58 protein-coding genes (2 of these 58 cut by a window edge) are annotated in these 54,419 nt (G+C 70.8%); 33 read left to right on the top strand and 25 right to left on the bottom strand.

From position 1 onward, the window contains the following. Window positions 1-54, bottom strand: the beginning of a protein-coding gene (locus ACVCAG_RS36645) for a nitroreductase family protein (protein ID WP_440088387.1). Its footprint begins 645 nt before the window's first position; only the first 54 of its 699 coding nucleotides appear in the window; it begins with the start codon at window positions 52-54; its stop codon lies off the left edge, out of view. A 183-nt stretch (window positions 55-237) separates the two neighbouring features. After that, window positions 238-642, bottom strand: coding sequence for a MarR family transcriptional regulator (locus ACVCAG_RS36640; protein WP_440088386.1), 405 nt, complete (start codon window positions 640-642; stop codon window positions 238-240). 305 nt (window positions 643-947) lie between these two features. Here ACVCAG_RS36640 and ACVCAG_RS36635 point away from each other — a divergent pair, with 305 nt between their 5' ends. Together ACVCAG_RS36635 and ACVCAG_RS36630 are read left to right on the top strand one after the other, a co-directional pair. Further along, entirely contained in the window at window positions 948-1,283 is a 336-nt protein-coding gene (locus ACVCAG_RS36635) for a metalloregulator ArsR/SmtB family transcription factor (RefSeq protein ID WP_440088384.1), read from the top strand. Window positions 1,284-1,292: 9 nt separating this feature from the next. Next, a complete protein-coding gene (locus ACVCAG_RS36630; protein WP_440088382.1) occupies window positions 1,293-2,522 on the top strand; it encodes a GNAT family N-acetyltransferase in 1,230 nt (409 codons plus the stop codon). 274 nt (window positions 2,523-2,796) lie between these two features. Here ACVCAG_RS36630 and ACVCAG_RS36625 read toward each other — a convergent pair whose 3' ends face one another. Further along, a complete protein-coding gene (locus ACVCAG_RS36625) occupies window positions 2,797-3,093 on the bottom strand; it encodes a hypothetical protein (RefSeq protein WP_440088379.1) in 297 nt (98 codons plus the stop codon). Window positions 3,094-3,381: 288 nt separating this feature from the next. Here ACVCAG_RS36625 and ACVCAG_RS36620 point away from each other — a divergent pair, with 288 nt between their 5' ends. From ACVCAG_RS36620 to ACVCAG_RS36605, 4 genes are all read left to right on the top strand, one after another. Continuing rightward, entirely contained in the window at window positions 3,382-4,032 is a 651-nt protein-coding gene (locus tag ACVCAG_RS36620) for an arsenate reductase/protein-tyrosine-phosphatase family protein (RefSeq protein ID WP_440088377.1), read from the top strand. Window positions 4,033-4,113: 81 nt separating this feature from the next. Then, on the top strand, window positions 4,114-4,455 hold the full coding sequence (locus tag ACVCAG_RS36615; protein ID WP_440088375.1) for a metalloregulator ArsR/SmtB family transcription factor: 342 nt from the start codon (window positions 4,114-4,116) through the stop codon (window positions 4,453-4,455). 82 nt (window positions 4,456-4,537) lie between these two features. Further along, a complete protein-coding gene (arsB, locus tag ACVCAG_RS36610; RefSeq protein ID WP_447191242.1) occupies window positions 4,538-5,602 on the top strand; it encodes an ACR3 family arsenite efflux transporter in 1,065 nt (354 codons plus the stop codon). After that, entirely contained in the window at window positions 5,595-5,999 is a 405-nt protein-coding gene (locus tag ACVCAG_RS36605) for an arsenate reductase ArsC (protein ID WP_447191241.1), read from the top strand. The genes arsB and ACVCAG_RS36605 overlap by 8 nt, the downstream gene beginning before the upstream one ends. A 61-nt stretch (window positions 6,000-6,060) precedes the next feature. On the opposite strand, the gene ACVCAG_RS36600 is transcribed toward ACVCAG_RS36605, so the two are convergent. The 5 genes from ACVCAG_RS36600 to ACVCAG_RS36580 form a co-directional block, all read right to left on the bottom strand. Then, window positions 6,061-6,195 carry a hypothetical protein gene (locus ACVCAG_RS36600; protein ID WP_440088368.1) on the bottom strand — a complete coding sequence of 45 codons (135 nt, stop codon included), beginning with the start codon at window positions 6,193-6,195 and terminating at the stop codon, window positions 6,061-6,063. Between the two features lie 26 nt (window positions 6,196-6,221). Further along, window positions 6,222-6,596: a metalloregulator ArsR/SmtB family transcription factor gene (locus ACVCAG_RS36595; protein ID WP_447191240.1), complete on the bottom strand. Its 375-nt coding sequence runs from the start codon at window positions 6,594-6,596 to the stop codon at window positions 6,222-6,224. Between the two features lie 33 nt (window positions 6,597-6,629). Continuing rightward, window positions 6,630-6,857 carry a hypothetical protein gene (locus ACVCAG_RS36590; RefSeq protein ID WP_447191239.1) on the bottom strand — a complete coding sequence of 76 codons (228 nt, stop codon included), beginning with the start codon at window positions 6,855-6,857 and terminating at the stop codon, window positions 6,630-6,632. Continuing rightward, on the bottom strand, window positions 6,854-8,269 hold the full coding sequence (locus tag ACVCAG_RS36585) for an FAD-dependent oxidoreductase (protein WP_440088363.1): 1,416 nt from the start codon (window positions 8,267-8,269) through the stop codon (window positions 6,854-6,856). Before ACVCAG_RS36585 ends, ACVCAG_RS36590 begins: the two co-directional genes overlap by 4 nt. A gap of 177 nt (window positions 8,270-8,446) precedes the next feature. Further along, window positions 8,447-8,788 (bottom strand): metalloregulator ArsR/SmtB family transcription factor, encoded by a 342-nt coding sequence (locus tag ACVCAG_RS36580; protein ID WP_440088361.1) that lies wholly within the window; start codon window positions 8,786-8,788, stop codon window positions 8,447-8,449. Window positions 8,789-8,844: 56 nt separating this feature from the next. Here ACVCAG_RS36580 and ACVCAG_RS36575 point away from each other — a divergent pair, with 56 nt between their 5' ends. Both ACVCAG_RS36575 and ACVCAG_RS36570 read left to right on the top strand, forming a co-directional pair. Next, entirely contained in the window at window positions 8,845-9,900 is a 1,056-nt protein-coding gene (locus ACVCAG_RS36575; protein ID WP_447191238.1) for a flavin-containing monooxygenase, read from the top strand. 331 nt (window positions 9,901-10,231) lie between these two features. Then, window positions 10,232-10,852 carry a DUF305 domain-containing protein gene (locus ACVCAG_RS36570; RefSeq protein WP_447191237.1) on the top strand — a complete coding sequence of 207 codons (621 nt, stop codon included), beginning with the start codon at window positions 10,232-10,234 and terminating at the stop codon, window positions 10,850-10,852. 11 nt (window positions 10,853-10,863) lie between these two features. Here the strand turns inward: ACVCAG_RS36570 and ACVCAG_RS36565 are convergent, their stop codons facing one another. Further along, complete coding sequence (locus tag ACVCAG_RS36565) at window positions 10,864-12,204, bottom strand: MFS transporter (RefSeq protein WP_440088355.1); 1,341 nt, start codon at window positions 12,202-12,204, stop codon at window positions 10,864-10,866. A gap of 172 nt (window positions 12,205-12,376) precedes the next feature. Between ACVCAG_RS36565 and ACVCAG_RS36560 the strand changes: the two genes are divergently transcribed. From ACVCAG_RS36560 to ACVCAG_RS36525, 8 genes are all read left to right on the top strand, one after another. Continuing rightward, window positions 12,377-12,985, top strand: coding sequence for a TetR family transcriptional regulator (locus tag ACVCAG_RS36560; protein ID WP_440088353.1), 609 nt, complete (start codon window positions 12,377-12,379; stop codon window positions 12,983-12,985). Window positions 12,986-13,256: 271 nt separating this feature from the next. Further along, entirely contained in the window at window positions 13,257-13,523 is a 267-nt protein-coding gene (locus ACVCAG_RS36555) for a cation transporter (RefSeq protein ID WP_440088352.1), read from the top strand. A 142-nt stretch (window positions 13,524-13,665) separates the two neighbouring features. Continuing rightward, window positions 13,666-15,096 (top strand): MFS transporter, encoded by a 1,431-nt coding sequence (locus tag ACVCAG_RS36550; RefSeq protein ID WP_440088351.1) that lies wholly within the window; start codon window positions 13,666-13,668, stop codon window positions 15,094-15,096. A gap of 126 nt (window positions 15,097-15,222) precedes the next feature. Further along, window positions 15,223-15,504, top strand: a complete 282-nt coding sequence (locus ACVCAG_RS36545) for a metal-sensitive transcriptional regulator (RefSeq protein ID WP_447191247.1) — start codon at window positions 15,223-15,225, stop codon at window positions 15,502-15,504. Window positions 15,505-15,539: 35 nt separating this feature from the next. Beyond that, entirely contained in the window at window positions 15,540-15,749 is a 210-nt protein-coding gene (locus ACVCAG_RS36540) for a cation transporter (protein WP_440088350.1), read from the top strand. Then, on the top strand, window positions 15,746-16,747 hold the full coding sequence (locus tag ACVCAG_RS36535; RefSeq protein ID WP_447191236.1) for a hypothetical protein: 1,002 nt from the start codon (window positions 15,746-15,748) through the stop codon (window positions 16,745-16,747). Before ACVCAG_RS36540 ends, ACVCAG_RS36535 begins: the two co-directional genes overlap by 4 nt. Window positions 16,748-16,778: 31 nt before the next feature. Next, entirely contained in the window at window positions 16,779-19,028 is a 2,250-nt protein-coding gene (locus ACVCAG_RS36530; protein WP_447191235.1) for a heavy metal translocating P-type ATPase, read from the top strand. A gap of 327 nt (window positions 19,029-19,355) precedes the next feature. Continuing rightward, a complete protein-coding gene (locus tag ACVCAG_RS36525) occupies window positions 19,356-19,880 on the top strand; it encodes a DUF4396 domain-containing protein (RefSeq protein WP_447191234.1) in 525 nt (174 codons plus the stop codon). A 154-nt stretch (window positions 19,881-20,034) separates the two neighbouring features. On the opposite strand, the gene ACVCAG_RS36520 is transcribed toward ACVCAG_RS36525, so the two are convergent. Next, window positions 20,035-20,688 carry a methyltransferase domain-containing protein gene (locus tag ACVCAG_RS36520; RefSeq protein ID WP_440088344.1) on the bottom strand — a complete coding sequence of 218 codons (654 nt, stop codon included), beginning with the start codon at window positions 20,686-20,688 and terminating at the stop codon, window positions 20,035-20,037. A gap of 111 nt (window positions 20,689-20,799) precedes the next feature. On the opposite strand from ACVCAG_RS36520, the gene ACVCAG_RS36515 reads away from it, so the two are divergent. The 3 genes from ACVCAG_RS36515 to ACVCAG_RS36505 all read left to right on the top strand — a co-directional run bounded on the left by ACVCAG_RS36515 (window position 20,800) and on the right by ACVCAG_RS36505 (window position 24,879). Further along, window positions 20,800-21,357: a TetR family transcriptional regulator gene (locus tag ACVCAG_RS36515; RefSeq protein ID WP_440088343.1), complete on the top strand. Its 558-nt coding sequence runs from the start codon at window positions 20,800-20,802 to the stop codon at window positions 21,355-21,357. A gap of 161 nt (window positions 21,358-21,518) precedes the next feature. Then, window positions 21,519-22,493 (top strand): class A beta-lactamase, encoded by a 975-nt coding sequence (gene bla / locus ACVCAG_RS36510; protein WP_447191233.1) that lies wholly within the window; start codon window positions 21,519-21,521, stop codon window positions 22,491-22,493. A gap of 85 nt (window positions 22,494-22,578) precedes the next feature. Beyond that, window positions 22,579-24,879 carry a transglycosylase domain-containing protein gene (locus ACVCAG_RS36505; RefSeq protein ID WP_447191232.1) on the top strand — a complete coding sequence of 767 codons (2,301 nt, stop codon included), beginning with the start codon at window positions 22,579-22,581 and terminating at the stop codon, window positions 24,877-24,879. Window positions 24,880-25,015: 136 nt separating this feature from the next. On the opposite strand, the gene ACVCAG_RS36500 is transcribed toward ACVCAG_RS36505, so the two are convergent. Next, window positions 25,016-25,669, bottom strand: a complete 654-nt coding sequence (locus ACVCAG_RS36500; RefSeq protein ID WP_440088339.1) for a TetR family transcriptional regulator C-terminal domain-containing protein — start codon at window positions 25,667-25,669, stop codon at window positions 25,016-25,018. Between the two features lie 82 nt (window positions 25,670-25,751). Here ACVCAG_RS36500 and ACVCAG_RS36495 point away from each other — a divergent pair, with 82 nt between their 5' ends. Then, entirely contained in the window at window positions 25,752-26,420 is a 669-nt protein-coding gene (locus tag ACVCAG_RS36495) for a GAP family protein (protein ID WP_440088337.1), read from the top strand. 86 nt (window positions 26,421-26,506) lie between these two features. Here the strand turns inward: ACVCAG_RS36495 and rox are convergent, their stop codons facing one another. Beyond that, entirely contained in the window at window positions 26,507-27,934 is a 1,428-nt protein-coding gene (gene rox / locus ACVCAG_RS36490) for a rifampin monooxygenase (protein WP_440088336.1), read from the bottom strand. 481 nt (window positions 27,935-28,415) lie between these two features. Then, window positions 28,416-29,924, bottom strand: a complete 1,509-nt coding sequence (locus tag ACVCAG_RS36485; RefSeq protein WP_440088335.1) for an FAD-dependent oxidoreductase — start codon at window positions 29,922-29,924, stop codon at window positions 28,416-28,418. 247 nt (window positions 29,925-30,171) lie between these two features. Between ACVCAG_RS36485 and ACVCAG_RS36480 the strand changes: the two genes are divergently transcribed. After that, the gene (locus tag ACVCAG_RS36480; protein WP_440088334.1) at window positions 30,172-31,038 is read left to right on the top strand and encodes an SDR family oxidoreductase; all 867 of its coding nucleotides are present in this window, start codon (window positions 30,172-30,174) and stop codon (window positions 31,036-31,038) included. Between the two features lie 162 nt (window positions 31,039-31,200). On the opposite strand, the gene ACVCAG_RS36475 is transcribed toward ACVCAG_RS36480, so the two are convergent. The 4 genes from ACVCAG_RS36475 to ACVCAG_RS36460 form a co-directional block, all read right to left on the bottom strand. Further along, a complete protein-coding gene (locus tag ACVCAG_RS36475) occupies window positions 31,201-31,617 on the bottom strand; it encodes a CBS domain-containing protein (RefSeq protein ID WP_447190461.1) in 417 nt (138 codons plus the stop codon). Between the two features lie 220 nt (window positions 31,618-31,837). Further along, entirely contained in the window at window positions 31,838-32,734 is an 897-nt protein-coding gene (locus ACVCAG_RS36470) for an ABC transporter permease subunit (protein WP_440088332.1), read from the bottom strand. Continuing rightward, window positions 32,734-33,675, bottom strand: a complete 942-nt coding sequence (locus ACVCAG_RS36465; protein WP_447191231.1) for a carbohydrate ABC transporter permease — start codon at window positions 33,673-33,675, stop codon at window positions 32,734-32,736. Before ACVCAG_RS36465 ends, ACVCAG_RS36470 begins: the two co-directional genes overlap by 1 nt. Next, window positions 33,672-35,024 (bottom strand): ABC transporter substrate-binding protein, encoded by a 1,353-nt coding sequence (locus tag ACVCAG_RS36460; RefSeq protein ID WP_447191230.1) that lies wholly within the window; start codon window positions 35,022-35,024, stop codon window positions 33,672-33,674. The genes ACVCAG_RS36465 and ACVCAG_RS36460 overlap by 4 nt, the downstream gene beginning before the upstream one ends. Before the next feature lie 659 nt (window positions 35,025-35,683). On the opposite strand from ACVCAG_RS36460, the gene helR reads away from it, so the two are divergent. The 7 genes from helR (at window position 35,684) to ACVCAG_RS36425 (ending at window position 42,543) form a co-directional block, all read left to right on the top strand. After that, window positions 35,684-37,831 (top strand): RNA polymerase recycling motor ATPase HelR, encoded by a 2,148-nt coding sequence (helR, locus tag ACVCAG_RS36455; protein WP_447191229.1) that lies wholly within the window; start codon window positions 35,684-35,686, stop codon window positions 37,829-37,831. A 124-nt stretch (window positions 37,832-37,955) separates the two neighbouring features. Further along, window positions 37,956-38,300, top strand: a complete 345-nt coding sequence (locus tag ACVCAG_RS36450) for a hypothetical protein (RefSeq protein ID WP_447191228.1) — start codon at window positions 37,956-37,958, stop codon at window positions 38,298-38,300. A 751-nt stretch (window positions 38,301-39,051) separates the two neighbouring features. Continuing rightward, window positions 39,052-39,795, top strand: coding sequence for a hypothetical protein (locus ACVCAG_RS36445; protein WP_440088324.1), 744 nt, complete (start codon window positions 39,052-39,054; stop codon window positions 39,793-39,795). Then, window positions 39,792-40,193, top strand: a complete 402-nt coding sequence (locus ACVCAG_RS36440; RefSeq protein ID WP_447191227.1) for a phage holin family protein — start codon at window positions 39,792-39,794, stop codon at window positions 40,191-40,193. The genes ACVCAG_RS36445 and ACVCAG_RS36440 overlap by 4 nt, the downstream gene beginning before the upstream one ends. Then, entirely contained in the window at window positions 40,169-40,846 is a 678-nt protein-coding gene (locus ACVCAG_RS36435) for a DUF3618 domain-containing protein (protein WP_447191226.1), read from the top strand. Before ACVCAG_RS36440 ends, ACVCAG_RS36435 begins: the two co-directional genes overlap by 25 nt. Before the next feature lie 68 nt (window positions 40,847-40,914). Continuing rightward, complete coding sequence (locus ACVCAG_RS36430; protein WP_440088320.1) at window positions 40,915-41,916, top strand: YhjD/YihY/BrkB family envelope integrity protein; 1,002 nt, start codon at window positions 40,915-40,917, stop codon at window positions 41,914-41,916. A 171-nt stretch (window positions 41,917-42,087) separates the two neighbouring features. After that, entirely contained in the window at window positions 42,088-42,543 is a 456-nt protein-coding gene (locus ACVCAG_RS36425) for an anti-sigma factor antagonist (RefSeq protein ID WP_440088319.1), read from the top strand. Between the two features lie 32 nt (window positions 42,544-42,575). Here the strand turns inward: ACVCAG_RS36425 and ACVCAG_RS36420 are convergent, their stop codons facing one another. From ACVCAG_RS36420 to ACVCAG_RS36400, 5 genes are all read right to left on the bottom strand, one after another. Next, a complete protein-coding gene (locus tag ACVCAG_RS36420) occupies window positions 42,576-43,349 on the bottom strand; it encodes an ATP-binding cassette domain-containing protein (RefSeq protein WP_440088317.1) in 774 nt (257 codons plus the stop codon). Next, entirely contained in the window at window positions 43,346-44,401 is a 1,056-nt protein-coding gene (locus ACVCAG_RS36415) for an iron chelate uptake ABC transporter family permease subunit (RefSeq protein ID WP_440088316.1), read from the bottom strand. Before ACVCAG_RS36415 ends, ACVCAG_RS36420 begins: the two co-directional genes overlap by 4 nt. A 4-nt stretch (window positions 44,402-44,405) precedes the next feature. Beyond that, complete coding sequence (locus tag ACVCAG_RS36410; protein WP_440088315.1) at window positions 44,406-45,431, bottom strand: iron chelate uptake ABC transporter family permease subunit; 1,026 nt, start codon at window positions 45,429-45,431, stop codon at window positions 44,406-44,408. 9 nt (window positions 45,432-45,440) lie between these two features. Continuing rightward, window positions 45,441-46,463: an ABC transporter substrate-binding protein gene (locus ACVCAG_RS36405; protein ID WP_447191225.1), complete on the bottom strand. Its 1,023-nt coding sequence runs from the start codon at window positions 46,461-46,463 to the stop codon at window positions 45,441-45,443. 126 nt (window positions 46,464-46,589) lie between these two features. After that, window positions 46,590-49,382: a BTAD domain-containing putative transcriptional regulator gene (locus ACVCAG_RS36400; RefSeq protein WP_447191224.1), complete on the bottom strand. Its 2,793-nt coding sequence runs from the start codon at window positions 49,380-49,382 to the stop codon at window positions 46,590-46,592. Between the two features lie 95 nt (window positions 49,383-49,477). On the opposite strand from ACVCAG_RS36400, the gene ACVCAG_RS36395 reads away from it, so the two are divergent. Together ACVCAG_RS36395 and ACVCAG_RS36390 are read left to right on the top strand one after the other, a co-directional pair. Further along, window positions 49,478-49,930, top strand: coding sequence for a carboxymuconolactone decarboxylase family protein (locus tag ACVCAG_RS36395; protein ID WP_440088311.1), 453 nt, complete (start codon window positions 49,478-49,480; stop codon window positions 49,928-49,930). A gap of 29 nt (window positions 49,931-49,959) precedes the next feature. Continuing rightward, window positions 49,960-50,250: a hypothetical protein gene (locus tag ACVCAG_RS36390; RefSeq protein ID WP_440088310.1), complete on the top strand. Its 291-nt coding sequence runs from the start codon at window positions 49,960-49,962 to the stop codon at window positions 50,248-50,250. Window positions 50,251-50,397: 147 nt separating this feature from the next. On the opposite strand, the gene ACVCAG_RS36385 is transcribed toward ACVCAG_RS36390, so the two are convergent. After that, window positions 50,398-51,138, bottom strand: coding sequence for an NPP1 family protein (locus tag ACVCAG_RS36385; RefSeq protein WP_447191223.1), 741 nt, complete (start codon window positions 51,136-51,138; stop codon window positions 50,398-50,400). On the opposite strand from ACVCAG_RS36385, the gene ACVCAG_RS36380 reads away from it, so the two are divergent. From ACVCAG_RS36380 to ACVCAG_RS36370, 3 genes are all read left to right on the top strand, one after another. Next, entirely contained in the window at window positions 51,125-51,328 is a 204-nt protein-coding gene (locus tag ACVCAG_RS36380) for a hypothetical protein (protein WP_447191222.1), read from the top strand. The genes ACVCAG_RS36385 and ACVCAG_RS36380 overlap by 14 nt on opposite strands. Before the next feature lie 352 nt (window positions 51,329-51,680). Then, complete coding sequence (locus ACVCAG_RS36375) at window positions 51,681-52,097, top strand: LysR family transcriptional regulator (protein ID WP_447191221.1); 417 nt, start codon at window positions 51,681-51,683, stop codon at window positions 52,095-52,097. 143 nt (window positions 52,098-52,240) lie between these two features. Next, window positions 52,241-52,963: a VOC family protein gene (locus tag ACVCAG_RS36370; protein WP_447191220.1), complete on the top strand. Its 723-nt coding sequence runs from the start codon at window positions 52,241-52,243 to the stop codon at window positions 52,961-52,963. A gap of 117 nt (window positions 52,964-53,080) precedes the next feature. Here the strand turns inward: ACVCAG_RS36370 and ACVCAG_RS36365 are convergent, their stop codons facing one another. Both ACVCAG_RS36365 and ACVCAG_RS36360 read right to left on the bottom strand, forming a co-directional pair. Next, the gene (locus ACVCAG_RS36365; protein WP_440089886.1) at window positions 53,081-53,977 is read right to left on the bottom strand and encodes an RNA polymerase sigma-70 factor; all 897 of its coding nucleotides are present in this window, start codon (window positions 53,975-53,977) and stop codon (window positions 53,081-53,083) included. A 62-nt stretch (window positions 53,978-54,039) separates the two neighbouring features. Beyond that, window positions 54,040-54,419, bottom strand: the 3' end of a protein-coding gene (locus ACVCAG_RS36360; protein ID WP_447191219.1) for an NAD(P)/FAD-dependent oxidoreductase. Its footprint extends 814 nt past the window's final position; the window shows 380 of its 1,194 coding nt (coding positions 815-1,194); the start codon falls outside the window, past its right edge; it ends in the stop codon at window positions 54,040-54,042.

Raw genomic sequence — 54,419 nt, 5'->3', positions numbered from 1 at the left:
TCCGCGCACTGCCCGTCGGCTCGTGACCGCCTCGTAGACGTCCACGATGGCCACCTCCCCATCCGCTCGACGCGTCCAGCTTCGGTACACTTAAGACCGTATCATTTACGATGGTATCAATCAATACCATCTGGTGGGCTGGGAGCACATTGTGACGAAGACAACTCCCAGGGCACCGGCAGCGAACGTCGCCGCCGTCTACCGCCCCACCCGTGCGGCGGGCGACCGGCGCACGGCCTACGCCTCGCCGCCCGGCGGATAGGCGAACCGGGTCAGAAGATCCCTCAGCTGCTCGGGCTCGCCGGGCCCCAGCTCGGCGACCAGACGTTCGGCCAGCGGCTCCGCCGCCACATGGGCCGCGTCGAAAAGCTCGACGCCCTTGGGCGTGATCTCCACCGCCCGCGCCCGCCGGTCCCCCGGAACGGCCTTGCGCACGGCCAGACCCATGCGCTCCAGATCGTCCACGACCCGCATGATTCCCGCCTTGTCCGACCCTGTCGCCGCCGCCAGGTCCCGCTGCACCGTGGCCCCGCGGTCGACCAGCACGATCAGGGCGGCAAAGTGCCGCAACTCGATGCCGAGCGGCCGAAGCGCCTCCGTCATCACCGCGGCCGCGCGCCAGTGCGCCCGGCGCAGCAGCAAGCCGAGAGTGAAAGGCGAGGCATCCCCGGGGCGGTCGGTCGCACGCGAAGTGGTGGTTCCGTGAGGAACGTCTGCGGTCATGAAAGCATATTACCCGCTATGTTTTCATTTAATATGGTATCAATTGAAATTAATTGCGAGCCTGGCAAGACAGCCCGCGTGATGGCCATACGCCGATCAGGCGTCCGGAGAGAGCATCTCGTACTCGATGCGGAGACGACGGCGAAGCCTGAGCCACCGGATGGCGGCCGGGCGGAGTGGAAAGCGTTGCCCTTCCAGCTTTCATCGATTATCGTCGATTTTCGATGAATGAGAGGCTGGAGCCGCTGGAGCGCGAAGCGGCGGAGGAGTACGCGAGCTGGTTCAGGGCGCTGGCCGACGGCACCCGCATCCAGATCGTGTCGTTGCTGGCCCGGCGGCGCGAGCCGATGAGCGTCGGGGAGATCGTCACCGCCGTCGGGATCGGCCAGTCGACGGTCTCGCACCACCTGAAGATCCTGTCCGAGGTGCGGTTCGTCCTGGTGGAGCGGCACGGCACCTCCAGCCTGTACCGGATCAACGAGGCCTGCGTGAACTGCTTTCCCACCGCCGCCGACGTGGTGATGGGCAATCCCGTTCCCGCGACTCCCGCCTGCGAGTAGGAGCACGCCATGGCACACGACGAGGTCGTCAACCGCTACTCCGGCCTGGCCCGCGCGGCACTGGCCGGTGAGACCGTCGCCGACTGCGGCGCGGACGCCTTCGAAAGGGGCCGCTTCGGCGCGGCCGGATACGACGACACCGCGGGACTGCCCGAGGGCGCGCTGCGGGCCGGCCTCGGCTGCGGCGACCCGGTCGCCGTCGCCGAGCTGCGTGAGGGTGAGACCGTGCTCGACCTCGGCTCCGGGGGCGGCATCGACGTCCTGCTGTCGGCCCGCCGGGTCGGCCCGTCCGGAAAGGCCTACGGCCTGGACGCCAGTGCCGACATGGTGGAGCTGGCCCGGCGCAACGCCGAGCAGGCGAGCGCGGCCAACACCGAGTTCGTGTGCGGCACCATCGAGGCCATCCCGCTGCCCGATCACGCGGTCGACGTCGTCATCTCCAACTGTGTGATCAACCTCGTCGGCGACAAGGCGGCCGTGCTGGCCGAGGCCTTCCGGGTGCTGCGGCCCGGCGGACGCCTCGGCATCAGCGACGTCGTCACCGAAGGCGCCCTCGCCCCTGAACCGCGGGTGGCCGCCGAGCTTCGGGTGGGCTGCGTCGCCGGCTCGCTCAGCGTCGCCGAGTACCGCCGGCTGCTGGCGGCGACCGGTTTCGTGGCCACCTCGATCACGCTGACCGCCGATCACGGCGAGGGAGTCCACTCGGCGATCGTCCAGGCGGTCAAGCCCGCGATCTCGCCGGGGCTGGAGATCCGGCCGATGCGCGACACCGACGCCGAGCAGGTGCTGGCCATCTACCGGGCAGGACTGGAAAGCGGCCAGGCCAGCTTCGAGACGACGGCCCCCAGCTGGGAGGGCTTCACCGCGAGCAGGCTCGCGCATCTGCGCTACGTCGCCGCCGACACCGGCACCGGTGAGGTCGTCGGCTGGGTGGCCGCCTCCCCGGTGTCGGCGCGTTCGGTGTACGCCGGAGTCGTCGAGCACAGCGTGTACGTCCACCCCGGCTGCCAGGCCCACGGGATCGGCCGAGCCCTGCTGGCCGCGTTCATCGCCGCCGGCGAGGACGCCGGGATCTGGACGATCCAGTCCGGGATCTTCCCGGAGAACGCCGCCAGCCTCTCGCTGCACCGGGCGCTCGGCTTCCGCGTGGTCGGCACCCGCGAGCGCGTCGGCTGCCACCACGGCACCTGGCGCGATGTGATCATGATGGAGCGGCGCAGCACGGTCGTCGGGCGATGACCCCGGGGCAGGCCGGGGGTGAGGTGCGGGAACATCCGGCGGCCGGCGGTGGTTGTGCATCTCGTGGCCGGTGTGCCCAGTGTCCCCGGGCCTCACCTATCGCCTTCGCGGAACACCGTTCGGCTGGAGCCGCGTTGCGCATCTCGCCGAGAGGCGACCTGCACACCGGTACGCACACGTTGAAACCAAGGCCCCGCCCCGAGTCAGGGCGGGGCCTTCGGTGTGTCCGGACGCCATTGACGAACGGGCCACCGGCTCCGAGGCGCGGGGAGGTTCATCTGCCCGCGGGGGCGTGGCGGGCCAGTTTGACCGCCGAGATCAGCAGGATGGCGGCGAGAGCGGGAATGAGGATCAGGTCGGGGACGGCGCCGAGCAGCAGGCTCATCGCCTTGTTCACGATAACGGCCGACAGGGCGGCGAAGCCGAACAGGCTGATCAACAACGGCAGCCGGAACTCCGCGCCGCCCAGGCCGATCATCCCGCCCAGCACGCCCACCGCCGCCCCGGCGCCGAAGATCAGCGGCGCCGACCCCGCCGCACGAGAGGGTACGGCGGCCTCGTTCGCGCTCACGCCCACCACGCTCCTCACTTCCTGGCACTGCCCGGCGCCCGCGCCGGGTGCGCGGGCTTCTACGGTCTCGCACCGCCTCCAGCAGGCGACGCGCGGGACGGCGACCACCATCACCGTGATCATCTGAGTTCGTGGCGCTACTTCCCGTCCAGGTCCGAACCTGTAGGTGATGCGCACGTCCGCTGTTCATGCGCCGTTTACCCACCATGGAATCGATAGATGCCAATATCGAAACTAATCGAATTAGACACTCGTCGATTCCATGTGCGGATGCCCCGGAAGCCAGCGATGACCAGTACCGACAAGCGCGACGACCTGACCATCGACCAGCAGCTGGCGATTGCCACCGCAGCCCGCAGGCTGGGTGAGGAGTTCGCCGGCACCTTCTCGGTCGAGACGATCGAGCGGTTCCTGCACACCAGCTACGACCAGTTCGCCACCCGCGCCGCGGTGGCCAACTTCCTGCCGCTGCCGGCCGAGCGCTTCGCCCGCCAGCGCCTGCACGCCCTGGCCCGCGTCGAGGGCAAAAGCGACGGGCGGCCGATCGTGTTGTTCTTGTGCGTGCACAACGCCGGCCGCTCCCAGATGGCCCTGGGCTTCTTCTCCCATCTGGCCGGCGAGCACGCGGTCGGCTGGTCGGGCGGCTCGGAGTTCGCCACGGAGATCAACCCGGCCGCGATCACCACGATGGCCGAGCGCGGCATCGACATCTCCCGGGAGTTCCCCAAGCCGTGGACCGAGGAGATCGTCCGGGCCGCCGACGTCGTGATCACCATGGGCTGCGGGGACACCTGCCCGATCTTTCCCGGCAAGCGCTACCTGGACTGGGAACTGCAGGACCCGGCGGGCAAGAGCGCCGAGGAGGTGCGCCCGATCCGTGATGAGATCGAGCGCCGGGTGCGGACCCTGCTCGGCGAGCTCGGCGTGCCCGTCAGCTGACCCCCGCACGCCGAGCACCCATAGACACCTGTCAATATAGACAGCGCATGACTTCGACGAGTATCTATTCCCGGAGGTCCGATGGAGCTGCTTCATCTCCTTGAGTGCAGCCCGCCGCTGGTTCGCGAGCCCTTGGACGTCGAGCAGGCCACCGGGATCGCGCAGGTGTTCAAGGCCCTGGGCGACCCGGTCCGGCTGCGGATCCTGTCGATCGTGGCCAGCCATTCGGGCGGCGAGGTGTGTGTGTGCGACATCACCGGCGCCTTCGAGCTGTCCCAGCCCACCATCAGCCACCACCTCAAGGTGCTCAAGGAGGTCGGGCTGCTGACCTCCGAGCGGCGCGCCTCCTGGGTCTACTACCGCCTGGTCCCCGAGACCTTGACCGAGCTGTCGGCCCTGCTGAACACCCCCGCCACCGTCTGAGCTCGCACCGCCGCACCGTTAAGGAAGATCCATGTCCTCAAGCCCACCTCCACCTCCGGCCACCGCGAGTCAGAGCGGCGTGATGGGCGCCCTATCCACCCTGGACCGGTTCCTGCCGGTGTGGATCGGCCTGGCCATGGCCGCCGGACTGCTGCTGGGGCGCCTGGTGCCCGGCCTGAACTCCGCGCTGGAGGCGGTCAAGATCGGCGAGATCTCGCTGCCGATCGCACTCGGCCTGCTGCTGATGATGTACCCGGTGCTGGCCAAGGTCCGCTACGACCGCCTGGGCACCGTCACCGGCGACCGCCGCCTGCTCATCGCCTCCCTCGCGCTGAACTGGGTGCTTGGCCCCGCGCTGATGTTCGTGCTGGCCTGGACGTTCCTGGCGGACCTGCCCGAGTACCGCACCGGCCTGATCATCGTCGGACTCGCGCGGTGCATCGCCATGGTTCTCATCTGGAACGACCTGGCCTGCGGCGACCGCGAGGCCGCCGCCGTCCTGGTCGCCATCAACTCGGTCTTCCAGGTGGTGGCCTTCGGCGTGCTCGGCTGGTTCTACCTGGAGGTCCTGCCAGGCTGGCTGGGCCTGGGTGAGGGCACCGCGCTACAGGTCTCGGCCTGGGACATCGCCCGGTACGTGCTCATCTTCCTCGGCATCCCGCTGGCCGCCGGATACCTGTCGCGCCGGCTCGGCGAACGCGCCCGGGGCCGCGACTGGTACGAGGAGCGCTTCCTGCCGAGGATCGGGCCCATCGCCCTGTACGGATTGCTGTTCACCATCGTCATCCTGTTCGCCCTGCAAGGCGGGACGATCACCTCCCAGCCCGCGGACGTGGCCCGCATCGCGCTGCCGCTGCTGGCCTACTTCGCTCTCATGTGGGGTGGCTCCTTCCTGGTCGGCCGGGCGATCGGCCTGAGCTACGAGCGCACCACCACGCTCGCCTTCACCGCGGCCGGCAACAACTTCGAACTGGCCATCGCGGTCGCGGTCGGCGTGTTCGGCGTCACCTCCGGCCAGGCCCTGGCAGGAGTGGTCGGCCCGCTCATCGAGGTACCCGTCCTGGTCGCCCTGGTCTACGTCAGCCTCTGGGGCCGCCGCCTGTTCACCACCCCCACCACCACCTCCGAGGGATCGGTTCATGCCTGACAAACCCAGCGTGTTGTTCGTCTGCGTGCACAACGCCGGACGCTCCCAGATGGCCGCCGGCTGGCTCACCCACCTGGCCGCGGACCGCATCGAGGTTCGCTCCGCGGGCTCGGCCCCCGCCGAGAGCATCAACCCCGTCGCCGTGGCGGCGATGGCCGAGGCCGGTATCGACATCACCGGCCAGACACCGAAGATCCTCACCACCGAGGCCGTACAGGACTCCGACGTGGTGATCACCATGGGCTGCGGGGACGCCTGCCCGTTCTTCCCGGGCAAGCGCTATGAGGACTGGAAGCTGGACGATCCGGCCGGCCAGGACATCGAGGCCGTACGGGGCATCCGCGACGAGATCCGCGCTCGCATCGAGAAACTGATCGCCGAGCTCGACGCCAGGTGACCACGGCCCCGCCCTCGCCCAGGCCAGGCGGGGTGACCGGATCGCGGCCACCCCGCCTGCCTCAGGCCTGCGGCGACCCGGCCGGCAGCGACCCGGTGGCCACCGGCAATCGCGCGGCGGCCACCGGCGCACGGGCGGGTCCGCCCGCCTCGACGGACGAAGCCGCGGCGATGCTCCAGCCGTCGCATCCGCTCATCGGTGCTCACCCGCGGGATCGGCGTGTCATACGGTGGTGAGCTCCAGGCCGACCGGGCGGTGAGCGGGCTCGGCCAGCGGCGTGAACAGGGCGCCGAGCCTGTTCACCGCTTCGGGGATGATCCAGTAGTAGACCCAGGTGCCGCGGCGCTCGGAATCGATCAACCCGGCCGTCCGCAGGGTCTTGAGGTGGTGGGAGATCGTGGGAGCGCTCAGGTCGAAGGCGGGGGTCAGGTCGCACACGCACGCCTCACCGCCCGCGTGGGAGCCGATCATCGACAACAGGCGCAGCCGGACCGGATCGGCGACGGCTTTGAGCATCACCGCCAGATCGGCCGCGTCATCCTCCGACAGTGGCTCGCGGGCGATCGGCGCGCAGCACTGGACGGTGGTGGCGGTCATGCGACAACTCCCCTACTTCGACATTTGTCTAAATCATACGCGGTGGTAGGCGACCAGCGCGAGCGCGACGACGGCGCAGGCCACCGCCACGGCCGCCATCACCCGCGCGTAGCCGGCCGCCTGGGCCGGCGCCTTGCCGGCGACGGAGAAGGCGTAGTGGAGCACGCCGTAGCCGATGGTCTGCGTCACGGCCAGGGCGGCGACGCAGACCATCGTGACGTGCCGGTGCGGCTTCGGCGCCGGTCGACGGCCGGCGCTCACCCGCAGCAGCCACCGCCGTCGCCGTCACCGCCGCCGACGGTGACCAGCGGGAGCGGGGCGGCGAGCAGGCCGCCACCGACGCCGGTGGCCAGGCCGACCCGCCGCTCCTGCGCCTCGGCCAGGCCGGAGGAGCACACGCCGGTCTCGGGCAGCTCCAGCCGCACGTCGTGGGCGGCCTCCCAGTCCCCGGCCAGGGCGGCGGCGACGGATCGGACCTGCTCGTATCCGGTGGCCATCAGGAACGTCGGGGCGCGGCCGTAGCTCTTGACGCCGACCGCGTAGTAGCCGGACTCCGGGTGGGACAGCTCGCGGACGCCGTGCGCCGGAACGGTGCCGCAGGAGTGCTGGTTGGGGTCGATCAGCGGGGCCAGCGCCCGGGTGGAGCCGAGGATCGGGTCGAGGTCCAGGCGCAGCTCGGAGGCGATGGAGTGGTCGGGACGGTATCCGGTGGCGGCCACGACGCGGTCGACGGTGACCGACCGCTCGGCGCCGGAGGGGTCGCGGCCGATCACCGTCACCCGGCCGCCGGTCTCGGTGACGGAGTGGGTGAAGAATCCGGTCAGCAGCGTGATGCGCCCGGAGTCGACGTGCGCCCGCAGCCGGGTGCCGATCGTCCCCCTGGCCGGGAGGGCGTCGGCACTGCCGCCACCGTAGGCACGGCCGGCGTTGGTGGCGCGGATCGCCCAGGTGATCTGCGTCTCCTCCAGCTCGGCCAGGGCCAGCAGCGTGGTGGCCGCCGAATGGCCCGCCCCCACGACGAGGGTGTGGCGGCCCTCGTAGGTCTCGCGGTCGGCGCCCAGCACGTCGGGCAGCGCGTGGTCGATGAGCGCGGCCGCCTCGGCTTCGCCGTGGGCGGGGAGGCCGTTCGCCCCCAGCACGTTGGGCGTGGTCCAGGTGCCGGAGGCGTCGATGACTGCCCCGGCCCGCAACTCCTCACCATCGGAAAGCCGCAGCAGGAAGGGGACATCGTCCCTGCCGTTGCTGCGGACCCGGTCGTAGCCCAGGCGGCTGATCGCGGTCACCGTCACCCCGAGGCGCAGCCGGGGCGCGATGGCCGGGTGCTCGGCCAGCGGGGCGAGGTAGTCCTCGACCAGTTCGGCGCCGGTGGGCAGCCAGTCCTGGTCGGGGCCACTCCAGCCCTCGGCCTCGAGAAGGCGGCGGGCGGCGCTGTCGATGTTGTGGCGCCACGGGCTGAAGACCCGCACGTGAGCCCACTGCGCGACCGACGCGCCGACCTGCTGCCCCGCCTCCAGCACGAGGAAGTCCAGGCCGCGCGTCGCCAGGTGCGCCGCGGCGGCCAGGCCGACCGGGCCGGCGCCGATGACCACGACGGGCAGGGCGCCGGGCGCGGCGTGCGCCACGATCTGCTCGATCTCGACAGCGGTGGTGGTGCCGCAGCATCCGTCACTCATGATGGCCTCTCCTGCAATTCGCGCGATGTGTGATCGTCGGGTCTCAGCGGTGGAGCAGAACCGACGAAGCGGGGCGCGTACCGCACACCCCTTGTTTAGAAGAACATCTAAGTAGTGAAGAGAGTGCCTCGTTGATTAGAGATTTGTCAAATCAGTGGATCGGCAGGCGGACTGGGCTCACCCGCAGGTGGCGCCGGAAGGGCGGTCGCCGGGCGGGCAGCAGGCCCGCAGGCCGGCCTGCAGATCGCTCAGCGCCTGGCCGATCCGGGCGGGGTCGGCCCGGTAGTAGACCGTTTTCCACTCCCGCCGAGCGCTCAGCACCCCGCCGTCGCGCAACGTCGCCAGATGGGTGGAGGTGGCCGACTGCGCCAGCGCCATCCGCTCGGCGACCTCTCCCACCGTCAGCTCGATCCCGCCGGCGAACAGCATCAGGATCCGCTGGCGGGTGTCGCTGGCCATCGCCTTGAGGAAGCCGCGCGCGGCCTCGGTCAACTCGATGTCGGTGCTCGCCGTCTCCATGGGATGACCCTATCCTTCATATTGTCATTTCTTGATTTGACGATACGATGCGGCGCATGAACACCATCGTCATCGGTGGCGGCCAGGCCGGGCTGGCCGCCACCCGAGCTCTTCTGGACGCCGGCCTGACTCCGGTGCTCCTGGAGACAACAGACCAGACCACCGGCTCCTGGAGGCGCTACTACGACAGCCTCACCCTGTTCTCCCCCGCCCGCTACAGCTCCCTGCCCGGCCTTCCTTTCGGCGGTGACGGCGACCGCTACCCGCACCGCGACGAGGTGGTGGACCATCTGGCCCGCTACGCCCGCGATCTCGGCCGCGGGGGCGCCGAGATCCGCACCGGCGCCCGCGTCACCGCCGTCACAGCCGGTGCCCGGGGCAGTGGCTTCGTCGTGCACCTCGCCGGCGGCGGCACGCTGAACGCGCCCCTCGTGATCGCCGCCAGCGGATCGTTCGACCGCCCCCACCTGCCTGTCCTACCGGGCCGCGACGGCTTCACCGGCCAGATCCTGCACGCCGCCGCCTACACCAACCCCCTGCCGTACGCGGGCAGACGCATCGTCGTGGTCGGCGCCGGCAACTCGGCCGTGCAGATCGCCTGCGAACTCGCGCGGACCAGCACGGTGACACTGGCCACCCGCACGCCGATCCGCTTCGTCGACCAGCGGATCCTGGGCAAGGACCTGCACTTCTGGTTCACCGTCACCGGTTTCGACCGCCTGCCTGCCCGCCTGGTGAAAACTCCGCCCACCGCCCCCGTCCTGGACGAGGGCCTCTACCGCCGGGCACTGCGCGAAGGCGAGCTCGACCGGCGCCCGATGTTCACCCACCTCGACGGCGACGACGTGGTGTGGGCCGACGGCAGCCGTGAATCCGTCGACGTGATACTGCTGGCCACCGGGTATCGGCCCAGCCTGGACTACCTGGACGGGCTCGACGCCCTGGACGAGACCGGCCGCCCCCGCCACGTCCACGGCCTGTCCACCGTCCATCCCGGCCTGGGCTTCCTCGGCCTGGAATGGCAGCGCACCCCCGCCTCCAACACCTTGCGCGGAGTGGGCCGCGACGCCCGCCACCTCACCCGCAGGCTCAAAACCCACCTGTCGCGGTAGCCCGGTGTGCACCCGTTCCGGGAGGGCGCGCCCGGTGACCGGGCCGCCGGAAACCCTGTGACGACCGCCGGATGGCCTTACCCGGCACGTCATCGGCGTGGCGCGCCTCGCCGGCTCCCGGCCTGTGCCCGCGAGCGTCAATCTTCCCCGCGTCCGCCACGACCCGCAGGTCATGTCGTGTGGCCAGGACGTCTTCGGGCACATAAATGCCGCACCTTCAACGGTTTTCGATAGCCCGCATCCATGACGAGCGTGTACGCGGCACGTCCCCGAGACCTGCCCGCGACGGCAAGGTCTGGCGGCATTCGAGAATCCAGAAGGAGCGACACCCATGCCCATCAACCGACCTTTGCCCCGCAGGCTCGCACCGGCCGTCACGGTGACGGCCGGTGTGCTCGCACTCCTGACCGCCTGCGCGAGCGGCGACGTCACGGCCGGGCTCCCCGACGTGGCCGGCGTTCCGGCCGCCTCCCCGACCCAGGGGCCGGGCGCTTCCTTCAACGCGGCGGATGTGACGTTCGCCCAGATGATGACCGAGCACCACAGGCAGGCCGTGAAGATGGCCGAGCTGGCCCGTACGCGTACCCGAGACCCGGAGATCAGGAACCTGGCGGCCACGATCGACAAGGCTCAAAGGTTGGAGATCACCACCATGACGGGCTGGCTGGCGCGGTGGGGCGAACCCGCGACGCCTTCCGGAGGAATGCGGGGACACCGCATGCCCGGAATGATGACCGGCGAGGACATGAAGAGGCTCGGCGCGGCCAGGGGCAGGGAATTCGACCGCATGTTCCTGCAGATGATGATCGCCCATCACCAGGGGGCGATCGAGATGGCCGGAATCGAGCGGACTCAAGGGTCCGACCCGGAGGCCGGGAAACTGGCCACGACCATCGAGGCCACTCAGCGGACGGAGATCGGGCGGATGCGGAAACTGCTCGACCGGCGCTGAACCCAGCCGCCTCAGGGATTCCGCACGCTCGCCCCTCCGGACCCGGTGCCGGCCCGGCCGGGTGTCAGGACGGCGGCCACGAGGGCCGCGGCACCTGCGGCGACCGCGGCGAGGACGTAGCCGTTGGTGAACCCCGAGAGCGTGTCCCCGACCAGGCTGGCCGCTGCGACGCTGGAGATGGCGGCGGCTCCGATGGAGGCGCCGAACTCGTGGAACGTGCTGACGATGCCGGAGGCGATGCCGGACTCGTGCGGGGCCACCTGGCCCAGAGCGGTCGCCGAGGCGACGACGAACAGGGCGCCGGTCCCGGCGGCCGCGAGCGCCGTGCCCGCCACCACGGTCACGGTATGCGTCGACAGGGCGGGCACGGCCATGCCGATCGCGGCGGTGAGCAACCCGGCCACGGCGAGCCGGCGCGCTCCGGCCCGGGCGATGGCCCGGCCGGTGAGGTCGGCCCCGAGCATCGTCGCCGCCGCGACCGGAAGGAACAGCAGACCGGTCTGCAGAGCGCCGAAGCCCTGGGCGTGCTGGAAGTAGAACGTGCCGAGGAAGAACACCGCGACCATCAGCGCCGTCGCCATCACGATGAGGAACGTGCCGGTGGCCACCGGGCGCCGGACCAGCAGCGTGACGTCCATCAGGGGCGAGGCGGCGGTCTTCTGCCTGGCCACGAACGCCAGGTAGCCCGTCGCGGCCGCCAGCAGGAGCCATCCGGTCGTGGCGGTGAGCCACCCGTGGTCCCCGGCGCGAGTGATCGCGTAAATCACGGCACCGGACGAGGCGGTGACCAGCAGCGCACCGAGCACGTCGAGCCGGGCCCTGGGCGCGGCCACGCCGTGGTGCGGCAGCATCCGGGCAAGGGCGACGAGGATCACCAGCCCGATGGGCACGTTGACGTAGAAGACCCACGGCCAGCCCGGGCCGGCGGTGAGCAGTCCTCCCAGCAGCACGCCGAGAGCCGCGCCCCCACCGCCGAGCGCGGACCAGACGCCGAGCGCCTTGTTCCGCTCGTCGCCGTCGAACAGGGTCACCAGAAGTGACAGGGCCGACGGAGACAGCAGCGCCGCACCGGCTCCCTGCGCGATGCGTCCGCCCAGCAGCATGCCGGCGGAGTCGGCGAACCCGGTCACCAATGACGCCACCGTGAAGATCAGCAGGCCGGCGAGGACCACTCGTCTGGCCCCGGCCAGGTCGGCGAGCCGCCCGCCCAGCAGCATCAGGCCGCCGAACGTCAACGTGTACGCGCTGACGGTCCACGTCAGCGCCTCACGGCTCAGGTCCAGGTCGGTCTCGATGTGCGGGAGCGCGATGGCCACGACCGTGACGTCGAGGATCAACATCAGTTGGGCCACCCCGAGAAAGGCCAGGATGCGCCATCGCGACGGATGAGCCGAGCTGTCCGGCGGAGATGGTTCGTGGATCTCATGGTGCGTCACCGAGAGCCTCCAGCTAACTCGTATGGTTGTGTACGACTTCGAGCCGTGAGAGTAACACGTATATCCACGTACGAGTTAAGGTGGTGGCATGCCTACCGTCTCTGCCGGTCCGCGCCGGCGCGCGGACGCCGAACGCAGCATCGCCCGCATCGTCTCCGCAGCGCGCGAGCGCCTGAGCAGCGATCCGGACGCGAGTGTCGACGACATCGCCAAGGCCGCCGGAGTGGGCCGGATGACGCTCTACGGCCACTTCCGCACCCGGGCGGAACTCGTCGAGGCCGCGCTGGTCGACGCGCTGCGCGCCGGCGAGGAGGCGCTGTCGTCCGTCGATCTCACCGGAGACGCCCGAGACGCCCTGGCCCGGCTGCTCGACTCCAGTTGGGCCCTCGTGGCCGAGTCCATGGCGTTGTCGAGCGCCGCGCAGAAAGCCCTTCCCGCCGGGCGCGTTCGCGAGCTGCACGCCGCCCCCGCGCGGCGCGTCGAAGAGCTCATCCGCCGCGGCCAGGACGACGGCGTGTTCCGCACCGACCTGCCGATCTCCTGGCTGATCAATGTCCTGCACTACATCCTGAAAGGCGCCGCGGAGGAGAGCCGCACCGGGCGCATGGAGACGGGTGAGGCCGCCCGCGTCGTCATCGCGACGGCACAGGCGATCCTGGTCTCCGCCCCGCCGGACTCTCACGCGCCACCGAAGTAGCGCGCCGCCCCGTGCTCCCGGCGGGCGTGGCCACCACCGGGATCGGCGAGCCCGCGCGGAACCCGAACACTCCGTGCCACCGGCTCACGAACTCACCGCTCGCGCCCCGCCCGTTGTGATTTCCCGGACGCCGACGTCGCCGAGATCCCGTCGTCCTCCCCCGGTGGCGATGTCGGCGAGTCCCGACCCCATTGGCAATTTAACCCCTAGGGGGTATGTTGAGGTCGCAGATCGAGATACCCCACCCAGGTATCCGTGAGAGGAGACCCTTATGTGCACGGCATGCGCGTGCGGTACCGCGGAGAGCGTCTCCGCGCAGGTGGAGACCGGCGGCGGGAGCGTCTACCAGGTCAGCGGGATGACCTGTGGGCACTGCGTCTCCTCGGTCTCCGGCGAGATCGGCAAGGTCGGCGGCGTGAGCGACGTTCAGGTCGACCTGGCCACCGGCGCCGTCACCGTCAGCGGGGCGGGCTTCTCCGACGAGGAGATCCGCGCGGCCGTGGACCGGGCGGGCTACACGGTGGCCGACGCCTCCTAGGGCGACTTCGCCCGAGAGAACGAACGGTGGGCGTGCACTGGCATGCACGCCCACCCACGGGGCCGACCGGACTCGACGTCACACCCAACCCCATGACGCATCCTGCCATCACGGCGTGGATGCGAGGAATCAGGAGCGCGGCATGAACGCCGTCGACCCCCGCAGGTGGCAGGCACTCATCGTGCTCGCCGCCGCGCAGTTCATGGTCATCATGGACACCTCCATCATCGGCGTCGCGCTGCCCGACATGCAGCGCGACCTCGGCTTTTCCCCCGGCGACCTGCAGTGGGTGTTCAACGCCTACGTCATCGCCTTCGGCGGCCTGCTGCTGCTCGGCGGCCGGCTGTCGGACCTGTTCGGCGCCCGTAGGATCTTCACCGCCGGCTGGATCATCCTGATCGCCGGTTCCGTCGTCGCCGCGCTGGCGGGCGAGGCCTGGATCGAGATCCTCGGCCGCGGCGTCCAGGGCGTCGGCGGCGCGCTCATCGCGCCGTCCTCGATGACCCTGCTCATGATGCTCTTCGGCCACGACCCGCGCGAGCTGGGCAAGGCCATGGCCCTGTACGGCGCGGCGGCGCCGGCGGGCGGCACCGCCGGGGTGTTCCTGGGCGGCGTCATCACCGAGTACCTCAGCTGGCCCTGGGTGTTCGTCGTCTACGTCCCGATCGGCCTGGCCACCCTCGCGGCCGTCCCCGCCCTGCTGCCCGCCGTCTCGGGCAGGCGCGGCTCGGTCGACGTACTGGGCGCGATCTCGGTCACCGCGGGTGTCGCCCTGGCGGTCCACGCCGTCGTCCGGGCCCCCGAACAGGGCTGGGGCTCGACCACCACGCTGCTGGAACTCGCCGGAGCGGTCGCGTTGCTGGCACTGTTCCTGGTGATCCAGCGCACGGTTCGCGAGCCTCTCATGCAGCTTCGCGTATGGAGGACGCCCGGCCTGGCCGCCGCCAACCTCGCGATGGCTCTGCTGGGGGCCGCCTGGATCCCGATGTGGTACTTCCTCAACCTCTACCTGCAGCAGGTGCTCGGCTACGGCGCCTTTCCCAGCGGCGCGGCCCTGCTGCCGATGACCGTCGCCATCATGATCTTCATGATCGGCGTCACCGCGAGGCTGCTGGGCCGGTTCGGCGCCAAGCCGCTGATCGTCGCCGGCCTGCTCGTCCTGGCCGTGGGCCTGGCAGGGTTGTCGCTCGCCAGGCCGGGCGGGACGTTCGCCGTCGACGTGCTGCCCGCCTCACTGATCGCCGCGGTCGGCATGTCCCTGGCCTACATCCCGGCCATGATGTCGGCCATGTCCGGGGTGCGGCCCGAGCAGAGCGGTCTGGCCTCGGGGATCGTCAACACCACCTACCAGGTCGGCTCCGCGCTCGGCCTGGCCGTGATGACCGCGATCGCCACCTCCCGGGGGGCCGCGCAGCCGGGGAACCTGCCCGCGCTCACCGGCGGTTTCCAGGCCGCCTTCATCGGGGCCGCGGCCGTGGCCGCCGCCGGTGCCGTACTGACCCTGCTGCTCATGCGCACGCCGAAGCAGGCGGCGCGAACGCGGCCGCAGGAGCCGCAGCCGGCCGGTGTGTGACGGTTCCGGGGGCGCGTCGCAGGCGCGCCCCCGCAACGCCGCCGCGGATCGCGCCTGGCGACCTAAAACTCCGGAATACCATACGGGGGTATCCTGTTGTAGGAGATGACGACGAAGGGCGGGGACATGCACGGCTACACCCACAACAAGCAGGACCACCTGCGGCGGCTGCACCGGATCGAGGGTCAGGCACGGGGCCTGCAGCGGATGGTCGAGGAGGACAAATACTGCATCGACATCCTCACCCAGGTGTCGGCGGCCAACCGGGCCCTGCAGTCCTTCGCGCTGTCCCTGCTGGAAGAGCACCTGGCGCACTGCGTGGCCGAGGCCACCGCCAAGGGCGGCGCCGAGGCCGAAGAGAAGGTCAAGGAGGCCACCGAGGCCATCGCCCGCCTCGTCCGTTCCTGATCGACGAAACCCAGCACACAGAAGGAGTGATCGCTATGACCACCACCTACACCGTCACAGGCATGACCTGCGGCCACTGCGTCTCCTCCGTCGAAGAAGAGGTCGGCGGGGTCCCTGGCGTCACCGGCGTCGACGTGGATCTGGCTACCGGCCTGGTGACCGTCCGCAGCGAGAGCCCGATCGACACGGCGCAGATCACCGCCGCGGTCGCCGAAGCCGGATACGAAGTGGTGACTCCGTCATGAACACACCGGCCAGGCTGGGCGCCTACGCCCTCGGACTCGTCGTGATCTTCGGCGGCGCTCTGGGGGCCGGCAATGCGGTGGGCGCGAGCGGACCCGCCCCCACGGCGGACGCTCACCCGATCCACGCGACCCCGACCGCGAGCCAGGCGGGCGATCACGCAACCCACACCGACCCGGCCCCTGCCCCGGCCACGACCGGCAAGCCCGTTCCCGGAGGTCTGCAGGTGTCCCAGGACGGTTACACCCTGCTGCCCCAAACCCTCACACTCCAGCCGGGCAAGACGACGGATTTCCGGTTCAGCGTGATCGGCCCCGATGGAAAGCCCGTCACCGCCTACCGAACAGAGCACGGCAAGAGGCTGCACCTCATCGTGGTCTCCCGCGATCTGGGCAGCTTCCAGCACCTGCACCCCGAACTGACCGGCGACGGCGTGTGGTCGGTGAAGCTGACCCTGCCCGAGGCGGGCACCTACCGGGCGTTCGCCGACTTCGCCCCCGAGAGCGGCGACGGGCTGACGTTGGGCGTCGACCTGCAGGCCCCCGGCGCCCAGGAACCCGAGGCGCTGCCCGCGACGAGCCGTACCGCCACGGTCGACGGCTACACCGTCACCCTGGACGGGGACCTGACTCCCGGCGCCTCCAGCAGGCTCACCCTCAAGGTCGGCAAGGACGGCCACCCCGTCGCCGACCTGCAGCCCTACCTGGGCGCCTACGGTCACCTGGTCGCCCTGCGCGCCGGAGACCTGGCCTACCTGCACGTACACCCCGACGGGGAACCAGGTGACGGTAAGACTCCGCCGGGCCCGCGGATCACCTTCTACGCCGAGGTGCCCAGCCGCGGCGACTACCGGCTGTTCCTGGACTTCAAGCACGAGGGAACCGTGCGCACCGCCGACTTCACCGTCCGCGCCGGTGAACTCCCCGCCCCGGCCACGACGCCGAGTCCGGCGGCGGCCACGCCGTCCGCATCCGCCTCGCACGGCGACCACGACCACTGACAGCCGGCATGACGAGCGAAAGGAGCAGGTGATGTCCTCCCTCACCGACGACAGGGCCCAAGACACGGTCGAACTCTCGATCGGCGGCATGACCTGCGCTTCGTGCGCCAACCGGATCGAGCGCAAGCTCAACAAGCTCGACGGCGTGAGCGCGACCGTGAACTACGCCACCGAAAAAGCCAAGGTCACCTTCGGTGAAGGCGTCGATCCTCAGACGCTGATCGCCGAGGTGGAGAAGACCGGCTATACCGCCGCGCTCCCCGCGGAGCCGAAGGCTGACAATGCGCCGGGCGAGGCGGGAGGTGAACCGGCCGATGAGCTCGCTCCGCTGCGCCAGCGTCTGATCACCTCGGTGGTGCTCGCCGTGCCGGTGATCGCCATGTCGATGATCCCGCCCCTGCAGTTCGTCAACTGGCAGTGGCTGTCGCTCACCCTGGCCGCCCCGGTCGTCGTCTACGCCGGCTGGCCCTTCCACCGGGCCGCCTGGACGAACCTGCGCCACGGCGCCGCGACCATGGACACCCTGGTCTCGCTCGGCACGATCGCCGCGCTCGGCTGGTCGCTGTGGGCGCTGTTCTTCGGCACGGCGGGCACGCCCGGCATGACCCACCCGTTCGCGTTCACCATCGAGCGCACCGACGGCTCGGGCAACATCTATCTGGAGGCCGCCGCCGGAGTGACGGCGTTCATCCTGGCCGGCCGCTACTTCGAGGCCCGCTCCAAGCGCCGCGCGGGCGCCGCCCTGCGGGCCCTGCTGGAGCTGGGGGCCAAGGACGTCGCCGTCCTGCGCGACGGTGTCGAGACCCGCGTCCCCGCCGAGGACCTCAAGGCGGGTGACCGGTTCGTCGTCCGGCCCGGCGAGAAGATCGCCACCGACGGCGTGATCGAAGAGGGAACCTCCGCCATCGACGCCTCCATGCTCACCGGCGAATCGGTGCCGGTGGAGGTGCGCCCCGGCGAGGCGGTGACCGGCGCGACCGTCAACGCCGGTGGCCGCCTGCTCGTCCGCGCCACCCGCGTCGGATCCGACACCCAGCTGGCCCGGATGGCCAGGCTGGTCGAAGACGCTCAGACGGGTAAGGCCCAGGTCCAGCGGCTGGCCGACCGCATCTCCGGGATCTTCGTGCCGGTCGTGATCGCGTTGGCCGTCGGCACGCTCGGCTACTGGCTGGGAATCGGCGACGGGGCCGGGGCGGCCTTCACCGCCGCGGTGGCCGTGCTGATCATCGCCTGCCCGTGCGCCCTGGGTCTGGCCACGCCGACCGCCCTGCTGGTCGGCACCGGGCGCGGCGCCCAGCTCGGCATCCTGATCAAGGGCCCGGAGGTGCTGGAATCCACCAGGAAGATCGACACCGTCGTGCTCGACAAGACCGGGACCGTCACCGAGGGCAAGATGACCCTGGTCGGTGTCCATCTCGCCGACGGCGAGGACGAGACGCAGGTGCTGCGCCTGGCGGGCGCCCTGGAGCACGCCTCCGAACACCCCGTCGCCCAGGCCGTCGCCCGAGGAGCGGCCGAACGCGTGGGCGAGCTGCCCACCCCCGAGGACTTCGCCAACCGCGAAGGCCTCGGCGTACAGGGCATCGTCGACGGACACGCCGTGCTGGTGGGCCGCCCCGCGCTGCTCGCCGAGTGGTCCCAGCACCTGCCCACCGGCCTGGAGCGGGCACTCGCCGAGGCGCAGGCGGCGGGCCGCACAGCCGTCGCGGTCGGCTGGGACGGCCGGGCTCGCGCGGTCCTGGCGGTGGCCGACACCGTCAAGCCCACCTCGGCCGAGGCGATCCGACGGCTACGCGCCCTGGGCCTGAGGCCGGTGCTGCTCACCGGCGACAACGAGACCGTCGCGCGGTCGGTCGCGGCCGAGGTCGGCATCACCGAGGTCATCGCCGAGGTGCTGCCCGCCGGCAAGGTCGACGTCGTCAGGCGGCTGCAGGCCGAGGGCAGGTCGGTGGCCATGGTGGGTGACGGCGTCAACGACGCCGCGGCGCTCGCCCAAGCCGATCTGGGCCTGGCCATGGGCACCGGCACCGACGCGGCCATCGAGGCCTCCGACCTCACCCTGGTCCGCGGCGACCTGCGGGTGGCCGCCGACGCCATCCGGCTGTCACGCCGCACCCTGGCCACCATCAAGGGCAACCTGTTCTGGGCCTTCGCCTACAACGTGGCCGCCCTGCCCCTGGCCGCGCTCGGCCTGCTCAACCCGATGATCGCCGGGGCCGCGATGGCGTTCTCCTCGGTCTTCGTGGTCGGCAACAGCCTGCGCCTGCGCACCTTCACATAGCGAGACACCGGTGCGGCCGCGTTCGAGCACGTCCCCGACCGACGCCGGCCGGTGATACGACCACAGGCACTCCATGACCGTGGACTCCAGGTCTCCCGGACCGCGCATCAGGCGAGACTTCCCTCTACCGGCTGATCACTTACCGCCACCGGCCGTCGTAGAGGTCCGACCGTGCGTCACCTCGGCCCCCGGCCCGCCGGTCGCCGGGGGCGCGATCCGGGCGGGCCCGCGGCCCGCGACCTCCGGCACAAGGAGTGTTGTCCATATACCCCCTACCCGTATAAGGTGAGTGAAGTGTCGAGACAGTGCGCAGACCGGGAGGCTGTGATGGCGGAATCGATGGGTTCCAGGGATCATGCCGGACACGACGAGCCCCACGGGCACGACCACCTCGGGCACGCCGGTCATGCGCAGAAGGCCCCCTGGCGAGTAGCCGCCTCGGCGACCTTGCACTGCCTCACCGGGTGTGCCATCGGTGAGGTGCTCGGCATGGTGATCGGCACGGCTCTGGGATGGCCGAACGTGCCCACCATCGTCCTGGCCATCGTGCTGGCCTTCTTCTTCGGCTACGCGCTCACCCTGGTCGGGTTGCGCAGGGCCGGCGTCGACTGGCGCAAGGCCCTGCGACTGGCGCTGGCGGCCGACACCCTGTCCATCCTCGTCATGGAGATCGTCGACAACGGGGTGATGATCGCCGTCCCCGGCGCCATGGACGCCGAGCTGACGTCCGGCCTGTTCTGGGGCGCCCTCGCCTTCGCCCTCCTGGTGGCCTTCCTGGTCACCACGCCCATCAACAAGTGGATCATCGGCCGGGGCAAGGGACACGCCGTCGTCCACGCCTACCACCACTGACGGGCACCGGCGAGCACCGACCGGATACGCCCGATGCTCGACGCCCAGCAGGCCGCCTCCGTGGAAGCCGTGCGCCTCGAAGGCCTCCTCCATGGCGCCTGCCGTGCCGCGACGGTCCTGCCGGGCAGGCCGCCCTCTCGATCCGCCGCGCTCCTCAGGCCGAGGGGCGCGAGGCCCGGACGTAGTAGAGCATGACCGGCAGGTCGCCCTCGTCGGTGATGTGGAATCCGGCGTCGGGGATCAGGTCGCCGAGCAGGTCCCGCGGGCTGTGCCGCATCGCGGGGCCCGACACCATGCCGACGAGATGGGCGAGCAGGTGGTTGGCGGGCGGGCGGAACTCGGCGATCAGCAGCCGCCCGCCCGGCCGCAGTACCCGGAACATCTCCCTTACGGCGGCGCCGCGCTCGGCGGCCGGCATGTGGTGGACGGCCAGGCTGGAGACCACCACGTCGAAGGAGGCGTCGGGCAGGTCGAGCGCCTGCCCGGCGCCCGCGACGTAGGAGCAGTTGCCCGGGGCGCGTCGGCGGGCATGGTCGATCATGGGTGGTGAGGGGTCGACGCCGGTCACGTGGCCTGCCGGGCCGACGAGCGGGGCCAGGATCCGGGTCAGGTAGCCGGTGCCGCAGCCGACGTCGAGCACCTGGTCGCCCGGCCGGGTTCCGGACAGCGCCGCCAGGCGGGTGAAGATCTCGCGTCGTCGCCCGAGCAGGCCGATGTCGGCCGCGATGTCGTAGGCGCGGGGGTGATCGATCGTCCCGCCCTCGTCGGCGTGCTCGGCGTGATCGTGGAGCAATCTGCCCAGTCCCATTACCGTTCTCCTCTCGAACAACCTGTTCAATAATGAATGATCCGTTCGTTAGCATGACGGGGTCAACAACCACTTCCGCCTTGCTGTGCCATACCGAACAGGACCGGTGAAGTGTCCGGAAACACCGACAGGCGGGTGCGGCGCACCCGGCAGGCGATCCAGCGCGCGCTGGTGGAGCTGATCCTGGAGAAGGGGTATGAGCCGGTGACCGTCACCGACCTCATCAACCGCGCCGACGTCGGGCGCTCGACCTTCTACGCCCACTTCGCCGACAAGCAGGCCGTGTTGTTCGCCAACCTGGACGAGATCGCCTTTCTGCATCCGGCCCCGAGTACCGACGGCCCGCTGTTCGGTTTCAGCCTGGCGATGTTCGAGCACGTACAGGAGCAGCGCAGGCTGGTGCGGGCATTGCTCGGACGCCGTGGTGGCCGGATGGTGATGGCCCACGGCGAGCAACTGTTGCAGGCCGTCATCCGCGACGAACTGCTCGCCCGGGGCGGGCGCGCCGGTGCCTCGCTCGATCTGGTGGTCACCTGCGCCGTCGGGGCGTTCATGGCCTTGGTGCGCAAGTGGGTGGACGGGGAGATCGACGCCACGCCGGCCGAACTGGACGCGGCGTTCCACATGACGATCACACCCGGCGTACGAGCGTTACTGGCTCGGACGTGAGACCGGCGCGAAAGGCCGCCGGATCGTGACACGCCACCGGCTGGACGGCATGCTCCTGAAGACCTCCACAACCTGGGCGTATGCCATTTCAGCATAGATTTGCCTGTTTCCGTCTTTGACGGCATCGGATGCCGGCGTGAGACTTCTCTCCGCCCCGATCCATGACAGGAAGGCATCCCACCGTGCCCACCCGGCTTCTCCGACGCGCCGCGCTCCGGGCGCTGGCCTCCCTCGCGCTCGTCCCGATGGCGGGGGTCACCGCGACCGGCCACGCGTCCGCCGCCCCGTCCACCGTCCCTGCCGCGCCGGCGACGGCGCCGGCGCCGGGCCAGATCCGGGCCGCGAAGGAGCTGCGCGCGCTGGAGGCGTCCTTCAAGGGCCGGATCGGCGCGTACGCCGTCGACACCGCCACCGGCGCGACGATCGGCCACCGGTCGGGCGAGCGTTTCCCGATGCTGTCCACCTTCAAGGCGATGGCCGCCGCGGCCGTGCTGCACAGGGCCCGCACCTCCGAGCCCGGCCTGATGGACAAGGTCGTGCGCTGGACGGCCGCCGACCTGCGGGAGCATTCCCCGGTCACCGGGAAGCACGTGAAGGACGGGCTGACCGTCGCGCGGCTGTGCGAGGCGGCCGTCACCCGGAGCGACAACACCGCGGCCAACATGCTGCTGAGGCAGATCGGCGGCCCCGCCGGCCTGACCCGCTACCTCCGGACGCTGAAGGACCCGATCTCCCGGCTGGACCGGTGGGAGACCGAGCTCAACGACTGGAGTCCCAAGGAGAGGCGCGACACCACGACGCCCGCGTCCATGGGCCGTGACCTGCGCGCGGTCACGGTGGGGAACGCCCTCCACGCCAAGGACCGGGAACGGCTGAACGCCTGGCTGATCGCGAACACGACCGGGGACGCCCGCATCCGGGCGGGCCTGCCCAGGACCTGGACGATCGGCGACAAGACCGGTACGAGCTCCAGGTACGGGGCGGGGAACGACATCGCGGTGGTCTGGCCGGGCAGGTCGGCCGCCCCCGTCATCATGTCGATCTACACCAACCGCCGGACCGCGGACGGCGCCGTCGACGACAAGGTGGTCGCGAAGACCGCCACCATCCTCGCCCGCGGCCTCGGCAGGCTCTGATGCCGGGACAGCGTGAAGAGCCGGGGATCACCTCTCTCGCCGCGCTCCCCGGCCCCGTTCGTCCGATGCGCGCCAGGGGCGAAGGATGAACCCCTTCGGCGAGAAGCCGGACGACGCCGTCCGGCGGGCGCACCGCCCGCGCCGGGCCGGGACCCGATCGTCGGCGGGGGCGAAGATCGTGCGTCTGGCCGGCGCGGCGACGGCGGTGGGGGTGCTGACGGCCGGGCTCGCCCTGCCGGCCGTGGGAGGCGCGGGGGTGGTGATCGTCGGAGCGTCGGACGGGCTCGACCTCAATCCCGCGGAGCTCGCCGAGCCTCCGCTCGCCGAGAAGACGACCGTCCTCGACGCCGGGGGCCGTCCGATCGCGCAGTTCTGGGACGTGTACCGCGAGGTCGTACCGCTCGGCCAGGTCTCCGACGTCATGAAGAGGGCCATCGTCTCGATCGAGGACTACCGCTTCTACGAGCACGGTGCGATCGACCTCGAAGGCACGATGCGGGCCCTGGCCAAGAACCTCTCCTCGGGCAGGACGAGCCAGGGGGGTTCCAGCATCACCCAGCAGTACGTCAAGCAGGTGCTGCTGAACACCGCCGTCACCGAGAAGGAGAAGGAAAAGGCCCTGGAGGCCAGCTACGCGCGCAAGCTCACCGAGCTGCGCTACGCGATGGGGGTCGAGCGGAAGTACACCAAGGACCAGATCCTCGAGAAGTATCTCAACATCGCCTACTTCGGCGCCGGGGCCAACGGCATCGAGGCGGCGGCCAGGCGGTTCTTCGGCGTGCGCGCCTCCCGGCTCAACCTGTGGCAGGCGGCTACCCTGGCCGGAGCCGTGCAGCTGCCCACCGCCACCGATCCGGAGGGCGGCAGGGAGAACCGGCGAAGGCTGCTGGAACGGCGCGACGTCGTGCTCGACCGGATGGCGGAGCTCGGCGCGATCACCCCGCGGCAGGCCGCCGAGGCCAAGTCCAGGAAGCTCGGCTACCGGGGCACTCCCCTGCCCGGCAACTGCACGGCCAGCCCGTACCCCTACTTCTGCGTGTACGTGCGCGAGGAGTTCCTGCGCGATCCCGCGTTCGGCAGGACCGCGGAGCAGCGCGCCCGGCTCCTCTACCGCGGCGGCCTGACGATCAGGACGACGCTGGACCCCCGCATGCAGGCCGCGGCCGAGAAAGCCGTCAAGAGACACGTCCACGCCTCCGACGACCCCGTCGCCGCCGAGGCGCTGGTCCAGCCGGGCACCGGGATGATCAAGGCCATGGCGGCCAGCCGCGAGTACGGCACCTCCGCGCGCAGGCGCGAGATGTCGTACAACATCGTGGCCGACACCGACCACGGCGGCATCGGCGGGTTCCAGGCGGGCTCGACGTTCAAGACCTTCACCCTGATCACGGCCCTGAAGCAGGGCATGAGGATCGACGACGGCTTCACCGTCGGAAACGGCTACCGCGCCTCGGGCTACGCCGACTTCAAGAACTGCGAGGGCGAGAACGTCGGCGACCCGACGCACACCGTCACCAACGACGAGGGATCTCCCGGCTTCAAGTCGCTGCAGACCGGCACCTGGCAGTCGGTCAACACCTTCTTCATGGAACTCGAGCGCCGCGTCGGCCTGTGCGACACCGTCCGGACCGCCAGGTCGCTGGGCATCAAGCGAGCCGACAACCGCGAGCTGCAGGAGTACGAGACCTTCACCCTCGGCATCAACGAGATGGACCCGGTGACCGTCGCGAGCGCCTACGCCGCCATCGGCGCGCGCGGGAAGTACTGCGCTCCCATGGTCGTCACCCGGGTCACCGACCGGAACGGCAGGGCGACCGGCTACCGGCCGAAGTGCCGCCAGGTGCTGGATCCCGAGATCGCGGACGCCACGGCGCACATCCTGTCGGGGGTGTTCACCAAGGGCACGATGCGGGCGGTGGGCGGCATCGGCCGCGCCGCCGCCGGCAAGACCGGCACCAACGACGACCAGGCGAGCGCGTGGTTCGCGGGGTTCACCCCGGACCTGGCCGGCGCGGTGAGCATCGGCGACCCCCGAGGCGCCGTCGCGCACAAGCTGAACAACGTCACCATCGGCGGCAGATACCACGGCGCCGTCTTCGGGGCCACCATTCCCGGGCCGATCTGGAAGGACACCATGATCGGCGCGCTGAGGGGCGTGAGGGCCACCTCCTTCACCCCGATCGATCCGGTGCGTTTCGGCGGCTGCGGGCGGCACTGCCGGCCGGCCCGGACGCCTCCGGGCGGGGATCCGCACCACCTCGGCGACATCATGAACCGGGCGGGCGACCACGTGCGCGCCCGGCCACCCCGCTCGCCCGCCCCGCGCAAAAGCCGCGCCGCCCCGCCCCCCGCCCCCGCGAACCCCGGCACGGCCCGCAGATCCTGAAGCCGCACACCGGCGCTCTCCCCTGCCCGGAGCTTTCCGGGTGAACGCGCCGGTCCGGCCTCACCGGTGCCCCGATCTCCCCGCCTCGTCCTGGACGACGCCGCCGAACCCGCGCGGCCCGCGCCGCGCCTTCGGCTCACGGTCGGTGCGCACACCGATCCGGCCCCGCGCAAGGCACGGCGTGCAGCAGTGAACGCAGCAGCCGCGCGGCGGTGCCGGCGGACACCTCGCCGGGGGTGTTCACGATCTGGGCGGCGAGTCCGTCGACGAACGTGTGCAGGAGCGCCGCCCAGAGCTCGACCTGGGCATCGGGGTGCGGGACCGTGGCCCGGTCCGGTTCGCGGATCGACTCGTGCCCGCGCAGGACGGCGACGCACTGGCGGTACAGCGCCCGCTGGTCGCTCCACGTCACAGAGCCTCCCTCCGGAGGGTGCCGGCGTTCCCATTCCACGATCGCCGACCACAGCGCGTACTCCTCGCGCCGCTCGGCGTCGAGCGGCAGCATCTCCTCCACGATCGTGGCGATCCGCTCGACCGCCGAACCCCGCGTGCGGGGCCGCTGGACGCGCGGCAGGACCCGTCGGCGGAGGGCGTCGGTGGTGGCCCGCACGACGTAGGCCTGCAACTCGTGCTGGTTGCCAAAGTAATGCCGCAGCGACCCGGTGGACCAGCCGGCTTCGGCGGCGACCCCGCGGACGGTCACACCGGCGAGGCCCTCGCGCAGGATCACCCGGATGGCGGCCTCGCCGAGCTCGGCCCGCCGCCGGTCATGATCAACGAGTCGTGGCACGTCAACATATTAGCACGCATGTGTTATTTTAACTGACACGGGCGTATTATTACGGCTCGTTGGCTCCCGTAAGGAGACAGGTTTGTCGATCGAGACGATCGGGGCGGTGCTCGGGCTGGCCCTGCTCGACACGCTGAGCCCCACCGTGATCGGGGTGACGCTCTACCTGCTGCTGGCCAGGCCGCGCCGCGTGGGCGCGCTGCTCGGGGTGTATCTCGGATCGGTCGCGATCGCGTACTTCGCCCTGGGCGTGCTGCTCATGTTCGGCCTGGGCGCTGTCGTGCCGGTCATCGACGACACCGTGTGGGCCTGGGGGCAGGCCGTCCTCGGCGTGGCGCTCATCGTGGGGAGCTACTTCATCCCCGACAAGGACCCCGAACGCGCATCCGTCCGGGCCCGGTCCTTCACCTTGGGCTCGATGCTGCTGCTGGGGCTGGGGACCTGGCTGTTCGAGTTCGCCACCGCCGTGCCGTACTTCGCCGCGATCGGCGTCATGACCGCGGCCCACCTGACCGCCGTCCAGTGGTCGCCGCTCCTCGGCGTGTACGTGACCGTCATGGTGCTCCCGGGCATCCTGCTCCTCGCCGCGTGGGCCGCCCTGGGCGAACGGACGCGCGAGCGGTTCGAGCGGTGGCGGGACAAGCTCTCCTCGGGATCGCGCTCGACACTGCGCTGGATCGTCGGGATAGCGGGAGTCCTGATCCTCCTGGACGCGGCACCGGACCAGATCACCTTCACGACGAGCCCGTGACCGCCCGCGTCGGTCCCCGATCGAACCGTCTCGAACACGGGAACACGCGACACCGCACACGCGGCGTCGCGAGCCCGCGACCGCGCTCAGCCGACGGCGGCGCCGAACCACCTGGGCAGCCGGTCGAGCAGATCCCGCTGATCCTCACCCGCCCACGCCACGTGGCCGTCCGGCCGCAGCAGCACGGCGGGGACGTCCAGTTCCTCGCTGACGTCGACGACGTGGTCGACCCGATCCGCCCAGCCCTCCACCGAGAGCCGGCCGGTCTGGTCGAGCAGCAGCCCGCGGCCGCCGCGCGTCAGCTCGTAGAGGCGACCGCGCTTCAGCGCCACGTCCCGCATCCGCCGGCCGAGCAGGTCGTGTCCCTCGCCGACGTCGTAGCGGACCCCGATCGCGACGATCTTCTCGATCAGGTGCCGGTTCACGTCCTCGAAGTCCATCAGTTCCGCCAGCAGCCGGCGCACCGCCTGCGGCCCCGGCTCGGTGGACATCAGCTCCGTCTGCGCGCGGGTGTTGTCCAGCACGTCGGCGGCCACCGGGTGACGCTCGGTGTGGTAGCTGTCCAGCAGCCCCTCCGGTGCCCAGCCGCCGACCTCGGCCGCCAGCTTCCAGCCGAGGTTGAACGCGTCCTGCACGCCGAGGTTGAGCCCCTGCCCGCCCATCGGCGGGTGGATGTGCGCCGCGTCGCCGGCCAGCAGCACCCGGCCGACCCGGTAGCGCTCGGCCTGCCGGGTGGCGTCGCCGAAGCGGGACAGCCAGCGCGGTGAGTGCACGCCGAAGTCGGTGCCGGCGAAGACCCGCAGCTGTCGCCTGAACTCCTCCAGGGTCGGCGGGACCGAGCGGTCCCCGGCCACCCCCTCGGCGGGCACGACGACGCGGTGCGCCCCGCCCCCGATGGGGCCGACGCCGAACCGCAGCTGGGTCTTGCGGACTTCGGCCACCACGGCGGCCAGCGTCTCCGGCGGCACGGCCACCTCCATCTCGCCCAGCAGCGTGTCGATTCTGGAGGGCTCACCGGGAAAGCCGACGCCGAGCAGCTTGCGCACCGTGCTGCGGCCGCCGTCGCAGCCGACGAGGTAGCGCGAGCGCAGTCGCGTGCCGTCCGCCAGCTCGGCGGTCACCCCGTGCTCGTCCTGGTTCAGCCCGGCCAGCTCGCAGCCGCGCCGGATCTCGGCGCCGAGCTCGGCGGCGCGCTCGGCCAGCAGGCGATCGGTGATGGTCTGCGGGATGCCGAGGACGTAGCCGTGGGCGGTGTCCAGCCGGTCGGGCGAGGGCTTGGTGATGCCGGCGAAGAAACCACCGACCGGATGCCGCCGGCCGTGCGCGAGGAACCGCTCCAGCAGGCCGCGTTGGTCCATCACCTCGATGCTGCGCACGTGCAGGCCGAGCGAGCGGACATACGCGGTCGGCTCCGCCTCCTTCTCCAGCACGAGCACGCGCACGCCGTGCAGCCGCAGCTCGCCGGCCAGCATCAGGCCGGTCGGCCCCCCACCGGCGACGATCACGTCAATCATGAGAACCCCCCATTCGACAAGGTCGCGTTTCGGCCGGCCGCTCCGCGCGGTCCGGCGGCGGTTCGAGGTCCCGCGTGCCTCGCACGTCGATCAACAAAGGAACACGTGCTTCGCGAACTCCTGATTTCCGCAGGTCCTGGCCTCGGCCGACGATTCTGCAGCATGACCCGGGTCTTGCCGCAAGCCCCCCGGTGCGCTATATGTTGAGAGTGGCAAGGAGTGTGTGAGCTCCTTGCCTTTGCCTTTTGTCGCCCGTCGCGGACGGGCAGGCCCCTCCCGAAGCGGTGACGCGCCGCGTACGGCGATGCCGCCACCGCCGGACGCACCTGGAGCTCATGCCTCCTCGTCGGCGTCGGCGGCGGGCCGAAGGCGACGCGGCGTCCCGCCTCCGGGCGCTTGACCGGCAGCGGCAGCCGCACGTCGTGGTCGTAGGCGGTGGACCTGCCGCGCACGAGGCGCTGCCGGCCGGAAAGAGGGCGTTCTACTCGGGCGTCTCGCCTTCCGGTGAGAGTTCGACCTGTTCCAGCGGGTTCACCGCGGGCCCCTGCAGGACGGCGCCGTCGATGCCGAAGCGTGAGCCGTGGCATGGGCACTCCCAGGCGCGTTCGGCCTCGTTGAAGGCCACCACGCACCCCAGATGGGTGCACAGGGCCGACACCGCGTGCAGGCCTCCGTCCTCGTCGCGGTACACCGCGCAGCGCCTGCCGTCGTTCTTGACCACTTTCGCCTGGCCGGGCGACAGGCCGGTCACCTCGTCGGAGGCGCCCGCCGCCAGGCGGTCGGCGACGAAGTGCCGGGCGACGGCGGTCTGCATCTTCAGCGCCGGGCCGGCCTCGCGCAGGGGATGCAGCCGCCGGGGATCGTACAGCCGGGCCCACGGCGACTCCTCGCCGGTGATCAGCGCGCTGAGCAGCAAGCCGGCCATCACGCCGTTGCTCATGCCCCAGCCGCCGAATCCGGTGGCGACGTGGACGTGCCGCGCGCCGGCGTGCAGGGGGCCGACGAAGGGCAGGCGGTCGGTGGTGTCGTTGTCCTGGGCCGCCCACCAGTGCGTGAAGCGGGTCGTGCCGAACCGGTCGGTGGTCCACGAGCGCAACCGCCGCAGCCGGTCGTTCACGTGACCGGCGCCGGGGGTGAAGGGCTCGCCGGTGACGATCAGCAGGCGCTGCCCGTTCCCGTAGGGGGCGGTGCGGACCGAGCGGGTGTTGTCCTCGGTGGTGATGAACATGGCGCCGGGATCCTGCTCGGCCGGGATGGCGGCGGCGACGACCAGCTCGCGGTGCGGCTGCATCCGGGCGAACAGCAGGGCACGGTCGAAGATCGGGTAGTGCGTGGCCACCACCACGTCCCGGGCGGTGACGGTGAGCCCGGTGGAGGTGGTGAGACGACAGGGACTCCCCTCCGCCAGGCCGACGACGCGCGTGCCCTCGAAGACGAGCGCGCCGGAGGCGGTCATGGCCTGGACGAGCGCGAGGAGGTAGGCGCGGGGGTGGAACTGGGCCTGGTCCTCCACCCGTACCGCCCCGGCGATCGGGAAGGGCAGTGAGCTCTCGGTCACGAAGGAGGCCGGCAGCCCGGCCCGCGCGGCGGCTTCGGCCTCCGCCCGCAGACGGTCCAGGCCGTCGGCCGATTCGGCATAGGTGAGGGCCGGGACCCGTTCGAGGCCGCAGTCGACGCCGAGGTCGGCGGCGGTGGCGACGAGGTGCTCGATGGCCTGCTGCTGGGAGCGGGCGTACAGGCCGGCCGCCTGCGGCCCGGCCGAGGAGGCGAGGTCGGCGTAGATCAGGGTGTGCTGGGCCGACAGTTTCGCCGTGGTGTGGCCGGTGACCCCGGCCGCGACCCGGCCCGCCTCCAGGACGGCCACCGTGCGCCCCGCCCGGGTGAGTTCCCAGGCCGTGCTCAGACCGGCGATCCCGGCACCGATCACGACGACGTCCACCCGCAGATCGCGTTCGAGAACCGGATGGGAGACGCCGGGTGCCGATTCCATCCAATAGGACTGCATGGTCATGGCCGGGTGTGTGCCCCGACGGACGACACGCAAACGACGGCCCTGGCGACGCGCCGTGCGAAGCGGTGGCCTGTCGCGTGAGGAGACAGGCGCGCTCCGCCCCTCGGCACGGGCCGGCAGGATGGCGTCACCGGCCGGCTCGCAGCAGGCCGAGATCTCCCCGACAGGAGAAGAAATTTGATCTCGAAGGCCGTTCGCGTGGGGCGGTGACGGGTAGGCGCACCCCATGTCGGACAACCAAGAAGGCGCCGGGCAGCCGCCGCAGGAACAGCCCTATCCGGGACACAGCGGGGCGATGACCCCGGAGCCGCGAGATGAGATGCGCGCGTACACCGGTCGCGGCCTGCTGCCGGGACGGAAAGCACTGGTGACCGGAGGCGATTCCGGGATCGGCCGGGCGGTCGCGGTGGCGTTCGCCAAAGAGGGCGCGGATGTGGCCGTGGCCTACCTGAACGAGCACGAGGACGCCGAGCACACCAAGGAGCTCGTCGAGAAGGAGGGCCGGCGATGCGTACTGCTCCCCGGTGACCTGGCCGTGCCCGAGCACTGCCGGGAGGTCGTCGAGGCCGCCGCCGGCGCGCTGGGAGGGCTTGACCTGCTGGTCAACAACGTCGCGACCCAGTCGCCGGTGGACTCCCTGCAGGAGCTCGACGACGAGCAGTGGGAACGGACCTTCGCAGTCAACATCGGCAGCTACTTCTGGGTGACCAAGGCGGCGCTGGCTCATCTCCCGCAGGGGGCGGCGATCATCAACACCTCGTCGGTCAACGGGCTTCGCGGTAACAAGACGCTCATCGACTACTCGGCGGCCAAGGGCGCGGTCCTCGCCTTCACCTACTCGCTGGCGCAGACGCTGCTGGAGCGGGGCATCCGGGTGAACGCGGTGGCCCCGGGGCCGGTGTGGACGCCGCTGATCCCGGCGACTTTCCCTCCGGAAAAGGTGGAGAAGTTCGGGCAGCAGACGCCGATGAAACGCGCCGCGCAACCCGATGAGATCGCTCCTTCCTACGTCTTCTTCGCCGCCGAGCAGCTCTCCTCGTACTACACGGGAGAGGTTCTCGCACCGGTCGGTGGCGAGACGATGCCCGGCTGAGGAGGACCTCTCGCGGCGGTCCGCCCGCGGTCATGATGTCCGCTCGTGCCCCTCACCTGCCAGGACCGCTGTCGTCACTCCTGCCGCGCGCCGTTTTCCCGATGAGAAAGCGGCTCCCCCCGGGCGGGGCGGAGCCGCTTTTCTCCCGGCCAAGGGCATTGTTCAGTCGCTGGTCAGCGCGTCGAGGAGGTCGCCGACCGGTGCGTCGGGCAGGGCGCGGGCCACATCGGCCAGCGCCACCATCCCCACCAGGGTGTGGCCGTCGATGACCGGCAGGCGCCGTACCTTGTGCGAGGCCATCGTGCGCAGGATCTCCCGGGCGTCGTCGTCGGCGCCGATGGTGACGGGCTTGCCCTGGGCCAGCTCGCCGACCTGGCACGCCTTGGGCTCCCTGCCCGCGGCCAGCACCTTCACCACGATGTCACGGTCGGTGAGCATGCCCTGCAGCCGGTCGTCGGAGCCGCAGATCGGCAGCGAGCCGACATCCAGCCGGGCCATCTTCTCGGCCGCCTCCAGCACCGTCTCCTCAGCGCGCGCGCACTCGGCGTCCGGCGTCATGATCTCTCGTGCCGTGGACATTCTCCGCTCCTTTCGTCGCTGCCGCCCGAAGCGGGCGGTTCGGGTGTCGGCTCGCCTACCCCCGATCTCCGTGCCGACACCCTCGGCGGCGAAGCCGAAGGCACCTGAAAAAAGGCGATCGCCAGTGTGATGAGCAGGCAGAACGCGATCGGTACCCGGCCGGGAAAAGGCCGTCGTCCTCGTCACCGCCCCAGACCTTTTTGATGCTCCTCCTGCGGTCTCATCCGCGCTGACCGGTGGTGGCGATTCCCTGGAGGAAGTGCCGCTGGCCGAGGAAGAAGATCACGATCAGCGGCACGGTCGTGATCACGCTGGCCGCCAGGACGATCTCCCATTTCGGGTCGCCGCCCTGGTAGAACTGGTCGACGACCGCCTTCAGCCCCCGGGGCAGCGTGTAGAGCGCGGGGTCCTGCAGATAGATCAGCGGCTTCATCAGGTCGAACCAGCTGGCCTTGAGCTCGAAGACGAACGCGATGATCAGGGCGGGCCGCGACAGGGGCAGCGCGATCCGCCGGAAGAGGTCGAGGTAGGAGGCTCCGTCCACGCGGGCGGCCTCGAAGACGTAGCGGGGCACGCCGAGCAGGAACTGCCGCAGCAGGAAGATGTAGAAGGCCGAGCCGAACAGGTTGCCCGCCCACAGCGGCACCTGCGTGCCGGTCAGCCCCGCCGACTTCCAGATGAGGTAGGTGGGCACCAGGGTGACCGCGGCGGGCAACATCATGGTGCCCAGCACGCTCGCGAACAGCAGGTTGCGGCCGGGAAAGCGGAAGTAGGCGAAGCCGAAGGCGACGAAGGCGCTCGACAGCGTCACGGTGAGCGCGGCCGTCACCCCGACCACCAGCGTGTTGACCAGCCAGCCGAACATCGGTGCCGCGTCCCAGACCGCGAGGTAGTTCTCCGGGCGGAACGGCACCGGCCAGGGCAGGAAGGGGTTGGAGAACGTCTGGTCACGGGGTTTCAGCGACGCGGTGACCAGCCACACGAACGGATAGAGGAAGACCACCGAGACGGCGGACAGGACGGTGAGGAAGAAGATCCTGCGTGTCGGCCGCGCCGCGGTGTCCGGCGCGGCCGGCGGGACGGCGATGACGGGCCGGGCGTCTCGTACGGCGGTCATCAGCCGTGCTCCTCGGTCTCGTAGTGGACGAGCCTGTTGCCCACCTTCACCTGGACGGCGGTGATGAGCGCGATGACCAGGAACAGCAGCCAGGCCAGCGCGGAGGCGTACCCCATGTGCAGGAACTGGAAGGCCTGCTGGAACAGGTAGACGACGTAGAACAGCGCGGCGTCGCCGTACGCCTCCCGGGCGCTCTGGGTGCCGAAGAACATCGTGTAGACCTGGTCGAACATCTGCAGCGAGGTGATCGTGTTGATGATCACCACGAAGAACAGGGCGGCGCTGATCATGGGAACGGTGACCGACCGGAACCGCTGCCAGGGGCCGGCACCGTCGATCATCGCGGCCTCGCTGAGCTCGCGCGGGACGTTGCGGAGCGCGGCGAACAGGATGATCGTGGTCGAGCCCAGGTTCCACAGCGACATCAGCACGATGCCGGCCAGCATCCAGTCGGGATCGGTCGTCCACTGCGGCCCCTCGACCCCGAAGAGGCCCAGGATCCGGTTGACCACGCCCGCCTGGCCGTTCAGCAGGAACAAGAACAGCACGCCGACCGCGACGTGCGGGGTCATGGACGGCAGGTAGAAGATCGTCCGGAACACCCCGGCGGACCGGCCCGTGACGCGGTTCAGCAGCAGCGCCAGGGCCAGGGCCAGGGCGATCGACAGCGGGACGTGCGTCACGGTGTACAGCAGGGTGTTGCCCACGGCGCGGACGACCTTGGGGTCCTGTGCCATCGCGGTGTAGTTGTCGAGGCCGGTGAAGCGCGGCGCGCCGATCAGGTCGTAGTCGGTGAAGGACAGCGCGAGGCTGGCGATCATCGGCCCCAGCTGGAAGACGAGCAGGCCGATCAGCCAGGGCAGCAGGAAGACGTACGCCCAGCGCGTCTCGCCGCTCAGGGCCCTCCACCTGGGTAGGCGTGCGGGAGCGGTGGCGGTCATGAGGTGGCCTGGTCGATGGCCTTCTGCGCCTCGGCCTGCGCCTGCCGCAGCGCGGCGGCCGCGTCCTGCTGTCCCTGCAGCACGCGGGTGCCCGCGTCCTTCCAGGCGTTCGTGAACTCCGCGGCGGCGGCCGACTGCGGAACCACGAAACCGGCGTTCTGTACGGCGCGGATGGTCTTCACCGCGTCGTCGTAGGCCTGGTGGCCGCTGGGCTTGACCAGATCGGAGAAGATCACCTCGTCGGCCCTGGCGTTGCCGGTGTAGGTCCCGATGTTGACCTTGCCCTCCTTGGCGCGTTTGTCCGCACGGGCCCTGGCCGCCGCGACCCAGGTGTCGGCCGCGGTCATGGTCTTGATCCACGAGCAGGCGGCGTCGGGGTTGCGGGCGCCCTTGGGGATCACCCAGGCGTTGCCGCCCACGTTGTTGACCAGCCTGCCCTGCCGGTCGGTGAACGGCAGCACCGTGATGTCCGCGTCCGGCGCGACGCCGGCCATCGCGCTGACCACGAACTGCTCGGTGAGCATCGCGCCGAGCTGGTCCTTGGCGAACGGGTTGCCCTGCCCGAAGTAGTCGAAGGTGTCGGTGAAGGCCTTCAGCTTCTTCCAGCCGCCCTGGGACTCCACCAGCCGCGCGGCGTACTGCATCGCCTCGGTGACCTTCGGATCGTCCAGCCGGGAGGTACGGCCGTCCGCGGTGAGCAGGTCCGCGCCGTTGGCCTTGGCCCACAGGGGCAGGAACTCGGGCAGTTTCGGGTGGAAGCCGAACCGCTCGATCCTGCCGTCCTCGATCCGGGTCATCTTCTTGGCCAGCCGGGCCAGCCCGTCCCAGTCGGAGGTGTCGATGCGCGCCGGGTCCACCCCCGCCTCCCGGGCCGCCTTGTTGTTCACCACCAGCACGATCGAGTTGTAGAACTCCGGCATGCCGTACCAGGCGCCGTCGTACTTCACCTGCTGCTGGGCGGCCGGGTAGAAGTCGCCGGTCGCGATGGACTGCTCGGCCACGCAGCGGTCCAGCGGCTGGATGGCGCCGCGGGCCGCGTAGCCGCCGATCCGTTCCCGGGCCAGGTAGACGACGTCGGGCGGGTTGCCCGAGGCCACCGCCGACAGGAACGCCTGCTCGTCGAACTGGCCCTGGTTGATCGTCAGCTTCACGTCGGGACGCGCCTTCTTGAAGGCGTCCACCCGGACGGTGGCGATCTCGTCGGGCAGGCCGAACCCCATCGTGGTCAGCGTCGCCGGCCCCCCGCCCGGCTCGCTCGCCTTGCGATCGGCCCCGACTCCCCCGCACGCGGCCAGACAACCGACCAGTACGGCCGCCGTGACCGTGTCGCCCATGCGCAGACCAGGCATCGTCGCCTTCTCCCTGCTTTCCGAGAACGATGACGCGCTCCGTCTTCCCGGCGAACGAGAAATAAACGGAGACGCGATCCCACCTGGCTCATCGGGAATGACCGCGAAACGCGACGCGGCCCGCGCCGAGGGCGACCCTCGTCTTCGGGTTCGTGCTGACCGCGATGCGATGACACGGCGGGGGTTCCGGCGCTTCGGGGCCGCCGGCACGGCGTCATGGCCGCGCCTTGCGATCCCCCTGGGCCGGCGGTGCCGGCGTACGCGACGCATCGCCGCTTCGTGAGGAGGTCGCGCCGTTTCGCGAGGAGGTCGCCCGCCCAGAGCGGACAATGAGGCGGAAAGGGGAGAACCCACTCCTTTCCACTCTCAATGTATAGCGCACCGGGGGGCTTGCCACAAGACCCAGGTCGTGCTGCAGAATCGTCGGCCGAGGCCAGAGCCTGCGGAAACGGGGGGTACGACGTGCGCCGGCGTTGTCGGCGCACGGGTCGCGCGGGGACGTCGAACCGGTGGCACCCACGGTGCGATCACGGGAACCCTGCGCGCGGATACGGGTGTGCGCGCCGCCGGACAGGGAGTCCGCGGAGCCGCCGGCCGGTGTGGTTCGTCCCCCTCACCACGCGCGACAGCGCAAGCGTCATCAGATCGGAGCAAACAACGTGAAACCGCTGACCACCAGCGCGTTTGACCTTCCTGACCACCTCTCCCCCAAGGCCGACCCGGCGCTGATCGCCGGCGACGAGCAGCACTTCGCGGCCATCGCGGACAGCCTCGAGCGGTCGATCGCCGACCTGTCCGACCGTCTCGACGCCGAGCGCAGGGCACCCGGCGGCAAGGGCCGGCAGGTGCTGGACCGGGACCTGGAGATCCACCGGCTGACCGTTCGGCTGCGCGCGCTGCGTCGCTTCGGCCTGGACCTGTGCCTCGGGCACATGGTCGGCGCGGACGACCCCGAGCCCGTGTACATCGGGCGGCTCGGCCTCACCGACAGCGCGGGCCGCCGGCTGCTGCTCGACTGGCGCTCCCCCGCGGCCGAGCCGTTCTTCGGAGCCACCCACGCCAACCCGATGGGGCTGGCGAGCCGCCGCAGGTATCGCTGGACCCGCGGCAGGATCAGCGACTACTGGGACGAGGTGTTCACCTCGGACGGGTTCGAAGGGCACGCCGCGCTCGACGACCAGTCCGCCTTCATCGCCAGCCTGGGCGGCAACCGGTCGCCCCGGATGCGGGACGTGCTCGGCACCATCCAGGCCGACCAGGACGCCATCATCCGTGCGGGATCTCGTGGCGCTCTCGTCGTCGACGGCGGTCCGGGCACGGGCAAGACCGTCGTGGCTCTGCACCGCTCCGCCTACCTCCTCTACTCCGACCCTCGCCTCGGTCACCGCCGGGGCGGCGTGCTGTTCGTCGGTCCGCACCAGCCCTACCTGGCCTACGTCGCCGACGTCCTGCCCAGCCTCGGAGAGGAGGGCGTGCAGACCTGCACCCTGCGAGACCTCGTCGCCGAGGGAGCCGCGGCGGCGGTCGAGGCCGACTCGGAGGTGGCCCTGCTGAAGTCGTCCGCGGACCTGGTGAAGGCGATCGAGCCGGCCGTCAGGTTCTACGAGAACCCGCCCGGCAAGGGGATGACGGTCACGACCCCCTGGTCCGACATCTGGCTGAGCGCCGAGGACTGGGCCGAGGCGTTCGAGGCACCGGAACCCGGTACTCCGCACAACGAGGCGCGCGACCGGATCTGGGAGGAACTGCTCACGATCCTGACGGACAAGCACGAGGGCGAGGTCTCGGTCGACCTGCTGCGCAGGTCACTGCTGCGGGACAGGGAGCTGCTCACGACCTTCAACCGCGCGTGGCCGCTGATCGAGGCGGCCGACCTCGTCGGGGACCTGTGGTCGGTACCGGCCTACCTGCGGATGTGCGCCCCCTGGCTCAGCCCCGACGACCTCCGGAAGCTGCGGCGTGAGGACGCCCAGGCCTGGACGGTGTCCGACCTGCCGTTCCTGGACGCGGCACGGCAGCGGCTCGGCGACCCGGAGGCGGCGCGGCGCAGGCGCCGCCACGAGGCCGCTGTCGCCACCGAGCGCGAGCACATGGCCACCGTCGTCGAGGCCCTGCTCGAGGCCGACGACGACGGCGAGGGTGCGGTGACGATGCTGCGCGGACAGGACATGAAGGACGCCCTGGTCGACGAGACCGCGCCGCCCGGCACCGAACCGGACCTGCTCGCCGGACCGTTCGCGCACATCGTCGTGGACGAGGCGCAGGAACTGACCGACGCGGAGTGGCAGATGTTGCTGCTCCGCTGCCCGTCCCGGAGCTTCACCATCGTCGGGGACCGCGCCCAGGCCAGGCGCGGGTTCACCGAGTCGTGGCGGGAACGGCTCGAGCGGATCGGGCTCGACCGGATCGACCTGGCCTCCCTGAGCGTCAACTACCGGACGCCGGAGGAGATCATGGCGGAAGCCGAGCCGGTCATCCGGGCCGTGCTCCCGGACGCCAACGTGCCCATCTCCATCCGCAGCAGCGACGTCCCCGTCGTACACGGATCCGCTGCGGATCTGGGCTCGATCCTCGACACCTGGCTCGCCGCGCATGCCGACGGGATCGCCTGTGTCATCGGCGATCCCACGTTCCGGGCGACGTCCCGCGTCCGGTCGCTGACCCCGGAGCTGTCGAAGGGGCTCGAGTTCGACCTGGTCGTCCTCGTCGACCCGGAGGCGTTCGGCGCGGGCATCGAGGGAGCGGTCGACCGCTATGTCGCCATGACCCGGGCGACCGGGCAACTCGTCATCCTCACGAGTTCCTGACGCCGGCCGCACCCGCTACGGCGAGGCCGCCATCTCACGCGCCGCCGCGGTCGTGAACAGCACCGCGGGGACCGCGGGGACCGCGGGGACCGCGGGGACACCGCCCGGGACAGGGAATCTAGTGGTGGCCGTGGGGCCAATGGTGGTGGTGTCCGGGCCAGGGGTGATGGTGATGGTGGTGGCTGGGCCAATGGTGGTGGTGTCCGGGCCAGGGGTGATGGTGATGGTGGTGGCCGTGCCAGGGGTGATGGTGTCCGGGCCAATGGTGGTGATGGCCGGGCCAGGGGTGATGGTGGTGATGGCCGGGAGGGGGATCGCTCAGAAGGAGGTGCACCTGAGCGGCTTCCCGGACTGCCGCGCTCGCCCCGGCGGGCTGAGCCGTCATCGCCATGGCGATGACGAAACCGGAAGCCGTCAATGCGCCGGCGGTGAGAGCCTGCTTGAACATGAAAGATCACTCCGTGTCTGATGTCGGGCCCGGCCTGCTTTCACGGCTGACAAAACGCCAATGCAGTTTCCGGAAATATGTTGAATCGACGTCACGTAAAACGCTAGTTCCCGGACATCCGGACGTTCACCCCACATAACACAAAGCCTTGGTCCGGGATCACCACTGAGAAGAAAGCCGGGGTGACACAAGGGCGGAGGCCATGAGCCCACCCTCGGCAACAAACCTGACTTAAGCCCTGATATCCGTTCAAATAGGAAAGAGTGGAACCAGTCCTCTACCTTTGCACCTACCGGCCGATACCGGTGGCTCATTGAATCGGCGACAATGCCACATATCACCATATTGTTAGCTTTACTGGTAATCCGCGAATGGGTGATGACCGCATCCGGCACATCATGGGCGATCATCCCGTGCGGCGCACGGCGATGGCTCGCCCGCCGCGACAGGCGTGTCCACGGCGGCCGGACGCGCCGGATGAAGCCTGCGCGGTCGGGCCGGGCCCCGTCGTCCCGGTGGATCACGCTCCGGCGGGTTTCCGCACGGCCCTCGCGCGAGGTGCCTGAAGCCCTCGGCCCGCGACCCGGGCCGCCTGCCCCGGACAGGGCAAGGTGACAGAAAATTATCCAAGGCGTCCACGCGCAGCTCAGTGGTCGAAAACCCGGGGAATTACCGATCTTCGGGAAAGCTTCCCGGTACTTCGCGGAATGGGACGAAGTCATGAGGGTAATCGGCGGCTCAGTCGAAGATGCACAACCTTTGGAGGGCATCGATGAGTGAGTATTCCACCGGGGCGGGGGAGCGCCCAGGCCAGAGCCAGGATTTCCAGAGCACGGCTCAGCACGCCAGGTCCGCCGCCGGAGAGGTGGCCGATACCGCCAAGGGGCAGACGCAGGCAGTGGCCGGAGAGGTCAAGCAGCAGGCCCGGCAGGTGGTCGACCGGCTACGGAACCGGGTCGGCGACCAGGCGCAGCACCAGAGCCAGCGCGCCGCCCAGGGAATCCGCCAGTGGGCCGACGACCTGGCCTCGATGGGCGAGGTCGCCAAGCCCGACTCGCCGGTCTCCGGTGTGGTGCAGCAGGTCGCCGACGGCGGGCGGCGGGCGGCCGACTACCTGGACCAGCACGGCCTGACCGGGGTGGTCCAGGAGGTCCAGAGCTTCGCGCGCCGTCGTCCTGGAGCGTTCCTGGCCGGTGCGGCCGCCGTGGGCTTCCTCATCGGCAGGGTCGCCAAGGTGTCGGGGAACACCGACTCGGCGAGCTCTCCCGGCTCGAGGGCCGGCAGCCCGTACGGGCCGGGGACCTACACCCCGGCTCCGGCCGCCACCGTGCCGCCTGCTCCGGTCCGGCCGCCGGTCCAGCCACCGGTCTCGGCCCGGCCCGCGCCGGTCACCGCCCAGCCGCCGGTGCAGCCGCCGGTCGAGCCGTATCCCGGCCGGCCGATCACACCGCAGGAGGAGTTCGGCGGCTCCGCAACCACGCCCGCGCCCAGGAGTCCGGGCGGTGAGGTCCGATGACCCACCCCGGTCCCGGGGCGCGGGAACCGTCGCTGGGAGAGCTGGTCGGGGAGATCGGCGAGGACCTGTCCAAACTGGTCCGCCAGGAACTGCTGCTGGCCAAGGCCGAGGTCCGCGAGGAGGCGGCCAAGGCGGGCAAGGCCGCCGGGCTGCTCGGCGGAGCGGGGTTCGCCGGATACATGGTCGCCGTCCTGGTGACGCTGGCCGTCATGTTCGGCCTGGGCAACGTGATGGACCTGGGCTGGGCCGCGCTCATCGTCGCCGTCATCTGGGCGGCGGCCGGTGCGGCCCTGTACGTGACCGGGCGCGCCCGGCTGCGCCAGGTCTCCCCCAAGCCGGAACGTACCGTTGAAACGCTCAAGGAGGATGCGCGATGGGCGCGAGACCTGACGAGATAAGGGCCGAGATCGACGCCACCCGGGCCGAGCTGGCCGCGGACGTGGAGCGTCTCGCCGACCGCACCAGCCCGGCGCGGATCGCGCGGCGGCGCACCGACAACGTGCGCCGGCGCCTGCGGTCGGTGCGCGAGCGGGTGATGGGGACGCCGTCCCACGCCGCCCACACGGTCGGCAGGCAGGCGTCGTACGCCGCGGACAGCGTGCGCGACACGGCCTCCGGCACGGCCGAGACCGTCCGCGAAGTCGCCTCCGACACCGCCGGCACCGTCAAGCACGGTGCCCAGCAGGCCGCCGAGGTGGTCCAGAACGCGCCGCGGCAGGCGATGCGCAGCACGCAGGGCAACCCGCTGGCGGCCGGGGTGATCGCTTTCGGCGCCGGGTTGCTGGCGGCCGCCCTCATTCCCAGGACCGAGGCCGAGGAGCGCGCCGCGGGACAGCTCATGGAGCAGGCCGACGGGGTGATCCAGCCGGTCAGGCAGGTGGTGCAGGAGTCGGCCCAGACCCTCGGCCATGAGGCGAGGGAAGCGGCTCAGCAGGCCGCCCAGCAGGTCAAGGAGACCGCCGCGGAGGCCGCGCACCGGACGGGCGACCACGCTCGCGAGCAGGCCCGGCAGGTGGGCGAACACGCCCGCTCCACCCCCGGTCACCAGTAGGAACGGATCCGACCACCGCCGCCCCCGTTTTCGGGGGCGGCGGTACCCCCGAGGGAGGCGGTGCCCCCATGTCCGGCCACGACACGCGACGCCCGACCGCCGGCGCCGAACGCGCGACGGGAGAGCACAGGGCTCCGGGAAGCCCCACCGAACTACCCAGACAGTCGTGGTGGGCGGTACTCAAACGCACCGTCAAGGAGTTTCAGCAGGACAACCTGACCGACTGGGCCGCCGCGCTGACCTACTACGCGGTGCTGTCGATCTTCCCGGCGCTGCTGGCCGTGGTCTCGCTGCTCGGCCTGTTCGGCGAGTCCGCCACCAAGCCCCTCATCGACAACCTCGGCGCCCTGGCCCCGGGACCCGCCAAGCAGATCCTCGACACCGTGCTGCAGGCCCTGCAGAGCAACCAGCGCGCGGCCGGGATCGCGACCCTCATCGGTATCGCCGTCGCCCTCTGGTCCGCCTCGGGGTACGTCGGCGCCTTCATGCGCGCCGCCAACGTCATGTACGAGATGCCCGAGGGCAGGCCTATCTGGAAGACCCTGCCGCTGCGCCTGGCCATCACCGCCGTCCTGGTGGTCCTGATGGCGGCCGGCTCGGTCGCGGTCGTGTTCACCGGCGGGCTCGCCGAGCAGGCGGGAAAGGTCCTGGGAGTCGGGCAGAGCGCGCTGACCGTCTGGGGCATCGCCAAATGGCCCGTGCTGGTCGTCGTCGTGATGGGCATTCTGGCCCTGCTGTACTGGGCGGCGCCCAACGTCCGGCACCCGGGTTTTCGCTGGCTCACCCCCGGCAGCGCCCTCGCCGTCGTGCTGTGGATCGTCGCCTCCGCCGCGTTCGGCTTCTACGTGGCCAACTTCGGCGCCTACAACAAGACCTACGCCGCCCTGTCAGGGGTCATCGTCTTCCTGATCTGGTTGTGGATCTCCAACGTCGCGGTGCTTCTCGGCGTGGAGTTCGACGCCGAGCTCGCCCGCGGCCGAGCCATCGAGGCGGGGCAGCCGGAGGGGCGGGAACCCTACGTCGAGCCTCGCGACACCCGCACGTTCGACCAGGATCAGGGGTCGTCATAGGCCTTCGCCGCCTCCGGCGTGATGGCGTGGCGCGGCCACTCGCCGGAGCCGCGGGTGCCGGCCTCGGCCGCTGTTTCCCCCACCGGTCCCCGAGGACCGAATGGACGCCGCCTGAAACAATCCGGTCAATGATCCGGTTGGCACATGGCGTGACCGCGAGGAGGTGGCGTCGTGCCGGGTGATCGAACTGCGCCGCAGGTGCAGAGCTGGCGCCTGGGGCCGGTGCGGGTGCTGCGTGTCATCGGTGAGCTGGACGCCGTGACGGTCCCGGGCGTCGCGGTGAAGTTCGATGAGGCGCTGCTCACCTTCGACGACCTGTCGCTGGTCGTCGACCTCACCCAGGTGACCTTCATCGCCTCGGTCGGGGTGGGCGCCCTGGTGGAGATGCGGCGGAAAGTCCACCGGCGCCGGGGGCGCCTGATCGTGGTCCTTCCCCCGCAGGGGCGTGCGCGCCGTCTCTTCGTGTTGACGCGCATGGTGGATCACTTCGAGGTTCGCCTGACCCTGCCCGAGGCGGTGAGCGCCCTGCGACAGCAGGACCCGAGCCCCCTTCTCGAAGAGGGGATGAGGCCGGATCGGGAGCCGACACCGCCGGCGACGCCGATCCCGGGAGGTCCCGCCGGCTGAACCGGCCCGGCGCCGGCGACATCGGTGATCTTCTAGGCGGGCACCACGATGGGAGTTCCGGCGACCGGGTCGGGGACGATCACGCAGGCAAGGCCGAAGACCTTCTCGACCAGTTCGGCGGTGATCACCTCGGCCGGGGGGCCCTCGGCGACGACGGCGCCGCCGGCCATGGCGATGATGTGGTCGCAGAAGCGGCAGGCGAGGTTGAGGTCGTGCAATACCGCGACGATGGTCTTGCCGGACTCGGCGTTGAGCCTGCGCAACAGCCGGAGCAGCTCCACCTGGTGGTTGATGTCCAGGAACGTGGTGGGCTCGTCGAGCAGCAGCAGGTCGGTGTCCTGGGCCAGCGCCATGGCGACCCAGACCCGCTGCCGCTGCCCGCCGGAGAGAGCGCGCAGCGGGCGGTCGATCAGGTCGGCCGTGTCCGTCGCGGCCAGGGCCCGGGTCACCGCCTCGTGGTCACGGTCGGTCCACCGGCGAAACCAGCCCTGGTGCGGGTAGCGGCCGCGGGAGACCAGGTCGGCGACCGTGATGCCGTCGGGCGCCACGGGGGTCTGCGGCAGCAGGCCGAGCACCTTGGCCACGTCCAGGGTGCTCAGGTCGCCGAGCGCCCTGTCGTCGAGATACACGGCTCCCCGGCGCGGTCTGACGAGCCGGGCCAGGCCGCGCAGCAGCGTCGACTTGCCGCAGGCGTTGGCGCCGACGATCGCGGTGATCTTCCCGTCGAGCACGGAGAGGTCGAGGTCGGTGATGACGGCTCGATCGTCGTAGCCCAGGGACAGGCCTTCGGCGCGGAGGCGGCTCATCCGCCTGCTCCTTGTCTGTTCGTGGTGGCCAGCAGCCACAACAGGTACGGTGCGCCGACCGCGCCGGTGACCACACCGGTGGGCAGCGCGCTCGGCAGCAGATGGACGGCGATCAGATCGGCGGTGAGCAGGACCACCGCGCCCACCAGGGCGGCGGCGACCACGCCGCCGGTGGCGGGGCCGAGCAGCCGGTTGGCGATGGGTCCCGCGACGAGCGCGACGAAGATCAGGGGCCCGGCCGCCGCGACGGCCAGCGCGACCAGGACCACGGCGGTGGCCAGCAGGCCCGCGCGGGCGAGCTCGGTGGGCACGCCCAGCCCTCGCGCGGCGTCGTCGCCGAGTTCGAGCACGCGAAGCTGCCGTTGCAGCAGCATGGACAGGGGCAGCAGGACAACCAGCGCGACGAGCAGCAGCCGCAGCTCGGTGTCACTGGCCTGCCCGACCGAACCGGTCAGCCAGTGCATCGCCTGGCGCGCCTCGAACAGCTGGGCGCGGGTCAGCACGAACCCGGTGAGGCCCTCGAAGAAGGCCGCCATGCCGATGCCGATCAGGATGAAGCGGTAGCCGCTCACCCCGTCGCGCCAGGCGAGCACGTACATCAGCAGCGCGGCCACGACGGCCCCGCCCAACGCGAGCCCGGCGATGGCGATCCCGCCGGCCTGCAGGAACACGATGCCGGTGACCGCGGCCAGGCCGGCGCCGGAGGAGATGCCCACGAAGTCGGGTGAGGCGAGGGGATTGCGGAGCAGTTGCTGGAAGATCGTCCCGGACGCGCCGAGGGCGAGCCCGACCGAGAGCGCGGTCGCGGCGGTGGGGAGCCGCAGTCCCAGCACGACGAAGTCGAGGCTCGGGTCGTCGATCGTGCCCAGCAGCGACCCGAGCACCTCGGCGGCCGAAAGACGGAAGCTGCCCACCATCATGGTCACCACGAACAGGGTGGCGACGGTCGCGGCCAGCGCGGAGATCACCACCACGATCCGGGCCGTGCGGCCGCGCCGGGTGGCGCGGACGGTGTCGGAGACGGTCGTGAAGGCGTCGTGAGTCGTGGCCATCTCGTCATACCTCCGACAGCCGGCCGTAGCGCACGATCACCACGAAGACCGGCGCGCCGAGCACTCCGAGGACCACGCCGACCTGCAGTTCCCCCGGGGCGCCCGCGACCCGGCCGAGCACGTCGGCCAGCAGCAGCACGACAGGCGCCAGCAGCATCGAGTACGGCAGGACCCAGCGGTGGTCCGGGCCGCAGAGCGCCCGCGCGAGGTGCGGCACCACCAGCCCGATGAACACGATCGGCCCGCAGGCCGCCGTGGCCGCGCCGGCGAGTATCGCGACGACCCCGAAGGCGACGGCCCTGGTGAGGCCGACCCGCTGGCCGAGCCCGCGCGCGACGTCCTCGCCGAGCGCGAGCCCGTTGAGCGCCCTGCCCAGGCACAGTGCCGCCGCCAGGCCCGCCAGCAGGAACGGCGCGACCCCGGTCAGGATCGGCGCGTACCGGCCGGCGAGCGACCCGACCTGCCAGAAACGCAGCTCGTTCAGCGCGTCGACGTTGGTCATGATGATGCCCGTGGTGACGGAGCCGAGGCCGGCGGTGACCGCCGCGCCGGCCAGGGCCAGCTTGACGGGGGTGGCGCCCTCACGGCCCAGCGACGCGATCGCGTACCCCAGCAGGGTCGCGACGATCGCGCCCGCGAAGGCGAACCACACGTACACGCCCACCCCCCGGATTCCCAGGACCGTGAACGCGAAGACCACCAGGACGGCCGCGCCGGAGTTGATCCCCATGATGCCGGCGTCGGCCAGCGGGTTGCGCGTGACCGCCTGCAGGATCGCGCCCGCGACGCCCAGGGCCGCACCCACCAGGACGCCCAGGAGCGTACGCGGCACGCGCAGTTCCAGGGTCACCGTACCGGTGATCGACTCGTCGGCGCCGAGGCCGCCCAGTGCCCGCAGCACATCGGGCAGGCCGATGTCGCGCGAGCCGAGGGTCACGCTGAGGAAGGCCACCGCGGCGAGCAGGGCGCAGAGCGCGACGAGCCCGAGTCCGAGGACCGGGGCCCGTCGTATCGAAAGCGTGCTGGGCATCGAAGAGGATCAGTCGCCGAGGTTCTCGTCAGCGACCTTGACCGCCTCGGTGAGCTTGTCCACCTCGGTGGCGAAGTCGCCGAACGTGTGCAGCCAGTACGCCGGCCACGCCGCCACCGCACCGGCCTTGGCCGCCTTGATCTTGAACCAGGTGGGCTGCTTCCTGCCCCACTCGGCGTTGGCCGTGGGCGTGAAGGACCTGCCGTCCCACAGAATCAGGTCAGGCTGGTACTTGTCGGCGTTCTCCCAGCTGAGGTTCTCCCAGTACGGGAAACCCGCGTCCGGCTTGGCGGGATTGATCACCTTCAGGCCCCAGCGCTGGAAGTCCAGCAGCTCGGGCGCGTACTCGGGGTTGGCGGCGTACAGCTTGTCGTCGGCGGGCGACATGCCGAGGGCCGTCAGCCCGGGCTTGCCCGCGACCGCCGCCTTGAACTTCTCGACGGACTCCTCGAAACGCTTCTTGTTCGCGGCGATCTCGGGAGCGTCCACCTTGGCGCCCAGGCTCTTGGCGAGGCTCTCGTACCCCTCGGCCAGGTCCTCGATGGATTTTCCCTGGGAGACGCCCACCACCGGAGCCAGCTCGGCGAGCTTCTTGCTCTTCTCGTCGACCCCCTCCTCCAGGCCGCTGTGCGCCTTCTCGGCCGGCCACCAGTCCGCGACGATCAGATCCGGCCGCAACGCGGCCGCCTTCTCCACGTCGATCTTGCCCCACTCCTGGCCGAGGAGCTCGATCCCGGAAAGGTCGAGGTCCTTCAGGTTGGGGTCGGTCTTGACCGACTCGTCGGCGTAGACGCCGACCGGCTTGATGCCGAACGACATCAGCGCGGCCGCCTCACCCGCGTGCGCGATGATCCGGGTGGGGATCCTGTCGGCCTTGACCGTCTCACCGGAGCCGTCGGTGAACGACCACGGGCCGGACGACGAGGGCTGTGCGCCCGGGGAGTTCTGCGTGCCCGGGGAGTTCTGTGCACCGCAACCGGTGAGCGCAAGGCCCAACGCCGCCACGGCGAGAACCCGACGCGACGTGCGCATGCGGTGTTCCTATCTCGCAAAGGGAAACTTCGCGACAAAGTTAGGTTAGGCTAACCAAAATAGCAAATCCAGGTCGGTGTGCCTGATCTCGCACTTCCCATCGCACACCTGCCACCCGCTCCGCGGTCACGGCCCGCTCGCGAACTCCCCGGCACGTTCCAGGAGGGCACGGACCTCCTCGGCCTCCGGAACACCGAGTTCCCGGTAGAGACGGAAAGCCAGCCGCCCGTGCTCCCCGGCCTGCCCCGGGCGCCCGAGCGCGAGATGGGCACGCGCGAGCCCGTCGTGAGCGCGCGCCCGCTCCGGCCGGTTACGCGTCACGTCGGCGAGCGCGAGCGCGGCCGCGTGCTCCTCGGCCGCCCGAGCCGGGTCGCCCGCCGCCTCGGCCAGCCCGTTGAGCGCGGCCGCCTCGTCGGCGGCGTTGCCGAGCCTGCGGTAGAGGGCCGCCGCCTGCTCATGGCGCATCCGTGCCTGGTCGAACTCGCCCTGGTGGCGGAGAACGACACCGAGATGGTTGAGGATCACCGCCTCTCCGGCGGGATTGCCGACCTTGCGATGGAGCGCCAGCGCCAGATCGAGATGGCGCCGGGCCTCCTGCGGGCGGCCGGCCCGATCGAGGACGAGGGCGAGGATGCCCAGCACGTGAGCCTCCCCCCAGGTGTCGGCGCCGATCCGGGTGAGGTCGAGCGCCTGCTTGAGGTACTGCTCCGCCCGCTCGTCCCACCGCCGCCGCAGGGCCACGTTGCCCAGTGTGAGCAGCGCCCGCGCCCGTTCGCGGGCCTCCTCGCACACCTCGAGAGCCTGGTGGGCGTGCTCCTCCGCCCGCTCGTACTCGCCGAGCCGCCAGTAGGTCCACGCCAGGTCGGTGAGCGCTCGCGCCTGAACCGCGCGGTCGCCGAGCCTGCGGCTGCGCTGGAGCGTCAGGGTGTGGAGCGTGAGCGCGTCGTCGTGGTGCGCCTGCCGGTCGAGGAAGGGGCGCATCGTCAGAGCCAGGAAACCGAGACAGATCTCGGGCCCGTGGACGGCGGTCGCGATGATGTTGGCACGCTCGGCGTCGAGCCAGGCGAGCGCCTCCGCGGCGTCGCGGACGGGCGCGACCGCAGCGGCCGGCTGCGGGATGCCCTCCCGCCGGCCGACGCTGTCGGGGAAGAGACGGTCCATCGCCGCCCGGGAGCGGTGCAGGTAGTAGGCGAGCAGCCGCATGACGGCACCGTCGTCCTCCGCGATCGAGCGGGCATGCTCGCGCAGCAGGTCGTGAAAGGTGTACCGGCCCGGTTCGAGCTGCAGGAGCATGTGGGCGTCGAGAAGACCCTCCAGAAGCTCCTCCGCCTCCTCCTCCGAGCTCCCCGCCAGCGCGGCCGCGCCGCACGGATCGATGTCGCGGCCCGGCACCAGCCCGAGCAGGCGGAACATGCGCTGCTCGGCCTCGTCCAGCTGCTCGTAGGACAGGGCGAAGGCCGCCGACACCCCGTCCAGAAGCCGTCGATGCTCCCGCAGCCGGCCCGCCAGGTAGGACACGCTCCAGCGCGGACGGTGCTGCAGGCGGGCAGCCGAGATCCGGATGGCGAGCGGCAGGTGCCCGCACAACCGCAACACCTCGCGTACGGCCTCCGGCTCACGGTGGGCGCGCTCGCCCACGATCCGCCCGAACAGCCCGGCGGCGTCCTCCTCCCCCAGCACGTCGACCGACAGGGCGTGGGCGCCGTCCAGATCGACGAGCCGCCGCCTGCTGGTGATCAGAACGAGGGTGTCGGAACGCCCCGGCAGCAAAGGACGCACGTGCTCGGCGTCGAAGGCGTTGTCCAGCACGACCAGCACGCGGCGATCGGCCAGCTCGGCACGCCACAGAGCGCCCCGCTCGACCGGCGTGACCGGAATACGGTCGGCGGGCACCCCGAGCTGGCGAAGGAGGGCCTCCAGCGCGGCGGCGGCCTCGATCGGCTCTTGTCCCGCGGTGTGCGCCTGCAGGTCGATGAAGAGCCGCCCGTCCGGATGGCGAGCGGCCAGCCGGTGGGCCGCGTGGACGGCGAGCGCGGTCTTACCGATCCCGGCCATGCCGTCGATCGTGACGACCCCCGGCCCGCGATGCTCACCCACGAGCCGCTCCAGCTCGACATTCCGCCCGGAAAAATCAGAAATGTCATAAGGCAAGAAGGTGGAGCGACGCGGCGAGCCGGAAGCCACCGGCCCCACCGGCACCGCGTCGGCCAACCGCAAAGCCGGATCATCCACCAGGACCGCCCGCTCCAGCTCGGCGAAGGCACGCCCAGGATCGAGCCCCTGCTCCTCCGCCAGAGCCGCGCGATAGGAACGCGCCGCCGCCAGGGCGTCGGCCTGCCGCCCCGCCCGGTGCAAGGCCAGGACGAGGTGGCCGTTGAGCTTCTCGCGGAGCGGAGCGGCACTCACCTGAGCGGCGAGCTCGTCGAGCAGACCGCCGTGCCGCCCGGCGGCGAGCTCGGCCTCCACCAGGCGCTCGTACGCCGACAGCCGCCGGTCACCCCAGAGCTCCCGGGCACCGCTGACATAGTGCGCGTGCACATCCTCCAGCGCCTCGCCACACCACAGATCCAGAGCCCCGCGCAGCTCCCCCGCGGCCACCAGCTCGGTGAACTCCCGCACGTCGAGCTGCCCGGGCTCGGGCTGCGCGACGTAGCCGCCGGCACGCGTCTCGAGAAGCCCTGCCGCTCCCACACCGCGCAACACCTTGCGGATCGCGGTGACCGAGGCGTGGATCTGCGATCGGGCGGTGTCCGGCCGATCATGACCCCACATCGCCTCGATCAGCCGCTCGATGCCGATCACCCGGCCGCCGTTGAGCAGAAGATAGGCCAGAACAGCCCGATGACGTGGGGCGATACCCGTCACAGGCACACCGTCGACGATCACCTGGACGGGACCGAGAAGGGTGAAACGCAGCATCGTCCCTCCAGCAACGTCGCATCGCGCGCGCATAGCGAATGTATCAATCCGGGCAGCCACTCTGATCTCACACGAACCGGGACGAAGGAAACACCATGGAAGCCCGCATGAAGAACCCCGCCACGCTCATCCCCGCCGCCGGCCGGCCCATCCAGGAGCTGATGAAGGCCGCCCAGTCGCAGGGCCTGCCCCAGGAGCTCATGGAGATGATCCACCTGCGGGTCAGCCAGATCAACGGCTGCAGCTTCTGCGTCGACGCCGGCCTGAAGAACCTGCGCAAGCTCGGCGAGAGCGACGAGCGCATCGGCCTGGTCGCCGCCTGGCGCGAGGCCCCGTACTACACCGACACCGAGCGGGCCGCGCTGGAGCTGGCGGAGGCCTCGACCCGGCTGGCCGACCGCGACGACGCCGTCTCCGACGAGGTCTGGAACAACGCCGCCGACCACTTCGACGAGCGGCAGCTGGCCTCGATCCTGCTGATGACCGCCGTCACCAACCTCTTCAACCGCCTGAACGCCCCGATCCGGCAGATCGCCGGCAGCTGGTGAGCGCCGGCCCTCGCGCAGGAGGCACCGCCATGTCCGTCGCCCGCTCACACCGCTACTCCGTCGCCGACGCCGACCTGGAGGAGTTCCTGGCCCGCCGGAGCTCGCTGATCGCGACCGTCCGGGAGGGACACCCCGGGCTCACCCGCGCCGTGCTGATCCACCTCGAGGACGGCACCTACACCGACATCTGGCACTGGGAGACCGCCGAGCAGATGGGCGCCGCGTTCGCCGCCCTGCCCACCTTCCCGGAGGCGCCGCTGGCCATGGCCCTGACCAAGGACGACACCGCCCTGAACGGCCAGGTCGTCGACGAGCGCTGAGACCTGCCGGCGGCCGGCTCCCGGATCTCCTGGCCGGGCCCTCGCTCCTCTCCCCGGCGCGAGCACGACCGGGCGCGCCGGTCGTGCCGGTCGTGCCGGCCGCGCCGCGGACTCCTCGGGAGAAGGAGCCGGCCGTCGACGGGCCGGTCAGGCCCAGGGGTCGAAGGGGATGCCGCCGGGCCTGGCACGCGCGAGGAGGTCCCCGAACCTGCCGTCGTTGATCTTTATGGTCGCGGAGCCGAAGTTCGCGTTCATCAGCCTGTCGCGCAGCCCGGTGCCCGGCCAGCCGTTCCAGTCCACCAGCGGGGGGTGGCGCCAGTCGCCGTAGTGGTTCTCCGGCGGCTCGTCGTTGCCGTTGGCGAGCCGGAAGAAGTGCGTGGACGCCCCGTCCTTGTGGTAGACGACCTTGGGGTGCGAGCCGTCGAAGCGCACCTGCGAGCGCGGGTAGGTCACGACGCCGCCGTGTTGCGTGGTCGAAAGATACTCCATCTGGTTGGACGCCTGGTCGACCCAGGAGATGACGTGTTCCCAGTCGTGACGGTGGCCGCCGAGGCTGATGCCGGGCAGCGCCTGGTCCTTCTCGAAGTAGCTGGCGTACACGATGGCGCACCAGCCGTTGTTGCACGTGGAACGGGCGTAGGTCTGCGAGTTGTCCAGGTCCGAGCGGTCACGGCAGTTGCCGTTGACCGCGCCGGTCGGGTTCAGCCCCGCAGCGAGGGTCCCGTCCGGCCCGATGGCGGGGGTGGCGTAGCAGCCGTCGCCGTCGTAGTCGTAGGCCGGAGAGAACGAGGCCTCGTACCCTCCGGCCGACTGGGGCAGGTTGTGCGGCGGGTCGGCGTAGGCCGCCGACGTGGGGATCACGACCCCCAGGGCGGTGGCGCCGAGCACGATCCCGAGCCGGGAACGCCCGCGCGTGAAGAACGCGGGCAAGAACGCGGGCAAGGACGCGGGCGAGGACGCGGGAAAGGACGCCCTCCTCCGCGACCCGGTCGCCGGCTTCGATGCCCTCGCGATGGACGTGAATGACGACAGCTTTCGCATTCTTCCGCTTTCTCGAAGGACTGGCTTCATGACCTGACGGCGCGCGGCGTGGTGCTCGCACCGGCGGCGTCGTCCGCACCGACGTGAGCATGCCTCGCGCTGTCACGGCACCACGGAACCGACACTTGATCAAGATCTTCGTGGCAAATGACGCCGACATGTATCGGCGGCGGTCGAAAGGTGAACCACGCGCGAAAGCTCATGATTCACCTCCCGGAGCAGCGGGGGCGCGCACCTCACCCCGCGCGATCCGCCGTTCGTCCCGGATGCCGTGCGCGGCGTGATCCGCCCTGTCGTGAACGCCCGCCCCGAACCGCACGCCGCCACGAGCCGGATCGTGGACCGGCTCCCTCATCAGTAGGCTGCGCCCATCGTTTCGAGGAAGCCGGGTGGACGCGCGTCAGCTGTCGTATTTTCTCGCCGTCGTCGAGCACATGAACTTCGGCCGGGTGGCCCAGCAGCTCCACATCGCGCAGCCGTCGCCGTCACAGGCGATCGTGACGTTCGAGCGGAAACCCGGTGTGCCCCTGTTCCACCGGGTCGGCCGCGGCATCGTGCTGAGCGACGCGGGCGCGCGGCTCGTCGAGCCGGCGCGCCAGGTGTTGCGGGCCGACGACGTCGATCCCGCGGCGCAACCGCTCGCCGCGCTCGCCCTGCCGCCGCGGATCGCCACCGCCTCGGACGCCGAGATCGAAGCCCTGGCCGCCTCACCGGATCCGGCCGCACGGATGCTGGGGGCCGAGCGGTGCGATCTGCCGTCCGGGATCCGCGTCGAAGACGCCCGAGCCGGGCGTCCACCGTCCTGATCGCGGATCATGCGCCGGAAGCGTCACCTTCTGACCTAAATGCGTTGGCGTCCTGGTCCTCGAGCGGACTAGCGTTGGCCTCCGTCATGCGCAGGAGGACGTGCCCCGTCTGCGCCTGCGAGCCAACAGCTGGGAGATCCGGGATGACCGCTCAACTCGTCGCGCTCTGCTTCGACGCGAACGACCCGCTCCGTCTCGCGCGCTTCTGGGCCGGAGTCCTGGGCTGGGAGACGGCCGACGACCCCCACGACGGCATCACGCTCCTGCCGAGCGACGACACCGGGTTCCGGATCCGATGCCTTCCGAGCCGGGAGAAGAAGACCGGCCCGAACCAGATGCACTTCGACCTGACGAGCACGTCCCTGGAGGACCAGCGACAGACGGTGGCCAGGGCACTCGAACTCGGCGCGCGGCACATCGACGTCGGGCAACGCCCGGATGAGGATCACGTCGTGCTCGCCGACCCCGAGGGCAACGAGTTCTGCGTCATCGGGCCGGACAACAAATTCCTCGCCGACTGCGGATTCGTCGGGGCGCTCGCGTGCGACGGTTCGCAGGAGGTCGGATACTTCTGGAGCGAGGCGCTGGGCTGGCCGCTGGTCTGGGACCAGGACCAGGAGACCGCGATCCGCTCGCCGCACGGCGGTCCGAAGATCACCTGGGGCGGTCCGCCGGTGGCGCCGAAGACCGGGAAGAACAGACTGCACTTCGACCTCGCTCCGCCCGCGCACGGTGATCAGCAGGCGGAGGTCGACCGTCTCGTCTCCCTCGGAGCGACGCGAATCGACATCGGCCGGCGCGAGGCCGGCCAGGTGGTGATGGCCGACCCCGATGGCAACGAGTTCTGCGTGTTCACCCCCCGCTAGCGTGACCGGCCCCGGGGACGGCGCGCCCGCGATCCACTTCGGTCACGGGTACGCGGCCCGATCGGCCGGGACCGTCCCCTCCCCCGGACAGCCCAGGCGGCTGTTCCGCCGCCGGTTTCACCGCAGGGTGAGTGGAATCTCCGAGTCGATGCGGGTCAGTTTTTCCGGGTTGCGGATGTAGTAGAGGCCGGTGATGCGGGCGTCCTGGACACTGATCGCCATGACGCCGTCGAGCTCGCCGTTCACGTGGACGAGGAGTGCCGGGCTGCCGTTGACCACGGTGGACTCGCCGGTGGGCGCGACCTCGGCCTTGCCGAGGCCGCCGGCGATGAAGCGGGCCACCTTGTCGGCGCCGGTGATCGGCCGCGGCGCGGCCTGCTTGAGGCCGCCGCCGTCGGCGATGAGGACGACCTCGGGGGCGAGCACGTCGAGGAGGCCTTGCAGGTTTCTGGTCTCGACCGCGCGCCGGAACGACTCCAGAGCCGCCCGGGTCGTACTCGGGGAGACCGCCTCGCGAGGGCGGCGGGCATCGACGTGCCGGCGGGCGCGGAGCGCGATCTGGCGGACGGCCGCGGGACTCTTGCCGACGGCGGCCGCGATCTCGTCGTAGCCGACGTCGAAGGCCTCGCGCAGCACGAAGACGGCGCGTTCGGTCGGCGACAAGGTCTCCAGGACGAGCATGAGCGCCATCGACACGCTCTCGGCGAGCTCGGCGTCGAAGGCCACGTCCGGCGCGGTGAGCAGCGGCTCGGGCAGCCAGGAGCCGACGTAGGTCTCCTTGCGGCGTCTCATGGCGCGCAGCCGGTTGAGCGACTGCCGAGTCGTGATCCGGACCAGGTAGGCGCGCCGGTCGCGTACCTGCCCCAGGTCGACCTTCATCCACCGCAGCCAGGTCTCCTGCAGGACGTCCTCGGCGTCGGCGGCCGAGCCGAGCATCTCGTAGGCGACGGTGAAGAGCAGGTTGCGGTGGGCGACGAACACCTCGGTCGCCGCGTTGACGGTGTGGTCACTCATTTCTCGCGCTCTCTCCTTCGTGGCCGCCCCTGGTCGCCGGAGACGCTCGCCGGGCCGCCCGTTCAGCGGGTGGCCAGCGTCTCACCGCGCCTGGCCCGCAGCACCTGCCGGCGCCTGCCATCCTTGGCCCAGGCCGGGAAGTCGAGCGAACCGGGCTTGCGCGCCTGGTGGGCCAGCTGCCAGACAATGCTCTTGCAAATGGACTCCTTGATCCTCGCGCCAGGGCGGCCCCCGATGTGGAACCGCATCGCGACGTCGTTCCTGTGGGTGAGCTGGAAGATGCCGGCCCGGCGCCCCAGGCTGATGCACTGGGCGACGAACGCCAGGGCGAGGGGCGCGGGGTCCTCGCCCGCGATCCGGCTGAGCACCGTGTCGGCGGCGTGCGGGCCCAGCTGGACCGCGGCCTGGCAGCTCATCCGGAACGGCAGATCCGACGGTGCCG

This window comes from Streptosporangium sp. G12, assembly GCF_052983175.1.
Note: the sequence above shows the minus strand (reverse complement) of the source record. Positions and strands in the feature narration are given on the sequence as shown.

Bases quoted from the DNA above. Each gene is read 5' to 3' on its own strand.
- ACVCAG_RS36400 (WP_447191224.1), bottom strand. From the start codon at position 49,382: ATGCTGCGTTTCACCCTTCTCGGTCCCGTCCAGGTGATCGTCGACGGT.
- ACVCAG_RS36420 (WP_440088317.1), bottom strand. From the start codon at position 43,349: ATGAGCCGCCTCCGCGCCGAAGGCCTGTCCCTGGGCTACGACGATCGA.
- ACVCAG_RS36545 (WP_447191247.1), top strand. From the start codon at position 15,223: ATGCACGGCTACACCCACAACAAGCAGGACCACCTGCGGCGGCTGCAC.
- ACVCAG_RS36485 (WP_440088335.1), bottom strand. From the start codon at position 29,924: ATGGAATCGGCACCCGGCGTCTCCCATCCGGTTCTCGAACGCGATCTG.
- ACVCAG_RS36555 (WP_440088352.1), top strand. From the start codon at position 13,257: ATGTGCACGGCATGCGCGTGCGGTACCGCGGAGAGCGTCTCCGCGCAG.
- rox (WP_440088336.1), bottom strand. From the start codon at position 27,934: ATGATTGACGTGATCGTCGCCGGTGGGGGGCCGACCGGCCTGATGCTG.
- ACVCAG_RS36395 (WP_440088311.1), top strand. From the start codon at position 49,478: ATGGAAGCCCGCATGAAGAACCCCGCCACGCTCATCCCCGCCGCCGGC.
- ACVCAG_RS36630 (WP_440088382.1), top strand. From the start codon at position 1,293: ATGGCACACGACGAGGTCGTCAACCGCTACTCCGGCCTGGCCCGCGCG.
- ACVCAG_RS36410 (WP_440088315.1), bottom strand. From the start codon at position 45,431: ATGCCCAGCACGCTTTCGATACGACGGGCCCCGGTCCTCGGACTCGGG.
- ACVCAG_RS36470 (WP_440088332.1), bottom strand. From the start codon at position 32,734: ATGACCGCCGTACGAGACGCCCGGCCCGTCATCGCCGTCCCGCCGGCC.
- ACVCAG_RS36525 (WP_447191234.1), top strand. From the start codon at position 19,356: ATGGCGGAATCGATGGGTTCCAGGGATCATGCCGGACACGACGAGCCC.
- ACVCAG_RS36405 (WP_447191225.1), bottom strand. From the start codon at position 46,463: ATGCGCACGTCGCGTCGGGTTCTCGCCGTGGCGGCGTTGGGCCTTGCG.
- ACVCAG_RS36560 (WP_440088353.1), top strand. From the start codon at position 12,377: ATGCCTACCGTCTCTGCCGGTCCGCGCCGGCGCGCGGACGCCGAACGC.
- ACVCAG_RS36505 (WP_447191232.1), top strand. From the start codon at position 22,579: ATGAACCCCTTCGGCGAGAAGCCGGACGACGCCGTCCGGCGGGCGCAC.
- ACVCAG_RS36635 (WP_440088384.1), top strand. From the start codon at position 948: ATGAATGAGAGGCTGGAGCCGCTGGAGCGCGAAGCGGCGGAGGAGTAC.
- ACVCAG_RS36585 (WP_440088363.1), bottom strand. From the start codon at position 8,269: ATGAGTGACGGATGCTGCGGCACCACCACCGCTGTCGAGATCGAGCAG.
- ACVCAG_RS36605 (WP_447191241.1), top strand. From the start codon at position 5,595: ATGCCTGACAAACCCAGCGTGTTGTTCGTCTGCGTGCACAACGCCGGA.
- ACVCAG_RS36540 (WP_440088350.1), top strand. From the start codon at position 15,540: ATGACCACCACCTACACCGTCACAGGCATGACCTGCGGCCACTGCGTC.
- ACVCAG_RS36600 (WP_440088368.1), bottom strand. From the start codon at position 6,195: ATGAGCGGATGCGACGGCTGGAGCATCGCCGCGGCTTCGTCCGTCGAG.
- ACVCAG_RS36620 (WP_440088377.1), top strand. From the start codon at position 3,382: ATGACCAGTACCGACAAGCGCGACGACCTGACCATCGACCAGCAGCTG.
- ACVCAG_RS36430 (WP_440088320.1), top strand. From the start codon at position 40,915: ATGTCCGGCCACGACACGCGACGCCCGACCGCCGGCGCCGAACGCGCG.
- ACVCAG_RS36370 (WP_447191220.1), top strand. From the start codon at position 52,241: ATGACCGCTCAACTCGTCGCGCTCTGCTTCGACGCGAACGACCCGCTC.
- ACVCAG_RS36595 (WP_447191240.1), bottom strand. From the start codon at position 6,596: ATGACCGCCACCACCGTCCAGTGCTGCGCGCCGATCGCCCGCGAGCCA.
- ACVCAG_RS36475 (WP_447190461.1), bottom strand. From the start codon at position 31,617: ATGTCCACGGCACGAGAGATCATGACGCCGGACGCCGAGTGCGCGCGC.
- ACVCAG_RS36570 (WP_447191237.1), top strand. From the start codon at position 10,232: ATGCCCATCAACCGACCTTTGCCCCGCAGGCTCGCACCGGCCGTCACG.
- ACVCAG_RS36415 (WP_440088316.1), bottom strand. From the start codon at position 44,401: ATGGCCACGACTCACGACGCCTTCACGACCGTCTCCGACACCGTCCGC.
- ACVCAG_RS36615 (WP_440088375.1), top strand. From the start codon at position 4,114: ATGGAGCTGCTTCATCTCCTTGAGTGCAGCCCGCCGCTGGTTCGCGAG.
- ACVCAG_RS36460 (WP_447191230.1), bottom strand. From the start codon at position 35,024: ATGCCTGGTCTGCGCATGGGCGACACGGTCACGGCGGCCGTACTGGTC.
- ACVCAG_RS36365 (WP_440089886.1), bottom strand. From the start codon at position 53,977: ATGAGTGACCACACCGTCAACGCGGCGACCGAGGTGTTCGTCGCCCAC.
- ACVCAG_RS36435 (WP_447191226.1), top strand. From the start codon at position 40,169: ATGGGCGCGAGACCTGACGAGATAAGGGCCGAGATCGACGCCACCCGG.
- ACVCAG_RS36530 (WP_447191235.1), top strand. From the start codon at position 16,779: ATGTCCTCCCTCACCGACGACAGGGCCCAAGACACGGTCGAACTCTCG.
- ACVCAG_RS36580 (WP_440088361.1), bottom strand. From the start codon at position 8,788: ATGGAGACGGCGAGCACCGACATCGAGTTGACCGAGGCCGCGCGCGGC.
- ACVCAG_RS36445 (WP_440088324.1), top strand. From the start codon at position 39,052: ATGAGTGAGTATTCCACCGGGGCGGGGGAGCGCCCAGGCCAGAGCCAG.
- ACVCAG_RS36480 (WP_440088334.1), top strand. From the start codon at position 30,172: ATGTCGGACAACCAAGAAGGCGCCGGGCAGCCGCCGCAGGAACAGCCC.
- ACVCAG_RS36520 (WP_440088344.1), bottom strand. From the start codon at position 20,688: ATGGGACTGGGCAGATTGCTCCACGATCACGCCGAGCACGCCGACGAG.
- ACVCAG_RS36550 (WP_440088351.1), top strand. From the start codon at position 13,666: ATGAACGCCGTCGACCCCCGCAGGTGGCAGGCACTCATCGTGCTCGCC.
- arsB (WP_447191242.1), top strand. From the start codon at position 4,538: ATGGGCGCCCTATCCACCCTGGACCGGTTCCTGCCGGTGTGGATCGGC.
- ACVCAG_RS36575 (WP_447191238.1), top strand. From the start codon at position 8,845: ATGAACACCATCGTCATCGGTGGCGGCCAGGCCGGGCTGGCCGCCACC.
- bla (WP_447191233.1), top strand. From the start codon at position 21,519: ATGACAGGAAGGCATCCCACCGTGCCCACCCGGCTTCTCCGACGCGCC.
- ACVCAG_RS36465 (WP_447191231.1), bottom strand. From the start codon at position 33,675: ATGACCGCCACCGCTCCCGCACGCCTACCCAGGTGGAGGGCCCTGAGC.
- ACVCAG_RS36535 (WP_447191236.1), top strand. From the start codon at position 15,746: ATGAACACACCGGCCAGGCTGGGCGCCTACGCCCTCGGACTCGTCGTG.
- ACVCAG_RS36440 (WP_447191227.1), top strand. From the start codon at position 39,792: ATGACCCACCCCGGTCCCGGGGCGCGGGAACCGTCGCTGGGAGAGCTG.
- ACVCAG_RS36390 (WP_440088310.1), top strand. From the start codon at position 49,960: ATGTCCGTCGCCCGCTCACACCGCTACTCCGTCGCCGACGCCGACCTG.